The sequence below is a fragment of the Actinocrinis sp. genome (assembly GCF_035653575.1).
Lineage (GTDB): Bacteria > Actinomycetota > Actinomycetes > Streptomycetales > Catenulisporaceae > Actinocrinis.
Genome location: NZ_DASRBQ010000043.1, coordinates 1 through 50,552, shown reverse-complemented (window position 1 = coordinate 50,552; position 50,552 = coordinate 1). Strand labels below are relative to the sequence as shown.

Sequence of the window (50,552 nt, the reverse complement as noted above, 5' to 3'; positions counted from 1 at the left end):
GAGGAGCACTAACCGTGTGAGAGCGAGTGCTCGGCTGGACGGCGTCCCCAGGCGGAGATCAGCGGCGCGAGTGTCAGATCGAGTTCGCCCGCTTCGATAGCGGCCAAGTGCGCGTCGATCTCGGCGTCGTCGGCCAGGCCGGCCGCGAGCAACTCGCCGCGCACGTGCCGGATGGTCGCCGCCTCCAGCCGGTCGCAGGCCAGCCCACCGATCGGGAAGGCGCCCGACGCGGCGACGTCCACCAACCCGGCCTCACGCAAGGCGTGCGGCAACGTCCGCCCGTAGCGCAGGTCCGCGCCACGCCGCGCCAGCAACTCCCGCACCGCGTCGCGCAACCGGTTGGCCCGGCGCTGCGAGGGGCCGCTGCCGTCCAGGCACGCCAGCGGCTGCAACGCCGTATCGGCATCCTCGACCAGCAGCCAGCCGCCGGGCCTGAGCGCCGCCACCATCGTGGCCAACGCCCGATCCCGGTCGGGCACGTGCACGAGCACGAGCCGGGCGTGCACCAGATCGAACGTCCCGAGCTCCGGCGGCGCATCAGCGGCCACATCGTGCCGGCGCACCTCGTATCCCTCGCCTGTAGTCAGCCACGACGGGTCGATGTCCGTGGCCAGCACGTACCCGCTCGGACCGACGACCGACACGAGCGCCTGCGGGATACCGGGACCACCGGCCCCCACCTCCCAACAGCGCCAGCCGGCCGTTACCCCCAGTCGATCGAAGTGCCCGCGAGTGACAGGGTCGAACAGTTCGGCAAGCCACGCGAACCGCTCCCCCGCCTCGGCACGCGCGTTATCCAGCAGATACCCGCGGGCGGCAACGGCCTGTCCACCGAGCGCGCTCGTCTCGACGATCTGATCCGCTTGGCCACCGACATGCGGCACGTGGGCTGAGGAAGTCATCACCACATGCTCCACCTCCCCGAGCCGCCAGCGCCACGACGACGAGAGAGGGACATCTCACACAGGCAGCGAAAGACCCCGGACGGTGTGCCACTTTTTCTGTTTCGTCGTCATCCTGGATGGCATATCAGGGGGCTGACAAGGTTTTCGGCTCTGAACCGGCTCGGTTCAGTCAGGGCCTCGATATCGACGACTTCGGTGTCGACGGGCGGGCCTTGCGCGGCGCACCCTTGGCTTTCGGCGGCAGAGTGCCGACGAACGCCACTGCGCCGCGCACCCACCCGGCCAGCTGATCGTCTTCAAGGGCGTCGGGCCCGACGAACACCATGCCTTTCATCGGACGTCCGGAGAAGTCCATGATCCGCACGTGCGGCCGCTCCATCGCCGCGTCCGCCGCATCGGGCCCGAGCCGCGCCATGAGCTCGTCGCCGACGACTCCGACGAGCATGTTGCCGTCGAGCATGAACGCGAGGCCGCCGAACATCTTGCGCTCGGTCACCCGCGCCATCAAGTCGCCGGGCAACACCTCACGTACCCGCTCCGCCAAATGCTCATCGAACGCCACAGCCTCAAGTGTCGATCGAGGCGCGGTGCAGGGCAACCGTTGCTGAATGTCCCCAATCAGCTCCGCGGCCCGCAGCCGCGAAGCGTTGACTGCGGGTCGCGCAGCGGTCCGGTCGCCGCGCGGTCAGTACGTGATCGCGCTGTGCACGTCCAGATTGCGGAAGCGTGGTTCGCTAGCGCAGATCGCCTGGAGTTCTTTGAGGAACGCTGCGGTGGCGGGGTGGTCGGAGTTCGCCATCGCCTCGGTGTAGCCCGGGAACTCGACGATCGCGACGCGGCGGCCGGGCTGGTCCCGGTCGCTGCCGAGGATCGACCAGCGGGCGGTGCGCTGCGCGCCGATGGCGGTGACCCAGCGTTCGACGATCGGGTCCCATTCGGCAGCGCGTTCGGTCTCGAACTCGATGAGCTGCACGAACGATCCCGACCTGGAGACGGTCGGCTCGTCGGCCAGCGCGCCGCGCAGCTGCTCGCGCAACTGCGGGGAATCGGTGTGTCCGTGGACGGCCACCGCGTGCTGCGCGGCGGCGGCGACCAGCTCGGCCGGCTCACCGGTGAGGGCCAGCGTGCAGCCGACCTCGTTGGGAATCGTGCGGCAGTCGATGATCTTCCTGGTCATGAGGTGCTCCTCGGTGGCAAAGTCGTCTTATCAGTGTCTTTATATTTGGTGGGTTGTTCGGCGGTTGCCAGGCTCAGGGACGGGCCTCGTAGACCGCGTTGAACGGCGTGTCGGCGGCGCGGCGGAACCGGCTGAACCCGGCCTGCTCGGCGACCTGGCGGATCGCCGCGTCGCCGGCCTGCGCGCCCAGCGCGTATCCGCCGCTCTGCGAGCGGGCGTTGGGCAGGCACAGGAAGGTGGAGAAGCTGTAGTAGACCCGGCCCACCGGGTTGAGGTTGTCCGCGACGGTGTCGCCGGCCAGCGGCTCCACGATCAGCCAGGTGCCGTCGGCGTCGAGAGCCTGGCGGATGTGCCGGGCCGCGCCCACCGGATCGCCCATGTCGTGCAGGCAGTCGAAGGTGGCGACCAGGTCGTAGCCGGTGCCGGAGAACATCTGCGCGGAGGCGTTCTCGAAGTGGACGCGGTCGGCGACTCCGGCTTCGGCCGCCCGCTTGCGGGCGGTGTCGAGCGAGGCCTTGTGGTAGTCGGAGCCCTGGATGGTGGCCTTCGGGTATGCCTGCGCGAGCAGGATCGTGGAGGCGCCGTGGCCGCAGCCGACGTCGGCGACCCGGCCGCCCGCCGCCAACTTCTCCTCCACCCCGTCCAGCGCGGGGATCCAGCTGGAGGCGAGATTGGCGATGTAGCCGGGGCGGAAGAACATCTCGCAGCCGGCGAACACGTCCTCGTGGTGCTCGTGCCAGCCCATGCCGGAGCCGGTGCGAAACGCGTCGGTGATCTGTGATTCGGCACGCAGCGCGCCGAGGGCGAGCACGAACGCGCCGGGGAGGTAAAGCACGCCGAGCGGATCGGCCAGCGCGAAGGCCTGCTCTTCGGTGAGCGAGAACTGCGCACTGACGGGGTCGTAGCTGACGTATCCGCCGGCGGCCTGTCCGCGCAGCCACTCCGCGACGTAGCGGGGGTCGGTGCCGCTGCGCCGGGCCAGCTCCTCGGCGTCGGCCGGCTGATCGGCGAGGTGGCGGTACAGGCCGAGCCGGTGTCCGACGACGACGTTCCCGGCCGCGATCGTGGCGCCGAGGTCGGCGACGAAGCCGTTGAGCAGCGCGCCGAGTTTGTCCTGATCGATGGTCATGGTCCCTCCTGGAGACGAGGCCGGCGCCAGCGTGTTTGCGGTGCCGGGTTGTGTCGCCAGCCTGCGCGAGGGACCGTCTGCGGCAGCGTCAACGCAGCGTCAATCGCGGGCGTAGCCGCAGGCCGCGACCGAATATAAAGTGAGGACATGCTCCAGGTTCGGCTGCTGGGGAGAGTGGCCGCGGAACGCAATGGTGAGCAGATCTCGCTTCCCGCCCCGGCCGGACGGCTGCTCGCTTTCCTCGCCTTGCGCCCCGGACCGCAGGACCGCGAGACCGTCGCGGTTCGGCTGTGGCCCGACGCGTCCGCCGCGGCGAGCCGGGCGAATCTGCGCACGGCCATGTGGGCGCTGCGCAAAGCAGTCGGCCAGGACGTCTTAACCGCCTCCCGCACCTCGGTCGGACTGGCGCCGGACCGCGTGGCGGTGGATCTCGCGGACTTCCGAGAGCGTGTCGCCGCCGGAGACGCCGCCGCGGCTGCCGCGCTGTGCCACGGCGAACTGCTGGCCGGATACACCGAGACCTGGGCCGAGGCGGCGCGGCGGCAACAGCGCGCCGAGTTGGCCCAGACGCTGGCGGCCCGGTCCGCAGACGCGGAGCGCGATGGTGACGCGGCCGGCGCGGCGCGCTGGTCCCGGCTGCGCTGTGAACTGGAGCCGCTCGACGAGGCGGCGCACGCCGACCTGATCCGGCAGCTGGCGGCAGCCGGCGACCGTTCCGGCGCGCTGATGGCGGGGCGCGAAGTCACCGCTCGGCTGCGCGACGAGCTAGGTGTGCGGCCGGGACCGTCACTGCGCGCCGCTCTGGCCGAGGCAACCGGTCCGGGTGGCGCCTGGCTTCCGCCGGCGCCGGGCCTGACCCGGCCGCTGTTCGGGCGCGCGGCCCAGCTGCGCGCCCTCAGCGCGGCCTGGTCCGCGGCGCGCTCCGGGCACGGCCAGGTGGTGCTGCTCACCGGAGAGGCCGGGATCGGGAAGACCCGCCTGGTCGCGGAGCTGGCTCGACGCGCGGACAACGCCGGGGCCCGGATCGCGATCGGCGCCGGGGTCGATGTCGGCGGCGAGGCGCCGCTGGCGATCTGGCAGGAACTGGTGCCGCAACTCGCGCGCACAGTACCCACGCCGCAGCACGCGCACTGGCCGACCGACCTGGGCCGGCTGGTTCCCGATCTGCCCGCGGCGCTGGGCCGCGACGCGCCGCCGCCCGCGGTCTCCTCCCCCGAACTGGAGCGACTGCGCCTGTTCGACGCGGTGCTGCGGCTGGTGGAGTGGGCCGCGGCGAGCCGGCCGCTGCTCCTTGTGGCGGAGGACGTGCACCGCGCCGATCCGGCCAGCATGCAGCTGTGCGCCCACATCGGGCGCCGATTGACCGCCCGCCCGGTGCTGTTCGTGCTCACCCGGCGCGACCGGCCGCAGCGCCCGGCCGCGGACGCGCTGGTAGCCGACCTGGCCGGGCGCGGCATCGAGGTGGCCGACATCGAACTCGGGCCGCTCTCGCAGGCAGAGGTCGCGGCGGTGGCACGCAGCGTTGCCGAGCTGTCCGACGCCGCCGTGGAACAGGTGGTCCGCGCAGCGGACGGCAATCCGCTACTCGCCGTGGCAAGCGCCCGCGCCCTCGCGGCCGGCCGCAGCGCACCGCCTCAGGACCTGCGGGCCGCGGTCCGCGCGGCGACCGGGGCGCTGCCGCGTCCAGCGCGCGACCTGGTCGAAGTACTCGCCGCCGCGGGCCGCGAACTGTCCAGCGCGGAGCTGGCCGCGCTACCGATCCCGGACCGGGACGACGCCGAGCAGGGCGCGCTGGACAGTGGACTGATATACCGCAGCGGCAGCGGCCTGCGGTTCCGACATGCGCTGCTCGCCGAGGCGGTGCGTTCCGACTTCGGCGAACAGGGGCGGCGCTACGAACAACTCGCGCTTGCCATCGAGACGGCCGCGCGTTCCGGCGGCCAGGTCGCCGCCGAGGTGGCCGGCCACCTGCGCCGGGCCGGCCGCGACGATCTGGCCGGGCCCCGCTGGCAGCAGGCCGCCCGGCACGCGCGCTCGCTCGGCGCGATGCCGGAGGCGGCCCGGTTCTGGGCCGAAGCGGTACGTTGCGAGCCGGGGGCGGCCGAACCCCGGCTCGAGCTGGCCGAGGCCCTCGGCTGGTTGGGCCGGGACGCCGAGTTCGAGCGCGAGTGGCACGCGGCGCTCGAACTGCTCCCGCCCCGTGAGCATTCGATGGCCTGGTGCCGGCGCGGCAAAGTACTACACACCGTGGTGTGCAATCCGCGCGCCTCGCTCGCGGCATTCCAGCAGGCGCTGCAGCTGCTGCCTGCCGACGCGCCGCGCTCCCTGCGCGCGGAGATCCTGCTCGGCGCCGCCTGGGGCGAGTCGGCGGCAGGAGACCCGGACCGCGCGGTCGCGCTGCTCGACGAAGTGGCGCCGATGGTTGACGCCGGCGACGACTCGATGACGGCGGAGATGGCCAACGCCGAACTGATGTCGCTGCTGCGGCTCGGCCGGTTCGACGAGTGCGAGAGCGCGGCCGAACGCGGCGGAGCGGCCGCGCGGCGGGCCGGCCGGCCGGACTTGGCCTACGCCGTCTGGATTCACCTCGCCTGCGCTCTGAGCTGGTCCGGCGATCTGATCGGGGCGCTGCGGGCCGCGGACGCGGCGGTCGCCGGTACCCGCGGCTTCACGGCGATCGAACTGCGCTGCGTCGCGGCCCGCGCATTCGTGCTCTCGCGGCTCGGGCGCCACGAGGAAGCCGCGACGCTGGCGCGAGAACAGCTGGACATGGCGGAACGCATGGACTCCCAGGCCGCTTCGGCCCTCGCCAGATACGACGCGGGCCTCATCGCTCTGGCGGCCGGTGACTTCGAGCACGCGGCGCAGTTGCTCGGTCGGGCGCTGGACGAGGAAGCCGAGGTGAGCCGCCCGGCCGCGCGGCTGGCCCGCGCCGAGGCGCTGGCCCGTGCCGGACACGCGGACGGGGCGACCGCAGAGGTACGCCGAGCCGCGCTGGAACCCGTGCGCGACGGCGATCAGCCGTGGGCACTGGTACCGCAGATGACCCGGGTTCAGGGGCTCATCGCGTTGGCGTGCGGCGACCCGGCCCTTGCCCGGCGCCGGCTGCGCGAAGCCGCCGCCATCTGGGAGCGCCACGTGAACCGCGACGCGGGCGCCGAGTACATGGCCAACTTCGTCGACCTCGGCCGCGCACCCGTCGTCGGACTGGTCGAACCGGAGCGGGAGCTGCGCAGGCTCACCGCAGAGCTGGCCGAGACCGATGAACTCATGGAGGTGCCCTGATGCCCGAGTTCGCGCTCAGTACCGCTTGCCGCGCGCCGGTCGAAGAGGTCTGGAAGCTGCTGTTCGACCCGGCGCGCTTTCCCGACTGGTGGGTCGGCGTCGAGACGGTCCACGAGGACGAGCCCGGACGGTTCACCCAGTGGCCGACCGGCTATCCCGACTTCCCCATGCCGCAGAAGCTGAGAACCGACCGGGATCGGGGACGGGTCACCGTTTCGTGTCAGGTCTCGGACATCGAGTTCGTCTGGCAGCTCGCCGAGGCGGGCGCGGGCACTCGCATCCACGTCAGCGTCAGCCTCCCCGAGCGCGAAGCGCACAGGCTCGACGGCCAGCAACAGGTCATCAAGGAGTCCCTGGGTCGTCTCGCGGAGCTGGCTGAAGCGTCGGCCGGCTAAGGCCTCTGGGCGGCATCGAGCCGCACGCCGGCGCAGACGGAGGCCGGTGCGGGACGCGTCTCGCGGGTCAGTGCACGCCGGCAGCGTCCAGCAGTGTGCTGACCATCGCGCTGGCCAGGTGGCCCTCCAGCGAGTCCGCGCCGATTCCGGCCCGGGCGCTGGCGCCATCGAACACGAGGATCAGCTGGCGTGCCACGCGCTGCGGATCCTCGGCCCCGCCTTGACGTGCCAGCTCCTCGAAGTACCGCTGCAACTCGCGCTTGATCCGGGCGGCGACCTGGCTAGCCGGGTTCTCGGCGTCCTTGAGCTCGACCTGCATGGCCAGATACGGGCAGCCGCGGTACTCAGGCGACGGCGCGATCTCCTCGGCGCGCTCGAAGACGTACATGATCTGCTCGCGCGGGGAAAGCCCCCCGTCCGCTGGCGGCAGGAGAGCAGACGGCTGCGCCGCACGTCGCTCCAGGCTCGCGGCGAGCATCTCGTCCTTGGTCGAGAACAGCTTGTACATCGAACGCTTCGATACGCCCGCCGCCTTGCACAGCGCGTCCACGCCGACGCTCACTCCGTCCCGGTACGAGAGTGTCGCGACCGCCTCCAGAAGGCGTTCACGGGTCCCGGCCGCGGCAGTCGGCTCCGTCGACGCCGTCGGCGTCTGGGTCACTTGGCTCTGCGCTGCCGGTCGGGCTTTGGCGATATCGGTGCTCACGACTTCGAGGGTACAACGCCGACTCGACAACGGAAACCGATCGGTTTACAGTGGCCGACAGGAAACAGATCGGTTTCCGGCTAGCGGGTCGGTACCGCCCTCGGCGCACCGAACAAGCCGCACACGCCCGCACACGCCTTAGGCACTTCCAGAAAGCAGGCAGTTACCATGACGCTCAACGGCTCCATCGCCCTCGTCACCGGCGGCAATCGCGGTCTCGGCGACAAGTTCGTGCGCACCCTGCTCGACAGCGGCGCGAGCAAGGTTTACGCAGCGGCGCGCGATCCGCGCACCGTCACCGCCGCAGGCGCCATCCCGATCGCCCTCGACGTCACCGACCACGCCTCCGTGCTGGCCGCCGCCGAACAGGCGCAGGACGTGACCCTGCTGATCAACAACGCCGGCTCGTCCACCAGAACCAACCTGCTGGAAGGCGACTTCGCGAACTACCGGCTGGAGTACGACACCCACGTGCTCGGCACCCTGGACGTCAGCCGCGCCTTCGCTCCCATCCTCGCTCGCAACGGCGGTGGCGCGATCCTCAACGTGCTGTCGGTCCTGTCCTGGCTCTCCTTCCCGGACGTCGCCGCATACAGCGCGGCCAAGGCCGCCGCGTGGTCCATCACCAACGCGCTGCGCGTCGCGCTCGCCCCGCAGGGCACCCAGGTGACCGCCCTGCACGTCGGCTACATGGACACCGACATGACCGCCGGCCTCCAGGGAGTGCACAAGGAGGACCCGGCCGACGTCGCCCGCATCGCCCTGCAAGGCGTCGAGAAGGGCCTGTCCGAGGTCATCGCCGACGAGATCAGCACACAAGTACGCGCAGGCCTGAGCGCCGGCATCGAGGCGCTCTACCCGCAGCTGGCCAGCAGCTGACGTTGCGGTACGAGAACCGGACTGGCTGCTATTGGGAGCGCCCGAGTGCCGTGGGTGAGGGCTGGTCGCCCACGAGTGCGGTTGCGCGCGTCTCGGGAACTCCCAGCATCAGCAGGCTCGTGATGGTCGCAGCACGGGCACCGAGGGTCCCGTTCGACAGCTCGCTGTCCGCGATGGCGAACACGACGCCGTAGGCCACCTGGCTCAATATGCCCGCAGGCAGGTGTCGCGCGAAAACCTCGCCGTCCTGGCCGCGTTTGACGAGGTCGGCGAGGAGTTCGTCGACGGGCCCGAGCAGGGCGTGGATCGCCTCGCCGTACTCGCCGCGGCGCAGCGCCAACAGCACTCGGTAGCGGTGCGCCACCGGCCACAGGCGCGCGATGAATTCCACCCACATCGCGTCTGCTTGCGCGCCGGAGTCGATGACTTCGGTGAGCACGGCTGTGATCTCGGCGACGGCCCGTTGCGTGAGCGTCTGAACCAGGTCGAGGCGCGAGGGGAAGTGGTCATACACCGTGCGACGCACGACGCCGGCGGCGGAGGCGATCTCGCCCATTCCGGCGTCGGGGTTCTCCCCCAGCACATCGAGGGCGACGTCGAGGATGCGGTCGCGGGTCTCGATCATCGCGCGCATACGGGAGGACTCGGGAGGCACGGCAGCAGTATTGCACACCGGTGTACAGTGAGATTGACTGTACAGCAGTGTGCAGTGAAGAGCTGCGCTGCTTCGAAGCCCAGGAGAAGAGTTGAAGGCAATGACCGCACCGAACCCGCCGAGCTCACCCCTCGTCCGCCCGTTCACCGTCTCGATCCCGCAACCGGAGATCGACGACCTGAAGCGGCGACTGGCCGGAACCCGGTGGCCGGATCCGGAGACGGTGGGCGACTGGTCGCAAGGGGTGCGCGTGGAGAACGCCAAGGCCCTGGTCGAGTACTGGGAGCACGGCTACGACTGGCGGCGCCTGGAGTCCGAGCTCAATCGCTACCCACAGTTCCTGACCGAGATCGATGGGCTGGACATCCACTTCATCCATGTCAGGTCCAAGAATCCCGACGCGATGCCGCTGATACTGACGCACGGCTGGCCCGGCACGATCGTCGAGTTCCTCAAGCTGATCGGACCGCTGACCGATCCGGTCTCGTTCGGAGGCGACGCCGCCGACTCATTCGACGTCGTCATCCCCTCGCTGCCTGGGTTCGGCTTCTCCCAGAAGCCCGCGCAGAGCGGGTGGACGGTATCGCGCACCGCAAGCGCATGGGTGGAGCTGATGAAGCGTCTGGACTACACGCGGTGGGCCGCGCAAGGCGGTGATTGGGGCGGCGTCGTCACCACCGCCCTCGGAGCGATGCAACCTGAGGGGCTCGTCGGGATTCATCTGAACACGCAGTACGCCTTTCCGGCGCAGATACCCGAAAACTTGTCGCCCGAGCAGCGCGACGCGGTGGAGAGCCTCGCCTTCTACACCGGCGAACTCGGCGGGTCCAACCACCTTCAGGGCACCAAGCCGCAGACCGTCGGGTTCGCCCTGGCGGACTCTCCCGCCGGCCAGGCAGCCTGGATCTACGAGAAGTTCCAGTCCAAGACCGACAACCACGGGCTGGCCGAAGACGCCATCGGCATCGACGACATGCTCGACGCGATATCGCTCTACTGGTTCACCAACAGCGCGGCGTCCTCCGGCCGCATCTACTGGGAGAACAGATCGCTCACGTTCGCCGGCCCGAAGCTGACGCTTCCGGTCGCGGTGACCGTCTTCCCGAAGGACATCCCGCGCGTGCCGCGAAGCTGGATCGAGGACACCTACCGCAATCTGATCCACTACGGCGAGGCCGACAAGGGCGGACACTTCGCGGCCTTGGAACAGCCCGAAACACTGGTCAGCGAAATCCGCACCGGCCTGCGCGGCCTTCGTTCCTGACGTCGAGATTGCCGGTTCAGGGGCGAACGCGAATGACGGTTTTGCCCTTGCGCCGCTCGGTCGGGTTGAGCGCGGGGATGGCGTCATCGAGGCTCGTGACGGTACCGATGTGCGCGCGAAGGCGCCCGTCCCGCACCCGGTCGACGATCTGCACCAGCTGGCTCGGCACGGACTCGACGACGAAGTCGACCGCGAGACCGTCATCGGGGCGGGCAGCAGCGGGCCCGACCACCGACACCAGTGTCCCGCCGGGCCGGATGATGCGTGCCGAGCGCCTTTGGACGTCGCCTCCGATCACATCGAAGACAAGGTCGACCCCGCCGATCTCTTCGAGGTCCTCGCCGTCCAGGTCGAGGAACTCGTTCGCGCCGAAGTCCAGTGCCGCCTGGCGGTCCGCCGCCCGCCCGGTACCGATGACGTAGGCGCCGAATTCCCGGGCGAGCTGGGTCACCAAGGCTCCGACCGCGCCGGCGGCGCCGTGGGCCAGCACGCTCTGGCCCGGTTGAAGTCGACCGTGCTGCAGCAGGCCCTGCCACGCGGTCAGGCCGGAGATCGGCAGGCTCGCACCCACCGTGAAGTCGACGTTCCCCGGCAGCGGCCCGAGGTTGCGTGCCTCGACCGCGGTGTACTCCGCCAGGGTGCCATCGCGGTGCCAGTCCGTGATTCCGAACACCCGCTGGCCCAGCGAGAGTCCCGTCGTGCCGTAGCCGAGTGAGGAGACCACTCCGGCGAATTCGTGGCCGATGATCGGCTGGTCTCGATCGCGACCGGAGCGATCGGCCCAGGTCGAGGGCCACTCCCACTCCGCGGGCACGAAGCCCGACGCATGGACTTCAACGACGACGTCGTTGATCGCCGGTGCCGGCTCGGGCCGCTGCGTCAGCTTGATCCCGGCTGCTGGCGCGGCCTGATCTGTCGCGACGATTGCCTTCATGTCCGCCTCCGCACTTCTCGCGTGTGTCGGCTTAGCGTTGCAGGTTTGCGATCCGTGACGCACTCACCCGGCGCGCGACGCCGTTTAGCCCGGCCGTGCTGCTGTGAGCGGATCCGCCCACAGCAGTATGGCTCTCGCAGCCGCCGCCCGCCGGGGCAAGGTGAAGGCATGGCAGAAGACGAAAAGACTCTCCACTTCGGCTGGCGCGCCCGCGAGCAGCTGTTCGCCCGCCGCATCCTCGTGCTCGACGGCATCCTCGACGACGACAACGGCACGCTGCTGACCACCCAGTTCCTCAGCCTGGCCGCCGAGAATCCCGACTCCGACATCTCGCTATGGATCCATTCACCGGGCGGTTCCGTGCCGTCGATGCTCGCGATTCGTGACGTCATGCGCCTGGTGCCCTGCAAGGTCTCCACGCTCGCGTTGGGATTGGCCTGCAGCGCCGGGCAGTTCCTGCTCTCAGCCGGCACCCCGGGCCACCGCTTCGCCCTCCCGCACGCCAGGATCCTGATGCACCAGGGCTCCTCGGGCATCGGCGGCACCGCGGTCGACGTCGAGGTCCAGGCCGACGACCTGCGGCACACCGTCAACACCGTCCTCGGCCTCATCGCGCAGGACACCGGCCAGCCCTTCGACCGCGTCTTCGAGGACTCCCTGCACGACCGCTGGTTCACGGCGGCGCAGGCGAAAGACTACGGCTTCATCGACCACATCGTGGACTCGTTCGGGCAGATCGCGCTCGAGCGCCGGCGGCTTGGGATCTCCGCATGAGCTACACCATCCCGTACGTCGTCGCGCAGCACCCGCGCGGCGAGCGTGTCACCGACATCTACTCGCACCTGCTGAGCGAGCGCATCGTCTATGTGGGCACGGCGATCGACTCCGGGGTTGCCAACGCCTTGATCGCGCAGCTGCTGTACCTGGAGTTCGACAACTCCGACCGGGAGGTCGACCTCTTCATCAACTGCGAGGGCGGCGACCTCACCTCGATGCTGGCGGTGTACGACACCATGCAGCACGTCAAGGTGCCGATCCGCACCACCTGTGTCGGGCAGGCCATCGCCGCCGGCGCGGTGCTGCTGGCCGGGGGAACGCCGGGCATGCGCGCGGTCCTGCCGCACGCCCGGGTGGTGCTACATCAGCCGGCGGCGCGCGCACAGGGCGCGATCCCCGACCTGATCCTCCAAGCAGACGAGCTGGTTCGCACGCGTGGCGAACTGGAAACGATCCTGATGCACCACACCGGCCAGCCCGTGGAGCGACTGCGGCACGACACCGACCGGGACCGAGTCTTCACAGCCGAGGCGGCCGTCGAGTACGGCCTCGCCGACGTCGTGCTGGCGCCGCGCAGTTAGTCAGCCGACTGAGGCTGAGCCTATCCCCCGGCGGCCTCGACGAGGCCGCCGGGGAAACATCAGCACGCAGATGGTCGGTGCGCTCGCGTACGTTAGGCAGCCAGCGCCAGCAGCACCGGCCCCGTCGTCGACCGCCGCGCCCCGACCTCATCGCGCCGCCACGACGCCTTGTGCGTCGGGCGCAGTTCGGCGGCCACCGACTCCGTGAGCCCGCCGAGCGTGGTGCCGAGGGCTCCCGCGACGGCCGCGATCATTTCGCTGGACGGCTCCTTAAGGCCACGCTCCACCTCCGACAGGTACTGCGGCGAGATCCCCGCCCGCGCCGCCGTCTCGGTGAGCGTCTTCTGATTCCGCCTCCGCAGCTCGCGCAACTGCTCGCCCAAAACCTCGCGCCACAGCGGCTCGGGAACAGGCTCTGGCCCCGGGCGCTTTTCGGGCCTTGAGCCGCGGATCTGCTCCCCGGGGACGACGTGGAGTCTTGGCGCCTCGTTCATGATTTGAGGGTACGGATATTCGGCCGCAAGGCCTGAATTTTCGCTGTGGGCGTACACGGACGACTTGCCCGTCTCCCCGCCATGTCCGCCCAATCGGCCCCGAGCGCCTGCACCGATTGGGGGGCTCTAGGCAGCGTCTTTCAGTAGTTCGAGCCCAGGCGCTACTGACGACGGCGCGAACTCGACGACGTCATAGTCGGCGATGCCGTGGACGCGGAACGGGTCTCCCGCGATGAACTCATCGATCTGTTCGCGCGGCACCGGGCGCGCGAGGATCACGCCGCCCGTGCGCGGCACTCGAGGCCCTGTCGCGAGCAGCATCCCGGCCTCGTAGTGCTTCTTAAGCCACTCGACATGCGCCGGGATGTGCTTGTCAACCAGCTCGAGAGAGACCTTGTAAGTCAGTGTGATCACGAACATGATCTCGACTCTAGCCCACACCCGATTTGTGAGTCTCAGTCCGCTGCGCTTGGGGGCGTCCCCGCCGCCGCGCGGGGCCGTGAGCTACGCATCCTTGCTCTAGCTGCGAATCGGTTCGATCGCGAACCGGTCGTACAGCGCGATCGCAGGGCGACGTCCCCAGCACCACGGTATGGGTGCCTTATGGCCTGCGATTGAACTGTACAACTCCTGCACCTGCTGGATTTCATAGACAAGGTCGCGGCCCGGGACGTTGCTCCTGCCACGGATCCACGCGAACCCATTGACACGCGCGGCATCCGGCGCTTTAGTTCTGACGAATCGGTTCGATAGTCGCGCGAGACGAGCACACTGGCTTCGCGGCCGCTGAACCGAGCCGTTCCACCCTCTTCAACGCGCGGCGCCCGACGCCGTGCGGCGGACGAGCACGTCCCGCATCGAGCCCGCGCCTTAGGCCGCGAGCCGTCAGGTTTCGTCATTTCGAAGGAGAAGTGACTTGGCACGTATCAAGCTCAGAAGCTGGCTCGCGGTCGGCGCGACCGCGACCCTCACCGTGGTGGCGGCGCCGCCGAGCGCCAATGCGGCGACGGAATCGCTGGCGGTGAATCTGTCGAGCAGCGCCGGAGCGATGACCGGCGCCGGCGAGGGCTTCCTCTACGGTCTAAGCCAGGACGGCAGCGCACCCGGCGACAACTACCTTCAGCCACTCAACCTCACGATGATGCGAGGCGGCGGCGCGCGCATCACCGGCGACGGCTGGATCGGGGACGGCTACCAGGCCGGGGCCGGCTACCAGGCGCGCATCACCTCCATCATCGACCAGGCCAAGCGCATGACCCATGCTCCGTACCACGCCGAATACGTCCTGATGCTCAGCGACCTGTGGGGCGCCGACCTGACCCAGCCGAGCAACGCGCTCTACCCGTGCAACAACGGCGACTGCTCGAACTGGATCACGTTCATCGACGACACCGTCGCCGCCATGCAGTCCGCGGGCGTCACCGTCACCTACGAGCCCTACAACGAGCCCAACGGCTCCGGCTTCTTCCCGCCGGGCATCGGCACGCAGTACTGGAACCTGTGGAACAGCGCGGTGCGGGAGATCCGGCGACTGGCCCCCTCCGCGCAAATCGAGGGCCCTGCCTATGCCGGTGGGGTGTCGAGCGCGTATCAGACGTGGATCCAGACCGCGCAGGCGGCGGGCACCCTCCCGAACGTGATCAGCTATCACCTGTACGGCCCGGACCCGGTCGCCGCCGTCACGCAGGTCAACGGCTACCTCGCGGCAGACGGCATCACCGGCATCACCCAGTCCGCCAACGAGTACATCCCGGCCAACGCGGAGAACGCCGCCTACACCGCGTGGTCGCTCGACCGCATCGCCCAGTCCGGCATGGCCACCGCATCTCGCGGGGAGTGGGACAACTGCTGCGCCTCCGGCGATCTCGGCACCATCCTCACCCACACCGGCGGGAACTTGGTTCCCTCCGGCCAGTACTGGACCTACCGCGCGTACGCCGACCTGACCGGAACCCGGGTGGCGACGACGGGCAGCGGCAACACGGCGATCACCGCGGCCGTCGACAGCACCAAGAAGCAGGTGGCGGCGCTGATCGGCGACTCTGGCGGCTTCGTCGGGCAAGCGAACGTGTCTATCAGCGGCTTCAGCGCGGATTCGTGGCTGGTCTCGGGCGGTGCGACGCACGTCGAGGTGGACCGGATCCCGGACCTCGCCTCGCTGAACAGCCCGCAGACGGTCTACAGCGGCAACGTCACCGTCTCCGGTGACGCGATCAGCGTGCCCATCACGCTCGGCGATGCCCACGGCGCGTACGCGATGTTCGTGACGCCGCCGAGTTCGGTGGCTGCGGACACCACCACCGACGACACCGCCATCTCCGGCACCGACCACTTCGGCTACGACGCGAGCTGGGGCACCGCGACCGGTGTGTCCGACCTGTATCAGGGCACTGCTCACTGGAGCAACACCACCGGCGGCACCGCCACGTACACCTTCACCGGCAGCGGCGTCACCATCTGGGGCGTCAAGGACCACGACCAGGGCATCGCCGCCTTCTCCGTGGACGGCGGGCCGGTGACCTACGCAGACGACTACGCCAGCACGCGGACGGCTCAGGCGCCGCTGTGGTCCAGCAGCGGGCTGGCCCCCGGCACCCACACGGTGACGATCAGCAATACCGGGACCAAGAACTCCGCGAGCTCCTACGTCACCGTGGCGATCGACTACGCCACCGTCACGCCGAACGTCTCAACCATCGATGACGGCACGACGGCAGGCGCCACGTCCTTCTCCTACGGCAGCAACTGGGGAACCGCCACCGGCGTCGGCGACCTCTACGACGGCACCGCCCACTGGAACAGCACCGGCGGATCGACCGCGACCTTGACCTTCACCGGCACCGGTGCGGTCGTCTACGGAGTCAAGGACGTGGACCAGGGCATCGCCACCTACTCGGTAGATGGCGGCACGAGCCGTAGCGTCGATGACTACAGCGCTAGCCGCGTCCCCGGAGCGAGTCTGTTCACCGTGTCCGGCCTCGCCCCGGGAAGCCACACCATCACGATCACCGTGACCGGAACCAAGAACAGCGCGAGCTCCAACGACATCATCGCGTTGGACTCCGCGACCGTCTTCTGACCCAAGGTAGTAGCAGGTTGTTGACTCTGGTCCGGGCCGTCGGCACCTCGGCGGTCCGGACCAGCCGGCGCGCACGGCAATGATCGTCTAGCTCACGATCCGCGAAGTCGCGCCGCGGTGGCGCGATTGGCGTCACACCTTGCGGAGCGTGACTGCCCTGGCGGCTTGTTCGATCTTCGCGCAGTGCGCTGCGCGGGCTTCCTCGTCGATCGGCCTCTCGTATTCAGCGAATGACCCGGTCCGGCCATCGAGCCCTTCGCGCAGGATGTCGGTGTGTCCGGCGTGGCGGATGGACTCGCCGAGAACGTGGACCATGACGGCGAACAGGTTCGTGTTGGGATAAGGCTCCGACCACCACGGCACGTGGCCGGCGGCGTCCAGGGGAAGCTCGTCGATCGTCGCGTCCGAGTGTTCCCACGTGCGCCGGTAGAAGTCGATGATCTGCTCGCGGCTCTCGTCCTCGGTCACCCACAGGTCGCTGCCGTCGTGGTCCTGCCACCGGGGCAGCGGTTCCGGGGACGGGCGGTCGAAGACCTCGCCGAAGTACCGGGCCTCGGCGGTGGCCACGTGTTTGACCAGGCCGAGCAGGTTGGTCCCGGTCGCCGTCAAAGGTCGGCGGGCATCGTATTCAGACAGGCCGTCGAGTTTCCAGAGCAGCGCCTCGCGATACCGGCGCAGCCCCCTGTGCAGGTGCTGTTTCGCGAATTCGTCGATCATGGGTCATGAGCCTGTCAGGCAGCGTCGTTGGGCTCAACCGCAGCGATTATCGCGGCGGCGCCGCTATGGGTTCGTGGGATCGACCAAACCGGCGCGGTAGGCGATGATCACCAGGTGGACCCGGTCGCGGGCGTCCAGCTTGGTCAGCAGGTGCCTGACGTGTGTCTTCGCGGTGCCGGGGCCGATGTGCAGGTCGCGGGCGATCTCGCTGTTGGACAGGCCGCGGCCGACGAGGGTGAGGACTTCGCGCTCCCGGTCGGTGATCGTGTTCAGCGCCGCACCGTCCGGCGGGGGTGCGGGGCGGCGACCGATGAACTGGGCGATGAGGCGTTTGGTGATGGCGGGAGCGAGGAGTTCGTCCCCGCGCCCGACCGCCCGGACGGCGTCGATCAGGTCTCTGGGGCGCGCGTCCTTGAGCAGGAATCCGCTGGCCCCGCCGCGCAGCGCCGCGTATACGTACTCGTCGAGGTCGAACGTGGTCAGGATCAGGACTTTCGCGTCTCCGGCGGCGGTGATCACGCGGGTCGCCTCGATCCCGTCCATGTCGGGCATGCGAATGTCCATGAGCACGACGTCCGGCGATTCGGCTCGGGCCAGCGCGACTGCCTGGCTGCCGGTGCTTGCTTCGCCGACGACGGTCAGGTCTGGCGCGCTGTCCACGATTCCGCGCAGCCCGGCCCGCACAAGGGCTTGATCGTCGGCAACCACGACCCGCACGGTCACGATGACGGCTCCGTCGCGGCGGGTAGCGGCAGGCGGGCAGTGACGAGGAACCCGCCGCTCTGGGTCGGGCCGGCGTGCAGTTCGCCACCGTAGAGCAGCGCCCGCTCGCGCATGCCGGCGAGACCACGGCCGGGCGGTGCGGCGTCGGTTGGTTGCGCGGTGGCTGAAGCGCCATTGCAGACCTCGATGGTCAGCCATGCGTCCCCGTAGTCGATGCGGGCGCGGGCTGTCTCGGTGCCCGCGTGTTTGATCACGTTGGTGAGCGCCTCCTGAATGATGCGGTAGGCGGACAAGTCCTCGCCCGGGGGTAGCGGATGCGCGCGCCCGGTGATCGTCAGGTCTACTTGCACGCCCGCATGCGCGGCGTGTTCGATCAGCTGCCCCAGGTCTGCCAGGCCGGGCGTAGGAGCCAGGTCTGGTTCCGGGGTCTGCTCGTCCCCTGGATCGGCGCGCAGGACGCCGACGAGGTTGCGCATCTCGCCGAGGGCGAGACGGCCGGTGCTCTCGATGATCCCGAGCGCGGAGCGGGCGGGATCCGAGCTTGCGGAGTCTGGGCTCTGATCGATCATCAGGCCGCCGTAGCCGGCCTGAACGGTGATCACGCTCATGTGGTGGGCCAGCACGTCGTGCAACTCCCGGGCGATGCCCATCCGCTGCGCCGTGATGTCCCGCCGCGCCTGGTCTATCCGCGCCTGCGCGAGTTCCGCCTGGCTGCGTAGCAGGTCCTCGGTGTAGCGGCGATGCATCCCGACGGCGTACCCGATCGTCCAGACCGCGGTGTACGCCAACGCGAAGAGGACGGCCGCGCCCCTGTGGTGGAAGTCCGGCAGCGCTGTGGACGTTGCCGCCGCGAGCGCGGTCACCAACGCGAGCACCGCGGAACGCGGCCGGCAGTTCGCGGCGACGATGTAGAGCACGTAGGCCAGTGGCACCAGCGCGGCCACGATCGAGCGGGGCGCCAACGCCGCGAACGCGCCCAGCACGGCGAGCAGCAGGAAGAAGGCGCCGAGCGGCCGGCGTCGGCGCCACGCGATCGGCCAGGCCAGCGCGAGCGCTCCTGCCAGCGCGGCAAGCGGTTCGAGCAGCCCGCGAGAGTGCTTGGCGAGCAGCATGAATGCGACGAGCGCGTAGACGCCGGCTAGCGCCGCGTCCAGCGCGCGCCAATGCGCCGGGCGCACGCGCGCCAGCAGCGGCCGGTGCGTGGCCGGCCCGGTAGGCGGAGCGCCGGTAGACACGGTCGCAAGCGTAGGCGCGCCCGCACGGCTCAGGCATCGACCGCCAGACCTATCCCCAAAGGCATACGCGGAACGACGCCGTGGGCAGACGCGCCGCTCTTGCCGGCGCGGCACGGTTGGCCGGGTGAACACTCAATCGCAAACCCCCGTGGTGGAAATCCGAGGGTTGACTAAGCGTTTCGGCGGCACGACCGTGGTGGACGACCTGTCCTTCCGGATCGAGCCGGGCCGGGTGACCGGCTTCCTCGGGCCGAACGGCGCCGGCAAGTCCACCACCATGCGGATGATCCTCGGCCTGGACACCCCCGCCGCCGGTAGGGCTCTGATCGGTGGCCGGCCTTATCGTGCGCTGGACAAACCGTTGCGCTTGGTGGGGGCGCTGCTCGAAGCCGGCGCGGTCCATCCCGGCCGCCGCGCCCGCGATCATCTGGCCTGGCTCGCGGCGAGCAACGCGCTGCCGGCCGCCAGGGTCGGCGAGCTCCTGGAACGCACCGGGCTCTCGGCGGTGGCCGGCAAGCGGGTCGGCGGCTTCTCCCTGGGCATGCGCCAGCGTCTCGGGATCGCCGCGGCGCTGCTCGGCGATCCGCCGATCCTGCTGTTCGACGAGCCGGTCAACGGGCTGGATCCGGAGGGTGTGCTGTGGATCCGCACCCTGATGAAGTCGATGGCCGCCGAGGGCCGCGCGGTCCTGGTCTCCAGTCATCTGATGAGCGAGATGGCGCTGACCGCGGACCACGTGATCGTGATCGGGCGCGGGCGACTGATCGCGGACACCGGCATGCGCCAGTTCATCGAGAGCGCGGGGCCCGGCGCCTCGCTCGAGGAGGCTTACCTGAGGATGACGGCCCAGGCCGTGGACTACAGCACCGACGCGGCGGCGATTCGGACGCAGACGAGGGGACCGGGTCGATGACCAGATTCACCATCCCGCTCGCAGTCCTGCGCTCCGAGTGGATCAAGCTGCACACCGCCCGCTCCACCTACATCGCACTCATCGCCGCGTTCGTACTCGGCCTCGGAACCGGGCTGCTTGACGTCCTCTCGGTCACCGGCCACTGGGCCACGATGAGTGCGGCCGACCGCGCCGACTTCGACCCGGTCGGCGACCCGCTCAGCGGCTTCCAGCTCGGCGAACTCGCCCTCGGCGCCCTAGGGGTACTCGCGGTCAGCACCGAATACGCCACCGGGATGATTCGCAGCACACTGATCGCAACCCCGCGCCGCGCCGTCGTGTACACCGCCAAGGCACTGATCCTCGGGCTGTTCGCGTTGCTCGCATCCGAACTGTGTGCGTTCGCGGCGTTCTTCGTCGGGCAACTGGTCCTGCGCCGCCAGCATTTGGACGTGAGCGTGACCGCACCACACGTGCTGCGCGCGATCACCTTCGCAGGCCTCTACATGGCCGTGGTCACGATGGTCGGCTTCGGCCTCGGCGCGCTCATCCGCCACACCGCCGGCGCCATGGCCGCCATGTTCGCACTCGTCTTCCTCACCTACCCGGCCGCACGCGCCTTCGAAGGGTCCAGCTACCTTCCCGACCACCTGACCCTGGCGGATGCCGCTACCGCGCTGGCCACCATCGCGCCGCCTACCGGCCCACACGCACAACGGATCCCGTCGTTCGGATTCGCCTGCTTCGACCTCGTGCTCTACCTGGTCGCATTTCTCGGTCTTGGCGCGGCGCGCGCCCTGCGCGACGCGTAGCGGGCTATCGATCAGGACTGAAAGGCGACAGATCTGCGATGGCTCGACCGCAGCGCACCTAGCCTGGCCTCAAGCGGCGTAGCCGCCTGCGAAAGGAGGCCCGTTGCACGTCATCACCGTCATACCGGGCGACGGTATCGGCCCAGAGGTCATCGATTCCGCGCTTGAGTTGCTCGACGCGCTGGATGTCGACTTGTCGTTCGACATTCTTGACCACGTCAATGCGGCGCGTTACCGCCGCGAAGGCTGCGCCTTAAGCGATGCGGACGTAGCGCGAGTCGCGGCGAGCGACGGGCTGCTGCTGGGAGCTGTCGGCACGCCGGAGCTTGAAGACACTGATTACGTGCGCAGCGTTCTGCTGCGGTTGCGCGGCGACTTCGACCTTTACGCCAACTACCGGCCGGTCAGGCTGTGGCACGACCGACTAAGCCCGCTTCGGGACGCCGCGCGCCGTGCGATCGATTGTGTGATCGTCCGCGAGAACACCGAAGGGCTCTACAGCGGCGTCGGCGGCAACTTGCGTGCTTCATCGCGCATGGAGGTCGCCATAGACGCCGACATCAACACCTGGCACGGTGTCTCCCGGATCATGGACTTCGCCTACCAAACCGCGCGCCGCGAGGTGTGCCTCGTGGACAAGGCGAATGCGGTACGGGCCGGCGGCCGGCTTTGGCAGCAGTGTCAGCGGACCTGCGCGCAGCAGCACCCTGAGATCTCGTCGACGCACCTTTACGTCGATGCCGCCGCGATGAACCTGGTCACGGATCCCAGCGCCTTCGACGTCATCGTGACCAGCAATTCGTACGGGGACATCCTGAGCGATCTGGCCGCCGCGCTCGCCGGCGGCATCGGGCTGGCCCCTTCGGCGAGCCTCAACCCGGCGACGAATTTCGGGCTCTACGAACCGGTGCACGGATCGGCGCCGGACCTGGCGGGAAAAGCCGTCGCGAACCCGCTCGCCTGCTTGCTCACGGCGGCGCTGCTGCTGCGCGGCCTGGGGTTGGCGGCGCCGGCGGACGCGACCGAGGCGGCGGTGGCCGGGGCGATCGCGGCCGGGCGCGTCACCCCGGACCTGGGCGGCACACTGAGCACTCGCGAGGTCACGAGCGCGGTTCTCGCGGGGCTGGGGTAAGAGCGCTGCGGCGGGTGCGACGTCCCGTTGCTGCGCCGCGGCGGCCGTGCGCTCAAGGCGACGGGTAACCCATCTCCGGCGAGGTGGAACTGGTACGCACCACCTCGGCGATACTCAGCTCGAAGAACTCATACCACTGGGTCCGGCCGAGTTCCTTCGCGTCCTGATGCTCCGGGTCGTTGCGCCACTGCTCCAGCGTCTCGGGGTTGCGCCACCAGACCAGGGCCAGGCGTTCGCCGTCTTCGGCCGTGTACTTCTTGAGCTGGACCAGGTCGTCGCCTGCCATCTCGCGCACCCGCTTCGCGAGGCGCTCCTCAGTCTCGTCATACTCCGCGTCGACCTGATCGGAGAAACGCGAGCGGAAAACGACCAGAATCACTGCATACTCCTCGGGATTCGCGGCGCCCGCACGCGGGCCGTCACAGTCACGGTTGCGGTCACACTGCGGCGCGGTGCGATACCTGGGCCCATTCGCGCAGCCGGCCGTCGGGAATGTCGGTCGCGGCGGCAAGGCCGTGCCGGTCGACGATGGAGGCCGCCAGATCGCGCAGGTCGCGCTCCTCGGCGAGCGCCGAGCTGAAGCTCTCCTGGCTGAACGCGCAGCGCTCGTACAGCGGGGCGAAGCGGTTTGGCATGAGGTTCACCAACCGCTGGACGATCGCCTCCTCGGCCTGCTGCCGCGGATCCGGCAGCCGGGACATGGTGCGGTAGTGCTCGTACGAGATTTCCGCGATCGCGTCGCCGTCGGCCCGGCGGGTCCGCTCGTACTCGGCGAACGCGGCCGCCCAGTCCCGTTCTCGATCGAGACAGGACACCATTGTGCGCACGTCCTCGAACGCGCTGTTCATGCCCTGACCCATGAACGGAGCCATGGCGTGGCAGGCGTCGCCGATCAGGGCCGCGCTGCCGTCGTGGACCCAGCGGTCGCAACGCGTGAGCCGGACGGCGCAGATCGGCTTGGTCTCCAGTTGGGCCGCTAGGTCCGGGATGGCGCCGGCCAGGCCGGGAAAGCACCGCGCGAACTGCTCGGCCAGGGCTCGGCCACCGACCGCCGCGGCGTACGACGGAGCCGGCCCCTGCCTGCGGAAGAACACTGAGCCGGCGAACAGGTCGCTGGAGACCAGCGGGAACGCCCCGAACAGCGCGTCCCCGGCCGGCCAGTAGTGCATCAGGCCCCGGTCGCACCGCGGCAGCCTCAGCACCATCTCCTGATACGCCAAGTCCAAGGTGCCGACGTACGCACGGGCTCCACGCGATACCAGCGCGGCGCGCACGACGGAGTGCACCCCATCGCAGCCAACGATGTGGTTGTAGCTGAGCCATCGTTGCGAGTCGCCCTCGCCCACCAGCAGAGCGGGCCGGTCCAGGTCCACCTGGCGCACCGGAAGCTCGAAGTGCAACCGCACGCCGGGCTCGGCCTGCGCCGCGTCGAGCAACAGCCGGTGCAGCCGCTCCCGTTCCACCGCCCAGATCGGGGTGTTGTACCGGCTGTACGGCGTGGTCACCGTGTCGCCTGAGGGCAGGTGCCCGCAGCGTCCGGCGAGCGGCACACAGATCCGGCGCACGCGCGGCTCGAGACCCAGTTCGCGCAGCACGCGCCAGCCGCGGTCGGAGAGGATCACCATGAGCGAGCGGCCCACGCGCGCGGGATCGCGCCGCGGGTCGCGGCGCCGCTCCAGCACGGTGACCCGGCCGAAGCGACGCGCGAGGTAGATCGCGGCCACCGGACCGGCCAGGCCGGCCCCGACGATGGCGATGTCCCCGCCCGCCCCTGCCCGGGGCGGGCCCGAATCCTGCATCTCTGCTCCTCGTCACGAACCCGACAGATGTCGGATGACAGATCTCGAAGATGTCGACTGCGCCCGGAGACCGGCCGCCGGGCCGGCTCGTGGCCGGGCGCCTACCAGGCGACGGGCAGCTCGCGCACGCCATATGCCACTCCGTCGTGCTTGAACTGCACTTGCTCGAAGGGAATGGCGAGGCGAAGGCTCGGAATGCGGCGATACAGCGTGCCGTACACGACCTGCAGCTCCAGCGTGGCCAGCGGCCGGCCGAGGCAGTGGTGCGGGCCGTACCCGAAGGCCAGGTGGTGCTGGGCGTCGCGGCCGATGTCCAGCCGGTCGGGGTCGGGGAAGTTGTCCGGGTCGCGATTGGCCAGCTCGCTCGCCAGGATGATGCCCTCGCCGGCCCGGATCGTCGTGCCCTCCACGGTGATGTCCGCGAGCGCGACGCGCCGCCGGCCGGAGTGCGAGATGTTCAGGTAACGCAGCAGCTCCTCGACGGCGCTGTTCACCAACGCCTGGTCTTCGGTGTTGCGCAGCCGCTCGAGCTGGTCCGGGTGCCTCAGCAGGGCGAGCGTGCCGAGGGCGATCATGTTTCCGGTGGTCTCCAGGCCGGCCACCAGAAGCGTGACGGAGATGTACGAAAGCTGTTCCTCGGTCAGTGCCCCGGTGCGCACCTGACTCTCGATCACGGAGGAGATCAGGCCGTCGGCGGGCTGGGCCTTCTGCCGCTCGATCAGTTCCCGAAGATACGCGCGCAGCGCCTCCTGCGCGCCGACCACGGTTTCCGGGGAGCTGTCCCGGTGGAGCATCAGCGTGGTCTGCTCCTGGAAGAACTTGTGGTCGGCGTACGGGACGCCGAGCATCCGGCAGATGACCTGGGTCGAGGTGGGGAACGCGAACCGGCTGACCAGGTCCGCCGGGTTGGGGCCGGCCAGCAGATCGTCGATCAGGTCGTTGACGATGTCGGTGACGTCGCCGCGCAGCGCCGCTATGTTCCGGATCGCGAACGGCTGCGAGACCATCCGGCGCTGCCGGGCGTGTTCCGGGTCGTCCATCGCGACGAATGAGCGCCCGTCCTTGCGGCGCTCCCGGCTGCCCTCGTCGAAGTGCGGGTATCCCGGGATCGTCGAGTCGGCGCTGACCCGCGGATCAACCAGGAGCCGGCGCCCGAGCTCGTAGCCGGTGACCAGCCACGGCGTGCTGCCGTCCCACAGTTCGACTCGCGTCAGGCCGTCCAGCTCGCGCATGCGCGGCGCCGGGTCGAAGGGGCAGGCCGCGTCCTTGCGGATCGGGAAGCGGACCAGCTGCTCTGACACGCAAATCACTACCTTTCTTGCCGCGCCGAGCCGGCGGCGCGGCTATTCGCGGATGGCTTGGGCGATTTCGCGCAGGTTGCCCGCCGCCAGGACGGTGCGGATCGGCAGGCGCACCCCGAGCTCTTCGCGCACCGAGCTGATCAGCCGCGCCGCGAGCAGGGAGTTGCCGCCGAGCTCGAAGAAGTTCGCGTCGAGGTCGACCGTCGGCAATCCGAGCAGCGCGGCGACCCGGTCGCGCAGCACCGTGGCGGGAAGATCGGCGGAGCCGGGGATCGCGGCAGCGGAAGGCGCGGCTTCGGCGGCCGGAGCCGGCGTGCGCGTGGACGCGCCTGCCTGGGCGAGCGCCGCCCGGTCGATCTTCCCGTTGGGCTGCGTGGGGAAGCGGTCCAGCACCTCGATGCGGGCCGGGACCATGTATTCGGGCAGTGCCGCGGCCAGTTCCGCCCGCAGTCGGCCGCTGTCGAGGGTGCAGCCCGGCCGGGCGGTCACATACGCGACGAGCCGCGCGTCGGCCAACTCCCCCGCCACGATCGCCGCGGCCAGGTCCACTTCCGGCTGAGCGGCCAGCCGGGCTTCTATTTCGCCGAGTTCGACGCGGAAGCCGCGCAGCTTGACCTGCCCGTCGATCCGCCCGGCGAAATGCAGCCTGCCGTCCGGCCCGCGCCGGCCGCGATCGCCGGAGCGGTACATCCTGCTGCCGGGCGGCCCCGAGGGGTCGGGCAGGAACCGCGCGGCAGTCAAGCCCGGCCGGTTGACGTAGCCGCGCGCCAGACCGCTTCCGGCGAGATACAGCTCGCCCTCCTCGCCGTCCGGCACCGGCCGCAGGTCCTCATCCAGGATCAGGACCCGGGCGCCGATCCAGGGCAGGCCGATGTCGACGCCGTCCGCCTCGGTGATCGGCCCGGCGATGGTCGAGCCGACGGTCACCTCGGTGGGCCCGTAGCCGTTGAACATCCGGCGGCCCAGCGCCCACTTGCGCAGCAGGGCCGGAGTGCAGGCGTCGCCGGTGGACATGACGGTCCCGCCGAGAAGGACGCCCTCGCTGTCGGTGATGCTGAGCGCGGCCGGCGGAAGCACCGCGTGGTCGATCTCGTACTTGGCCAGGGTCTCGCGCAGCGGGTCGCCGGGCAGCAGGTCCTCGTCGTCGGCCATCACCAGCACGGCTCCGTGCAGCAGCGCGAGGGTGACGTCCCAGAATCCCGCGTCGAAACTGATCGAGGCCCACTGCAGCACCCGGTCGCCGGGCGCCACCTCGAAGCGATCGGCCTGAGTGGCGACCAGGTCGGCCACGCCCTCCTGGGAGACCGCCACGCCCTTCGGCGTCCCGGTCGAGCCGGAGGTGTAGATCACGTACATCAGGTGTCGGTCCGTCAGGGGCTCGAGGCGCTCCGACTGCGCCAGGTCCGCCCCGCTCAGCGCGGCGTACTGCGCCGAGTCCAGGTCGACCTCGTCGAGCTGCACGCCGGGCACGCTCGCGCCGCCGTCGGCGGCCCGCACCAGCAGGACCGGCGCGGCGTCCGCCACCATGAACGCCTTGCGGGCGGCCGGATAGCGCGGATCGAGCGGGAGATACGCTCCGCCCGCCTTGAGTATCGCCAACAGCGCCACCACGAGTTCCGCGGAGCGCGGTACGGCCAGCGCCACCAGGCGATCGGGTCCGACGCCGCGCTGCACGAGCAGCCGCGCGAGCTGATTGGCCCGCCGGTTGAGCTCGCCGTAGCTGAGCGTCATGTCCTTGTACTGCACCGCGGGCGCGTCCGGGTTGTCCGCGGCGACCGCCTCGAACAATCCCGGAACCGTGCGCAGCGGTGCGCATCCCGCGGTCATCGGTCCCCGCCGAGCGCCGGCCGGACCTCGGCGGCGAACAGCTTCAGGCTGCGCTGCATCTCCTCCAGCGACTGCTGGCCGCAGTCGACCTGGAACAGCACGATGTCCGTGCCCAGCTCCCGCTCGATCTGGCGCAGCTGCTCGGCCGCGTTCCGGGGCGATCCGATCACGGCCAGCCCGGCCTTTTCGCTCGGGCCGGAGCGGTGCTTGTCGACCACCGCCTCGCGGTAGCCCTGGTACGAGGTCGAGGTCCGGTTCTGCCAGGAGGCCGCTGCCGCGCCGAACACGTCCCAGTGCCGCCGCGTCGCCGCGGTGCCGCGCTCTATGGCCTCTTCGTCCGAGTCGGCGAGGTACATCGCGACGCTGATGGCCACGCGCGGTTCGCGGCCGCGGTTACCCGGCGCGGCGCGGAAGCGGTCGCGGTAGAGTTCGATCATCTCCTTGACCTGGCCCACCTGCTCGCGGCTCGGGGCCGACGCGATCAGCAGGTTGAAGCCCGAGTCGCCGATCCACTCGAAGCTGGACCTGGTGAGCAGGGCCGCCGCCCACACCGGCGGGTGCGGCTGCTGAGTCGGGCGCGGGAAGGAGTTCGCACCCTGATACCGGAAGTACGGGGTGTCCTCGGCGACGTCGGTCTCGGTCCACAGCCGCACCACCGCCTCCACGGTCGCCCGGAAGCGGTCCTTGCTGCTGTCCATGTCGATGCCGAAGGAGTCGAACTCGTAAGGGAGGAAAGCGCGCGCGAAGCCGACGTCCAGGCGCCCCCCGCTCAACGCGTCGAGCTGTGCGGTCCTGGCGGCCAGCTGGATCGGGTGATGGAAGGAGGCCTGGATGCCGCCCGTCATCAACCGCACCCGGCGGGTGCGCGCGGCCACGGCCGACAGGAACGCGAGCGGGTCGGGGCAGTAGCCCCCGTAGGCGTTGAGGTAGTGCTCCGTCATCTTGACGTACTCAAGCCCAAGGTCCTCGGTCAGTCCTGCCACTTCCAGCAGGTCGGCGTAGTAGTGCTCGGCGCTGCGCTGCTCCGGCGCCAGGTCGGGCAGCAGCGAGATTCCGTAATGCGTCATCTCGGCCTCTCTGTATCCGTGTGAGATGCGGGGCCGCGGGCGGCGACGCGGGTCACGCGCGCGCAGCCGGGCCGGTCCAGCGACCAGTACTCGTGCATTCCGTAGACCAGCGGTCGTCGCGGCAGCGAGGCCGCGGCGGTCACCGAGTAGACCTCGCCGAAGACGACGACGTGGTCGGCGATCTCGACCGAGCCCGCGACCCGGCAGTCCGCGATCGTGTGCGCGTCCCGGTCCAGGTGCGGACCGCCGCTGCCGGGGTGCGCGCTCCACGGCACCTGCTCGAAGCAGTCCGGGCGGCGGGTCGCGAACAGCTCGGCCACGTGCTTGGCCTGCTCGTCCAGCAGATTCAGCGCGAAGCTGCGCGTCCCGGTGAGTGCGGCCAGGGTGCGGCTGGACCGCTGGATGCACACCAGCAGCGTCGGCGGGTCGGCTGACACGCTGGACACCGCGGTGCAGGTCATTCCGTACAACAGGCCGTCCGCGGCGGCGACGGTGACCACGGTCACGCCGGCCGGAAAGCCCGACATCAGCGTCTTGAACTCGTCGGCGGACACCGTGCGCGCGGCCGCGGGACCGGTGCCCGCGGCCGCGGCGGAAACCGCGGCCGCCGGGCCACTCAGTGCGGTGGGGAAGGACACGCGAGCACCTCCCGTGTCATGGGGCGGGGACAAGACGGCCGTCGGCGGCCCCGTTGCGCCTGGCGGCCTGGTCCGCGAGGTACTCGTACTGGCCGGGAAGGCGCTCGCTCAGGGCGGCGGCCTGGGCGCGCACCCGCTGGAACTCGCGCCGCGCCGGCGTGGGGTCCAACCGGCCGAGTACCGGCAGCGGCCGGATCGGCAGCCCGCCGAGGCCGAGGATCATGGCCGTGTACGAGTACGGCTCGAAACCGTGGAATCGCGGGAAGACCGAGTTCGGGTCCGGCAGGCCGGTGCGCCAGGCCTCGAGCCGTTCGGCCAGCCCTTCGGGCATCGCGCGCGTCTTGGCGTCGCGCCAGTAGTCGTTGTCCGCGCGGGCCGCGCCGTAGTAGTGCAGGAACAAAAACTCCCTGACCCCGTCCATGACGCCGGCGGTCTGCCGGTTGTAGGCCTGGCGCAGCTGCTCGTCGTCCCGGGTACCGGGGAAATGCCGCACCAGCTGCTCGATGGCGTTCTGGATGAAGAAGATCCCGGTGGACTCCAGCGGCTCGACGAACCCGCTGGAGAGGCCGACCGCCACGCAGTTCTTCACCCAGCTCTCGGCGCTGCGGCCGATCCGCATCTTGATGTGGTTGGCCGGCAGGTCGTCGGCCTCGGGGCCGACGAACGCGCGCAGCGTGCGTTCCGCTGCTTCGGGCGTGGTGTAGGCGCTGGAGTAGACGTATCCGGTGCCGATCCGGTTGAGCAGCGGGATAGTCCAGATCCAGCCGGCCTCCTGCGCGGACGCCGTGGTGCACGGCCTCATCCCGCGGGTGGAGACGTCGACAGGTACCCGCAGCGCCACCGCGCTGTCGTTGGGCAGGGACTCCTGGTACGACACGAACGGCACGCCGAGTGCCTGGTTGAGCAGCAGGCCGCGGAATCCGGTGCAGTCGACGAAGAGGTCGCCGCTGATGGGCCCGTGCTGCGCCGTGCGCACGTGCGCGATGTAGCCGGCCTCGTCGAGGCGCACATCCGTCACGTCGTCCTGGATGTGCCGCACGCCGCGGGCGACGCCGTATTCGCTCAGGAAATTCGCCAGCAAGCTGGCGTCGAAATGGTAGGCGTAAGGGAACTGCGTCTCCTCGGCCGTGGCGCCCGCCGGCTGAGCGTTTGCGCCGTGCTCGAGATCGGATTCGAACATCTTGCCGTCCAGGTATCGCGGCGAGCGCTTGGCATCGCAGAGCCCGGACAGCACGGAGCAGTCGAGGTCGTATCGCTCGCACGGGCCGTAGCGAAGCCACCAGTCGGCCAGCGAGAAGCCCGCGACGACGCGCGGCCGCTCGAAGGGGTGGTAGAAGTGGTGGCCCGGGGCGCGCCAGCCCTCGAATCGGATGGCCAGCTTGTAGGAGGCGTGGCAGGCCGGCATCCACTCGGGCTCGCTCAGTCCCAGGTGCCGGAAGAAGTGGCGCACCGTGCTGAACGTCGCCTCGCCGACGCCGATGGTCGAGACGGCCTTGGACTCGACGAGGGTGACCGCGAGCCGGTCGCCGAAGGTCGCCTTGAGGTATGTGGCGGTCATCCAGCCTGCCGTGCCGCCGCCGACGATCACTATGTTCTCAATCATGATTCCCGTCTTGGTCGGTGCGCGGATGGGAAACCGGGATCCGCTTTCATTGCAGGATCCTGAGGCACACGCAGGACTCTGGCATGCTCCGGATCCCGGCGCGGCGGGCCGAAAAGATTCGCGAAAGAACGCGCTGTGAATGCGGGAATTCCTTACTCGGTTCTTTCAGCGCGGTTGACGCGCAGCCGACGGCGGGTCAGATCCTGGGGTAGCGGTCTTATCCCGAGACCGCGAAGCCGCACCGGATCGGCGATCAACTCGTAGCCCGCCACGCGGCCGTCGGCGATCGAGAAGCGCGCGGCCAGCCACGGCCGCCCGCGTGGCGCCACGAGCAGCCCCACGTCGCCGTCGACCATGGCGACTTCCGCTTCGGGTGCGTCGCCGAACCAGCTGATCTCCCGCGCGACCGACTCCACGCCGCGCAGCCGCGCCGGCCGATCGCCGGACAGGGCGGCAGCGTCGGCCGTGCGTACGACGTCCGGGGCCAGGCAGGCGGCGATAGTCCGCGTGTCGCCGCTACGCGCCGCGGCGAGGAAGGCGCCCACGACCTCGCGGTGTCTGGCCAGTTCGACCGGACGGCGGCTGCGCGGGCCACGCACTTTGACCCGCGCCCGGCTGGCCAGCTTCTTCGCCGTCGTGGGGGTGCGGCCGAGGACGGCTCCGATCTCCGAGAAGGGCACCCCGAACGTGTCGTGCAGGACGAAGGCCACCCGCTCCGCCGGGCTGAGCGTGTCCAGGACGATCAGCAGGGCGCGGCTGACCGAGTCGGCCTCGAGCACCTCCTGTTCGGGGCCCGCGCCGGTGCGGGCGGCGCAGGTCGCCGGGAGGTTCCCGGCGCACTCCTCGGGCCTGGCCCGCCGGCTGCGCAGCTGGTCCAAACACACCCGTGAGGTGACCGTGCGCAGCAGGCCGGAGAGGTTGCGCACCTCGGGGGCGTCGATGCGGGCGATCCGCAGCCAGGCCTCCTGCACGGCGTCCTCGGCCTCTTCGCGCGAGCCGAGCATGCGGTACGCCAGACCGAGCAAAGCCCTGCGGTTCTCCTCGAAACGCTGCGCCAGAAAATCGGGCTCGTCCATCGGTCACCTTTCCAAATCGCCATCCGACATACAGATGACCCGCGCGTCGCGGGTCGTGTGACGAGTTCACCTGGAGGAGTGAGATGACCGAAGCAGAGGTCGAATTCCCGGGCTACACAGCCGGAATGTGGAGCATCGACCCGGCTAACTCAGAAGCCGGATTCTCCGTGCGCCACCTCGGCGTGGCGCGGGTGCACGGGCGCTTCAACGCCATCGACGGCACGATCAACGTCGGCCCGACGGTGGAGCAGTCCTCGGTGACCGCGCGGATCGAGACCGACAGCATCGACACCGGTTTCCCGGCGCGCGACGGGTACATCCGCGGTGAGGACGTGCTGGCCACCGGCGAGCACAAGCAGATCGTCTTCCAGTCCACGGCGGTGCGCCGCGGCCCGGACGGCCTGCTGATCGACGGGGAGCTGACCATCCGGTCCGTGACCAGGCCGGTCACCCTGACCGCGCAGGTCGGCGGCTTCGGCGTGGACCCGGTGCGGAACGTGAAGGTGCTGGGCGTGAGCGCGCGGGTGACGATCGATCGGGCGGACTTCGCGATCAGCCCGCACGTCCCGGCCGCGGTCGTGGGCGAGAAGATCGAGATCCACCTCGACATCCAGGCCTCGCTCGGGTCCTGATCCGGCGCCGGCCCGGCGACGGGCCCGCTCGCCGCCGCGAGTCTTCGCCGGCGGCGAGCGGGCCGCGTGCGGCGGCGGATCGCCCGCGGCTCACTCAGTGAGGGCTTCGAGGATGTATCCACGCCCCCAGACGGTCTGAATGCTCAGGCCGATGGCGGCGATACGGCGGCGCAGCCGCATGATCTGCAAGTCCAGCGCGTTCCTGGAGAGATTCCCGTACTGCTTGATCACCTGCTGCTCCAGCTCCGCCCGATAGACCAGCTCGCCGTAATGGGCGACGAACTGCTCCATCAGTTCCGTCTGCGTGCTGGAGATCGCCACCGACTTGGTGCCGAAGTAGAGCACTCCGGTGGAGTCGAGGGCTGGAACCTTCTTCCCGTAGGCGCGCTGAATCAGAGCCTGGATTCGCGCGTCGACATCCTGGCGGGAGGCCGGTGCCCGGATCCAGTCCTCGGAGGGGTCGACGCACACGGGGGGCCGCGCGCCGGCTTCCAGGACCAGAAGGCACGGTATGCCGGCCTTCTTGCAGGAGTTGCGCACGCTGGCTTCGACCGGCCAGCGCACGAGCTTGATGCCTCTGCTCAAGATTACCCCTATCGCAAGCAGTTCGACTACTGACATGGCTGCACAGAAGTGCCCATGGGCGGCACAAATCCACTCGGGTCGGTCGGTGGGTAGAGGAGTTCGAGCGCACGGGCGCGTGCCAAGAGGGCGTCGGTGCGCCCTTCACGCGCCCCGGCCCGACGTGATTCGGGTTCTTATTCGCTGCCGCGTTTCCCGGCGGACGGCAGGGCCGCGCCCACCGCGCTGGGCGCGGCCCTGTCATCCAAGGTGTGCGGCGAGGGTGGTTTAGGTCAGCGCTCACCGTCCCCGGCGGACGCGCCGGCCGGTTCACCGCGCGGAGCAACCTGCGCTAGGCGCGCGGTGCTCTGCCGGAAGCCGACGTAGGCGAGGCCGGCGGCAAGCGCGGTGCACACTGCGGCGATCGCCACTGCCAGCTGGAAGCCGTGCAGGAACGAGTCGACGGCGGCGTTCCGGTATCCGCCGCCCAGCGCGGCGACCACTGCGTGCACTTTGCCGGCGCCGACGTTCTGCGCCTCCTGCAGCGCCCGCGCATGCTGCGCGCCCGCAGCAGCGCCGACCCGGCCTTGCCATGAGGAAACCGCCGCGTTCACTCCGACGGCGCCGAGGACCGCCAGACAGACCGAGGAACCGATCTGCCTGGAGGCGTTGAGCACGCTGGAGGCCGCGCCCGACACGCCGGGCGGCACGTCGCGCATCGCCACGTGCGTCGTGGCGGGTACGAAGGTGCCGAACCCGCCGCCGTAGAGCGCGTATCCCAGGGCGCTGACCGCGAACGGCGTCGTGCCGGAGCGGCTGAGCAGGAAGACGCCGACCGCGGCCACCAGCGTCCCGGTGACCGTGACCGTCGAGGTCCGGTACCGGGAGTCGAGCCGGCCGCCGAACTGCGCCATCGTCAGGAACGGCACGTTCATGAACAGCCAGGAAAGCCCGGTGCGCAGCACCGACCAGCCGGCCACGTCCTGGAAATACAGGGTGACCCAGAACAGCGCTCCGGTCATTCCGCCGTAGCAGAGCATGTAGATGCCCGAGGCGGCCGAGAAGCTGCGCGCGCGCAGCAGCGCCGGGGGCAGCATGGCGTGCGGAGCGCGCCGCTCCCAGAGGAAGAAACCGAACATCAGCGCGGCGCCCGCGAGCAGCGGTACTGCGACCAGTGCCGAGCCCCACGGATGACCGGAGGACTCGACGAACCCGAGGGTCAGGCAGCTGAGCGCGAGACCGCTGCTGAGCAGGCCGGGAACGTCGAGCCTGCGGGCGCGCGGATTACGCGATTCGCGCACCGCCACGGCCGTGCACACGATGCCCAGAATCGCGAACGGCAGATTGATCCAGAACACCGACTGCCAGCTGAAGAAGGTCAGCAGCACGCCGCCGCCCACCGGCCCGGCGCCGAATCCGGTGCCGCCGATCGCGGCCCAGGCCCCGATCGCCCCGGCGCGCTGCTGCGGCGGGTACGTCTCGGTGATCAGGGAGAGGGCCAGTGCGAGCATCGCCGCTCCGCCGACGCCCTGAACCGCGCGGAAGGCGATCAGGGCGGCGGCGTTCCAGGCCAGGGCGCAGGCGAGGACGCCGATCAGGAAGACCACCATTCCGCCGAGGAACACCCGCTTGCGGCCATAGCGGTCGCCGAGCGCGCCGGCCGCCGGAATCAGCGCGGCCAGGCTGAGCGAATACGCGCTGATGATCCACACGAGCTCGGCGGCGGTCATGTGCAGTTCACTCTGCATGGACGGCAGGGCTACGTTCACGATGGTTAAATCGAGTGAAGTCATAAACGTCGCCATGCACATGGCGAACAGCGTCAAGCGGCGCTGCCGCGTTGCGGTCAGTGTGATCACAGTGCCCCCAGGCGGTCGGCCACGCACGATGTCGCGGTGGCTACCATGTGCAATCGTCTGGTCATCTGTGCTCCTAGTCGGATCCAAGGCGTCGGGTCGGCTAGCCGCCCATTAGTAACGACCCTCGGGGACCAAGGAGTGTGACTGTGCCGGATCTGGATGGCCTGACGGAGCAGTTCGAGCAGGCCCGGCCGCGGCTGAGAACCCTCGCGTATCGCATGCTCGGCTCGCACGCGGAGACGGAGGACGCGGTCCAGGAGGCCTGGATCCGGCTCAGCCGCACGGACGCGGACGAGCTGGAGAACCTGCCCGCGTGGCTTACCACGGTGGTCAGCCGGATCTGCCTGAACATGCTCAGATCCCGCGCGGCCAGGCCGGAGGACCCGGTGGGCGTGCACCTTCCCGATCCGGTCCTCGGCCGGGAGCCCAGCGCCGGTCCTGAGGACGAGGCGCTGCTGACGGACTCGGTGAGCCTCGCGCTGCTCATCGTGCTGGACACGCTGGAGCCCGCGGAACGCGTCGCCTTCGTCCTGCACGACATGTTCCACCTGACCTTCGATGAGATCGCCGCGGTGGTCGGGCGCTCCACGGTGGCCGCCCGGCAGCTCGCCAGCCGGGCCAGGCGGCGGGTGCGCGGCACCCCGCCGGGCGAGATCGACGGGCGGTTCGCCGTGCGGCGCCGGGTGGTGGACGCGTTTTTCGCCGCCGCGCGGGAAGGCGACCTGGACGGTCTGGTGGCGGTGCTCGACCCCGATGTCGAGCTGCGCGCGGACGGCGGGCTGGCGCTCGCCGCGGCCTCGGGGGTCGTGCGCGGGGACCGGCTGGTGGCGCAGCGGGCCGCGATGTTCCGCCAGCCCGGGGTCACCGTGCACGCGGTGCTGGTCAACGGCTCGCCCGGCGCGCTGGTCGAGCGGGAGGGCAAGCCGGTCTCGGTCATGGGATTCACCATCGAGCGGGAGCGGATCGTGCAGATCCAGATCCTGCTGGATCCGGACCGGCTCAGCGCGATCGACTTCGCCGCCTTCACCGGATAGGGCGGCCGCGCCGCGCCGGCGGGCGCGTCAGGGCACGCCGATGAGCTGCCCGGCGCGCTCGCCGCGCACGCGCTCCTGCTCGGTGACTTCGATGCGGGCCACGGCGCGCCGAAGCACCGGCGGAGCCATCAGCGAGGTCGCGATCGCGATCATCACCAGCACGGTGTAGGCGGCCGTGTTCAGCACGCCCAACTGCAGGCCGACGCCCGCGACGATGATCTGGATGACGCCGCGGGCGTTGAGCCCGGCGCCCAGGACCATGGCGGCCCGGCGGTCGAGTCCGACCAGCCGGGCGCCGAGGAAGGCCCCGGCGAACTTGCCGAGGGTCGCCGCGGCGAGCGCTGCCGCCGCCGCCAGCGCGATCGCGGGCCGGGCCAGCACGCCGAGATCCATGCGCAGCCCGGCTTCCGCGAAGTACAGCGGGGCCAGCACGGAGAGCGTGACGCAGCGCAGCGGCGCGAGCTTGGCCGCCGTCGCGCCGCGGCACCCGCCCACCAGCAACCCGCCGAGCAGCGCGCCGAACGACGCCTCGAGGCCGGCCGCCTGGGTCGCCGTCGCGCAGCCGAGGATGAGCACCACGGCGACGCCCGCGGCGCCCTGCGGCGAACTGGTCCGGTCCACCAGCGCCCGCGCTGCCGGGCGGCCGACCAGCGCGGCGAGCGCGGCGATCACCACGAGCCAGCACACCGGTTTGAGCACGGCCGCGGGGCCGAGCGTGCCCGCCGCCGCGGCCGCGACCACGGACAGCAGCATCCAGCCGACGATGTCGTCGACCACGCCGGTCGCGACGGTCAGCTGGCCGACGTCCCGATGCAGCAGCCGCATGTCCGACAGCATCTTGCCGATCACCGGCAGGGCGCTGACACCCATGGCCACCCCGACGAAGAGGGCGAACAAGGCCGGTTCCCGCCCGGCCGGCCGCAGGATCGGCGGAGCGGCGAACCCCGCCGCGACGCCGAAAGCCAGCGGGATGAACAGGCCCAGGGCTCCGACGCCCAGGGAGACCCGGGCGGTGCGGCGCACCAGGCCGAGGTCGATCTCCAGCGCGGTGACACCCACCAGCAGAATCACGCCGATCTGGCCGATCGCGTCGAGCAGGTGCATCTGCGCCGCGGTCGAGGTGTGCAACCACCGGAAGAGTCCCGGTGCGATCCGGCCGAGCGCGGAAGGCCCGAGCAGGATGCCCGCGCACAGCTCGCCGGCGACTGCGGGCAGCTTGAGACGTTCGGCGAGCCGGCCGAGCAGCAGCGCGGTACCCAGCAGCGCTACCGCCCCGACCAGGAAGATGAGCAGAGAATGGCCGCCGAGCGGCGGGGAGGTGACGGGTGGCATGGCGTGCTCCGCGACTCGGGGTGATTAAGCGGTCGACTACCGCAGAACACGCTTGTGCGACCGGCCCGCGTGCCCCGCGCACCGCTACCGCGCGATGAGGGCGCTCCGCCGCCTTGCGATCGCACGCGCCAGACGCCGCGGCCTTATCCGACGCTACTTCTTACACACGGCCTAGGCGCCTACCTCTTCCTGGACCGCGATCGCCCGAGCCGGGCAGACCCGCGCCGCGCGCTGGACCCGTTCGGCGAGTTCTCCCGACACCTCAGGCCGCAGCAGTTCGACGACGCCGTCCTGCTCGCCCTGGTCGAACACCTCGCTAACGGCGAGTGCACACAGCCCGGAGCTGACACACCGCTGCTGGTCGACGTTCACGCGCATCGCACCCTCTTTTCGCCTCGATTCCAGTTCTCCTGCCGGTCCGGCTGCGCCGCGAGGTATGTCACCGGGGCGTAAAGCGCACCGGCAGCGAGCTGTAGCCGTTCAGGAAATTCGACTCGATCCGGACGGGCGCCCCGCGAAGCTCGATCGCGGACACCGCGCGGGTCAGCGCGAGCAACAGAGCCCGCAGCTCGGCCCGGCCGAGGAAGGCGCCCAGACAGTAGTGCGGACCGTGTCCAAGCGCCACATGCCGGTTGGGCGAGCGCGCCAGGTCGAACGCGCGCGGCCGGACGAACGCGTCCTCGTCGTTGTTCGCCGAGATGTTCCAGAGCGACACGATGTCGCCCTCGCGTATCCGCACTCCCCCGATCACGTGGTCGCACGTCGCCGTGCGGGCGAAGTGGAACGAGGGGGTGGCCCACCGCAGCGCCTCCTCGACGGCCGTCTCCAGGTCGACCCGGCCGTCCACCAGGGCTCGCCACTGCGCCGGATGCTCGGCCAGCGCTTTCACCGTGCTGATAGCCGAGACCCGTGAGGATTCGTCGCCGCCGATGATCAGGCTGTAGCAGTTCAGCGCGACCTCTTCGAGCGTCAACAGCTCGCCGCCGACGGTACCGGTGGCGATCGTGCTCACCACGTCGTCGCCGGGCTGCGCGCGCCGCAGCTTGGCCAGCTGCATGAAGTACATGACAAGTTCGTTGCGGGACTCCGCGGAGTCGAGCGGATCGGCGCCGGTCAGCGCGCCCTTGCTCCACTCGAGCAAGTCGGGTCGGTCCGCGCTCGGCACGGACAGCAGATCGCAGATGGTGTTGAGCGGCACGTGCTCGGCCACCTCGGCGGCGAAGTCGAACTCGCCGAGCTCGGCGGCCTGCCGCACCAGTCGCGCCGTGTACTGCTCGACCGCCTGGGCGACCGTGGCGAGCACCTTCGGCGACAACGCCCGCCACAACAGGGCCCGCAGCTCGCGGTGCCGGGGCCGGTCGGTCACGGCGAGCATCCGGCCGCCGGCCGGATCGTCGCCGCGCAGCAGCACGTCGAGTACGGTTCCGCGGCCCGAGCCAAGCGACGCCGGGTCGTTGTAGCAGGCCACGACGTTGGCGTAGTCCGCGACCACCCAGAACCCGGGCTGTCCCCGCCGGCCTTCATGCCAGGACACCGGCTCGTGCGCCCGAAGCCCGGCGAAGTACTCGTAAGGGTCCTGTTCGAGGAACGTGCGCGCATCGGTCAGATCGAGGGAGAGCGTTCCGGTTCGGCTCATCGTGCGCATCACCACTGGCGAAGAGAAGGGTGCTGAATTCGGCGTCATTCGGTGTCGCGGCCGACTGGTCACGGCGACGGCAAGCCGATCATCACAGACACCGCCGCGGCGGGCGGCAGTTGTGTCAGAAGTCTTTCGCACTTCCCGCCTGGCTGACGGAGAGCCGAAAGATTGCCCGCCCGGTCCCGGCGCGCCATGAGAACGTGCGTACACACCCGCAGTCAAGGAGCAAATCATGCTTCGTACTCGCTCGGTGCGCCGCCTGCGTATTCCGGACGGTCCGGCGGCGCCGGAGATCCGCCTGGTCTGTCTGCCGCACTCCGGCGGCGCCGCGTACGCCTACGCGCCGTGGGCGGCGTACGACTTGGCGGGCGTCGAACTGCTCGCCGTGCAGTATCCCGGGCGCGGCGACCGCTTCGGCGAGGCCGCGTCGTACACGGTGCAGGAACTCGCGGCGCAGGTGGCGCAGGAGCTGGGTGACGCCGAGCCCGCGCCTGTCGCGTTGTTCGGACACAGCCTCGGCGGCCTGGTGGCCTATGAGCTGGCCCGCGCGCTGGCCGCCGACAGCCGTCCCGCTGCCGCGCTCATGGTTTCCAGCTGCCATCCGCCGCAACACGGCAGCGACGGCCGCACCCACTTGCTGCCCGACGCGCAGTTGTGGTCCTCGATCTGTGCCCTCGGCGGCGTCGATCCTTCGATCGCGCAAGACGAAGACTTCGCGCAGGCGATGGTGCCCGCGCTGCGAGCGGACATCACCGCGCACGAGTGCTATCGGCCCGAGGCGTCCGGCGCGGTGATGGAGTGCCCTGTGCGCTGCTATCACGGCCGGCAGGATCCGCTCATCGACCCTGGCGCGCTCGCCGGCTGGGCCGAGGTCACCACCGGACCGTTCACGCTCGTAGAACGCGACAGCGGGCACTTCCACGCGTTGCAGAACCCTGCCGGGCTCGTCCGCGACATCCTCGAGTTCGTCGCCGCCGTATCCCCGAAGCCAGACCCCGGAACCGACCCAGACCACCGACCCGGAGCTGACAATGGCTGAGCTCACCTACACGTCTTATATCCAGACGGACGCGCTGCTCTCGCTGCAGCAGACCCAGAGCCCTGAAACGATGGACCGAGCCGCGGTTCTCTCCGAGCACTTCTTCATCGTCGCGCACCAGTCCTGCGAACTGTGGCTCAAGCAGGTCATCGCGGACCTGAACCTGGCCAAGGAGCTGCTGTCGGCGCCGTTCGACCAGCCGGCCGCCCTGGAAACCGGGACCGAACTGCTGGTGCGCGCTCGGGAGCTGATGCGGGTGCTGCACGAACAGGTCGTCGCGCTCGAGCGGCTGCCGCTGCGTCACTTCGCGGAGTTCCGGCCGTATCTGGGCACCGCCAGCGGCGCCCAGTCGATGCAGTTCCGCGTGCTCGGCCGGCTCATCGGCGATGGAGAGCGCGACGGCGAGCTGTACAGCGCATTCACTCGCTGCGCTGCGGCATATGGATACGACGTGGCGGCGATCTGCCGTCTCGGCGTGGACGGCGGCGCCCTCTACCGGGTGGCCGAGGCGCTTCTCGACGTCGGGATCGGCTACTGGCGATGGAAGCTGACCCACCTGGGCCTGGTCTCGAAGATGATCGGCTCGCAGGGCGGCACCGGCGGAACCTCCGGCGAGGATTTCCTGGCCCGCCGCGTCACCGTGCCCTTCCCCGAGTTGCGCCGGTTGCGCGGTGCGCTGCATGACCAGGAACTCGCCCGCACCTCCGCGTGACCGAGAGGAGTAGAGGACTGCGATGGCCGCTGACACGGAATCGCGACTTTATCAGGTCGTGATCAATCACGAGGAGCAGTACTCCCTTTGGCCGGCCGGCCGCTCGGCCCCGGCCGGCTGGACCCCGGCCGGGTTCACCGGATCGCTGGAAGAGTGCACCGCGCATGTCGATCAGGTGTGGACCGACATGAGACCGCTGAGCCTGCGCCGAGAGCAGAAGGCGGTCGGCTGAGCCATGCTCGAGATCGATGTCGCGGACATGACCGAGCGGCAGCGCGAGCACCTGCTGCTCTGGAGCGTGGTCCCCCGGCCGATCGCGATGGTTTCGACGCTGGCGCCAAGCGGTGCGGTGAACCTCGCGCCCTTTTCCTATTTCACCGCGGTCGGCTACGCGCCGATGGCGCTGCTCTTCTGCGCGGGCCGCCGGGCCGACGGCTCCGAGAAGGACTCATGCCGCAACGCCAGGCCTCCCGCCGAGGGCGGAACCGGCGAGTTCACGGTCAGCGTGCTCGTGGAGAAGTTCGCGGAGGCGGCATCGGCGGCGGCGCGGCCCCTGCCATACGGCGAGTCGGAGTACGAGCTGGCCGGATTGCGGCCGACTCCCGGTTCGCGGGTGCGCGCCCCGCGAGTCGAGGGTTCCCCGATCGCCTTCGAGTGCCGCACGAGCGCCGTGATTCCGGTGGGCGCGTTCTTCGTCGTGGTCGGAGAGGTGGTCCATGTCGCCGTGGAGGAAGGCCTGATCGACGAGGTGAGCTTCCACGTGGATCTCGACCGCCTCGGCTCGGTGGGCCGTATGGGCGCCGCCGATTACGTGAGAACCAGCGACCGCTTCGTCGTCGACGGCTACTGATCGGGGGACGGCCGCGGCTCACCCGCGATGCGCTCAGGCCGGCAGCAGAGGCACGAGCTCTCGCATGATCCGATCCCATGCGGCGCTCGCCGGGTCGATCAGATCGAAATGATCCGTTTCCGGCAGCGTCACCAGCGCCGCGCGCTCTCCCGCGTTCAGGGCGTAGCGTCGGCTGAGCTCGTACGGCACGTCCTCGTCCGCGGTCCCGTGCACGATCAGCTGCGAGACCGTGAGCGGGCCGGCCGACATCGGATCCGCCTGCGCGTAGACCTCCGGCCGATCACCCGGACCGCCGCCGAGCAGTTCAAGCACCGCTCCCCCGCTGAGGCCGAGCCGGGCCGCGGCCGCCAGATCGCAGACCCCTGCGAGCGAGACCACGACCTTCGGAGTCACCCGACATGCAAACTGTCCCGCAGCTGCGGCGCTCGCGTCGTCCACCGGGGTAATCGGGCTCCGTTCCGCGCGGCCCGCGACCCACAGCGCCAATTGCCCACCCGCTGAATGGCCGATCAGTCCGATCCGTTCAGGGTCGATCGCTCCCGGGTCGAGATCCACGGCGGCGTCCACCGCGCTCGCGACATCCTCGAAGGTCCCCGGCCACCCGCCTCCGGCGATGTCCATCGGCCGATACTCGACGTTCCACACGGAGTATCCGCGGGCCTGCAGGTCAGCGGCCATCGGATGCATCAGATCCAGCCGATACTTTTCCCGCCAGTAGCCTCCGTGAATCAAGATGACGAGCGCTCCGGTGCGGCCCAGCCAGTACTCACCATATTGATGAGATTGCGTGCCATAGCGGCGGATCCGGTAAGCATCGCTGCTGCCAGTCACTGGTTTCCTCCGCTTCGTCCCGCCCGCGCCGGCAAGATCACCGGCAACATGGTAGATCCGAAGCGCACCCGTCGGGGCGTTCGCAACGCCACAGCGTACGGTCTGCATGACTACCGAGGGCGCGAGTTGATCCTGGTGGCTCCTGCACGCGACGGGCAGCGTGCAGGAGCCACGAGGTCGAGGGGTCTGCGGGTCAGCTGCGCAGGCTCCATTGCTGGTTGGTTCCGCCGTTGCACGACCAGAGGATGATTTTCGTGCCGTTGGCGGTTTGGGCGCCGTTGGCGTCCAGGCACAGCCCGGACTGCACGCCGGTGATGGTGCCGTTGGGGTTGATGGTCCACTGCTGGTTGGTGCCGCCATTGCAGTCCCAGATGATGACCTGGGTGCCGTTGCTGGTGCCCCGCCCGCTGGCGTCCAGGCACTTGCTGCCGTACACCTGCAGTTGCTTGGCCGAGGTCAGGGTCCAGCGCTGGCCGGCGCCGCCCGAGCAGTCCCACAGCTGGACTTGCGTCCCGTTCGTCGTGCTCGCGTTGGGCACATCCACGCACCGGCCGGACTGGCCGCCGACGATTTCCGAGCCGGTCCCGTTGGACGTCTGTCCCCAGAGGGCTGAGTTGTCGAAGTTGGCGGGTTCCGTTTCGCTACCGGCGCCGACGGTGTCTAGCGTCGTGATGGTGATGGTGGCGCTGGGCAGTCCCGCCGAGGTGGCCGTCACCGTGCTCGTGCCGGCGTAGTAGGAGCGGAATTCGATGGCCGCCTTCCCGTCGAACGTGTTGGTGCCGGGGGTGAAGGTGTAGGACTTGCCGCCGGGCAGCACTCCCGGGCCGCTGGTGACGGTCAATGTCACGGTGCGGGTGTCGTTGACCCACGCGCCCGAGGCGTTGCGCATGGTCACCACGAGCTGGGTGTCCGTGGTGCCGTCGTCAGTGATTGTTGCCGAGGAGTACCGGCCGGTCTCCAGCGTCATGGTGGTCGCGGTGCCGGAGGTGGACTGTTCGCGGGCCACCGGCGTGGGGTCGGCGATGTTCGTGAGGCTCGACCAGTTCGCCTTGTTGGCCCGGTACCAGTACCACTGGTCCTTGGGCAGCCGGTAGTAGTCGACCATGCCCATGCGGGCGAAGCTCGGGTCCAGGATGGTGCCGTGGTCGAAGCCGGCCCAGATGGCCAGCCCGGCGCTGTCGGTGTTGAGCTTGAACCTGGAGGCGTTGTTCGGGTCCTGGGTGTCGCCGTAGGTGGGGCCGTAGGTTCCGGGCCGGTCGGAGGTGTACGAGCCGTACTCGGTGACCATGTTCGGCATCCAGGTGTTGGTGATCTTCGCGCCGTCGCCGTTGTACCCGGCGACATCGCAGACCGACAGCTGGTCGAGCGAGGCGCGTTGCACGCCGCCGAGGGCCGCCTTGCGGGTCGGGTCGAGCTGGTGGGAGTAGTCGCGCAGCTTGCTCGCCAGCGCGGTGGCCTTGCCCAGGGTGGCCGAGGAGGTGAAGAAGATCTCGTTGCCCATGGACCAGTTGATGATCGAGGGGTGGTTGCGGTTGACCCGGATCATGTCCCGCAGCGTGTCCATGGCGCTTTGCTCGAAGGCCGGCTGGTCGGCGGCGTTCTGCGGGTAGCCGTCGGCCTTGTAGTCGTTGACGGTGCCGGTCGGGGTGGGCTCTATGCCGGTGGTCGCGGTCGCCCAGAAGGGATTTTCCGACCAGAACATCACGCCGAGCTTGTCCGTGGCGTCCGCGAACGAGGGGTCGTGGGGGTAGTGCGAGCCGCGGATGAAGTTCATGCCGGCTTCGCGGATGTAGCTCACGTCGCGCAAGAAGCCTGAGTTGGTGACCGCGTTGCTCCACCCGCCGTGGTCCTGGTGCACGTCCGCCCCGACGAGCAGGGTCTTGACGCCGTTGAGGTAGAAGCCGTCCACCTTCCACTGCGCGCTGCGGAAGCCGAAGGTCGAGGTGTAGGTGTCCACGATGCTGCCGCCGACCACGAGGGAGGTGGTCACCGTGTACAGCGCGGGATTGTTCGGTGCCCACAGGTCAAGACCCTGCAACATGCTGGCGGTGTCCGAGAGGGAACCGCTGAGCGCGTCGAGCGTGCTCGTGCTGGCCGCGCCGATCGTCTGCACCGGCGAGTTGAACGTGGCTAGGACCGTGCTCGATCCCTGCTTGCTGACCTGCTGCTGGGCGTAGACGTCGACCGGCGCGGCGCTGTCGTTGCGCACCTCGGTCTGCACCCGCACGTTCGAGCGGCGGGCCGCGAGGTTCGCACTCAGGGCACTGTCGTTCGGGTACTGCGACAGGTCGATGTTGCGGTAGTACGCGGGATTGCTGGTGTCCCACTCCGGATTGGTCAGCGCTGGCGTGGTGACGAACGTGCCGTACCAGGTGACGTGCACGTTGTTCGTCACGTTCAGGTAGACGTCCCGGTAGATGCCTCCGCTGAACTGGTGGTCGCCGGTCCGCGGCGCGAGGTCGGCGCGCCAGCGGTTGTCCACGCGCACCGCGATCACGTTGTCACCGGTTTGCAGAGCGCTGGTGATATCGAAGACGAACCCGGTGTACCCGCCGCGATGCTCGCCGATCGAGGTGCCGTTGACCCATACGTCGGTGACCGAGAACGCCCCCTCGAATTCCAACTCCACCCGCTGCCCACTCCAGGACGAGGGAACCGTGAAGTGCTTGCGGTACCAGCCCAACCCCACATAGAACGACCCCCCGCCACTGGAGCCGCCGACGTTGTAAGGAGCGTCGAAGTCGTGCGGCAAAGCCACCGGCCCCCACGCCGAGTCGTCGAAACCAGGACTCTGAGCTCCCGTCACGTCCGAACGCAGGAACTTCCACCCCCGATTGAAATTGATCTTCTGCCGGGAGCTGGCATTGGTCAGCTGGCCGGTCGCCACCCTGGTGCTGGCGTGAGCCGCCGCAGCAGCCGTCACAGGCACCAGCGGCCCGGCTATAGCCGCCAACACGACGCTGAGGACGAGAGCACATTTCTTCACCGGTGCCTCCAAAGGCCGGACAGGCGAGCGAGCAAGCCGCAGCGCCGCCACGGCTCCCACCTTGAGCGAAGTGACTCAAGGTTCGGACCTATCGTCAAAACTCTGCGGATCTAAGCCTGAAACTGTGCAGCTATACCGCGATCATCTGCCAGTGCTGGCTGATGTCCCCGGTGTCGGTCTGCTGCACGATCGCCGCGTTGTCGGCCGTGGAATCACCGCTCACGCCGATGACCTTGCCGCTGCGCACGCTGACCAACTTGCTGAACCCGCCGCCGGCATCGGAGATGGTCCACAGCTGATTGGTGCCTCCGTCGGCCGACCATTGGATGATCGTCGCGTTGTCGGCTGTCGAGCCGCCGTTGACGTCGACGAGCAGCCCCGAGGCGACGTTGGCGATCGTGTAGGCGCCACCGGCGGCCGGGGCGAAGGTCCAGTGCTGGTTGGCGCCGTCGTTGACGGTCCACTGGATCAGCGCCGTGCCCGCGCTCTTCGACGCGCCGGGGTCGTCGAGCGCCTTTCCGCTGCGCCGGTTGACCAGCTTGAACGTCGTGCTGACGGTAGCGTTCGGGGTGACCGTGGTCGAGCCGCCGGAGCCGATGGTCACGGCCTGGCTCCAGGTGCCGGCCTTCACGGTCGTCGTGGCGCCGGGCTTGCCGTGGATCGTCGCTGACGTGACCCGGCCCCCGCTCCAGACGATGTCCACCGTGAATGCGCCGCGCGCTGGGAGGCCGTTAACGCTGCCGGATGCCGACCAGGCCGACGGCGTGGCGGGCAGCAGTTCGATCAGCCCGGGGCGGGAGTAGAGCAGCATCTCCAGCATCGCGCTGGGCGTGCCGAAGTTGGCGTCGATCTGGAACAACGAGCTGCTGCTGCTCAGGTTGTACATGTCGAACAGATTGATCGCCGCGCCGTTGCTGTAGTTCACGGACGGCCGCAGTACGGTCATCACGGCCTGATACGCGTTGCCGGCGTTCTTCAGCCGGGCCCAACACGCCGCGCGCCAGGCCATGCCCCAGCCGTACGTGCTCATACCGCGCGCGGTCAGCAGGTTGGTCACTCCGGCGAGCAGCGCCGCCGGGCTCTGGTCGGCCGTGATGCGGTCCCCGGGGAACAGCCCGATCAGCGGGGAGAGGTGCCGGTGCGCGGGATCGCCCAGGTTGTCAGGGGTCATCCACTCCTCAAGCCAGCCGGTGGTGGGGCTGACCTGCGGGAGATAGAGCTTGGCTCGCAGGCCGCTGATGGTGGCCGCGTAGGCGGCGTCCTGGCCCAGCGCCGAGGCAGCGGCGGCGTAGTTCCCGAACAGCTGCCAGACCAGCTCCTGCGCATAGGTGATGCCCTTCGCGTTGGTCGGCCCCTGCTCCGGGGACCAGTCGCTGTCGTCGATGAGCAAGCCAGTGCTCGGATCGGTGATCAGCCGGGCTTCCCAGAACTGGCAGGCACCCTTGAGCAGCGGGTAGATCTTCTGCAGATAGGCGGTGTCCAGGGTGTAGAGGTAGTGGTCGTAGAGCGTGTTGCTGATCCATGCGCTGCTGCCCGGGTGCCACCACCAGCCGCCTCCGCCCCAGATGTTCGTGCTGATCGCGGTCGTCCATCCGGCCACCTTGCCGCTGGAGTTGCGGAAGCCGTTGCGCGAGTCCTGAAACAGCGACTGCGTGGTGGCGGTCCAGCCGGGCAGCTGTGCGAGACAGTAGTCTGCGAAGATCTCAAAGCACGAAGGCAGGCCGGCCCGGTCCGCGAGCCAGTAGTTCATCTGGATGTTGATGTCGGTGTGGTAGTCGCTGTGCCACATCGGGTTGTTGTTGTCCAGCCAGATGCCCTGCAGGTTCGCCGGCAGGATTCCGCGGGAACCGGTGATGGCCAGGTATCGGCCGAACTGGAGATAGCTCGCCTCCAGCTCCGGGTCGGGCGCGGCGCCGCTCGCGGCGCGCGCGGCCAGTCGCGACGGGGTGTCCATGGCGCGTTGGGCGGCAGAAGACGAGCCGAGGTTGACCGTTTGGGCGTTGTAGAGCGCCTGGTAGTCGGCGACATGCGTGGCGAGCAGCGTGTCACCTGGCACCGCCGCGGCAGCTCGCGCCTTGCTCAGCGCGAAGTTGAGCGGGTTGACGCTCGTGTCCTTGTAGCCGACCGCCGAGTTCGGCGTGTAGTTGGTGCCGCCGCAGAACACGATGACGACTTCGCTGCATCCCGCGAACGCAACTTGGTTGCCGCTGACCGAGAGCGTCCCGCCGGTTGCCGCCACGGCCGCCACGCACGCGTAGGCGAGACCGTTGGCCAGAGTGCCTGCGAACGACGCGGTCATCGTGCCGGAGCTGGCCTGCGTCGTCTCGCCGTGCGTGCCGCTCAGCGCGACACTGCCGGTATAGCTGCCGCCGCCGCTCTGCTTGAGGCGGACGACCACCACGTCGTCGGGGTGGCTGGCGTACGCCTCGCGCGTGTATGTGACACCGCCGTACTGGTAGGTAGCTGAGACGTATCCGTTGCTCAGATCCAGCGTGCGCCGATAGCCGGAGACTGCTGACATGCTGTGGGCCGGGACGTTCACGTGCGCCGTGGCCAGCGATTGAAAGGACCCGAAGTCGCCGCCGTTGTCGTAGGGGTACTGTCCATCGCTGCCCAGGCTGGCGTTGGACGACCCGGTCCACAGGCTCACATCGGTGAGGAAGTACGCGTCGGCCGCCGGATCGCCGGTCACCATCGCGCCGAGCCGGCCGTTGCCGATCGGCAGTCCCTGCTGTATGACGTTCGCCTCCGAGCCAGGGGACTGATACCACAACGTGGTGGCAGCCGAAGCCGGCACGAGCGAGAGGCCGGCCGGCCGGACCGTCGCCGCCTCGGCCGCGGCGGTGAAGCGCGGCAGATCGCCGAGTACTGCCAACGCCCCGAGGGCGGTACCGAGTCTCAGCACATCGCGGCGATTCGGTTGCGGCGTCATCAGATCCCCTTCGCCCGAGAAGAGCGCGGTGCCTTCATTGGCCCCACTTCGGCGAAGTGACTCATAGATCGGATCTATGGTCAAGTATTGCTGATATAAGCCTGACCTATTCCGTAATCTTACGTGCCATCAATCACAGACATGGGATGAAAGTTGCACCGTCACCGCAGGTCAGTATCCTGCGATACAGCGTGCGCGTGCGGCTGTGGAAGGAGTGGGCAATGGGCCGGCTGGAGCGGCCGCTTGACGAGGGTCCACTCAAGGGGTTCGCGCAGGGGTTGCGGGATCTGCGCGTGGCTGCTGGTTCGCCAACCTATCGGGAGTTGGCGCGCATCGCACAAGTTTCCCAGTCTGCGCTGTCGGCGGCGGCGTCCGGTCAAGCGTTGCCGACCTGGGAAGTGACCGAGGCGTACGTGCGTGCGTGCCGGGGCGACCTGGCGGTTTGGCGTGAACGATGGAGAGAGCAGCAGGCGGCTGTTCGCGCGGCCGATCCCGATCCCGATCCCGTCTTAAGCGCGGTGGCGGCTGCACCCCTGGAGGGCATGACGCCGGAGCGCTCGGGGATCACGGCTCTCGCCAAGGGCGAGCCGCGGCGGGTGGGGCGCTTCCGGTTACGCGGTCGGCTCGGGGCGGGCGCGATGGGCGTGGTGTATCTCGGGGCCAGCCCGGTCGGGCGGCCGGTCGCGGTCAAGGTGATTCGCGCGGAATACGCGGACGACGCTGTTTTCCGTCGTCGCTTCGCGGCGGAGCTGGAGGCGGCGCGGTCAGTGGCCGGCGGGCACACTCCGGCGCTGATCGACGCCGATGTGGCTGGGCGACAGCCGTGGATGGCTACCGAGTTCATACCCGGTCCGTCGCTGGCGCAGGTCGTCGAAGAGGACGGGCCGCTGCCCGAACCCGCCGTATGGGGTTTGGCGGGAGGTATCGCCGAGGCGCTGACGGCGATTCACGCCGCCGGGATCGCGCACCGGGACCTTAAGCCCTCTAATGTGCTGCTGGATCGCGACGGACCTAAGGTCATCGACTTCGGGATCTGCCGGGCGATGGACGGCTCGACGCTCACCCGCACCGGCGGCTGGGTGGGCACCGCCGGCTACACGGCCCCAGAGCGCGCCGCGCGAGGCGAGTCGCTGCCGGCCGGGGACATCTTCGCGCTCGGGGCGGTACTCGCCTACGCCGCCACCGGGCACCCGCCCTTCGGCCAGGGACCGGTGGCCGAGGTGCTTTACCGGATCGTGCACCAGCCTCCCGCGCCTGAAGCACTCGATGTGCGCGACAAGGAGCTGCGCGCGCTGATCGAAGCCTGTCTGGCCACTGATCCGGCGCAGCGGCCCAGTCCGGCTCAGATCGTCGCGCGCTGCAATCGTGCCATCACCCATCATGGCGCCGCCGTACCTTCCGTCGTCGCCGCCCGCGCGATCGCGCGCGACCAGCACGCCGCGAAGCTGCTGGCCCGCGCACGCATCGCCCGCCGGATCAGCACACTGATCGCGCTGTCCTTGACGGTCCTCGCATTGGCCGCGGCCGCTTTGGCCGTCGAACCGCGGCTACAGGCGCAGCGGGCATCGCCCGCAGCAGCGGGCCCGATGAGTGAAACGCAGATGCTCGCCGTCTTGGGACAACTCGTGCCGGCCACCAACGGGCAGCTGGCAGGCCTTAAGTACGGCACACTGCGCGATGGAACGCGATGGCTCGCGGTCACCTATTTTGGCGACGGCGGCGACGGGATCGATCTGACGGTCTCGCTCACACCCCTGTCCGCCACCGCCACGCCTTACGTCTGCCCCTCTTATCTTCCGCCGGATCTGGGACCACCCCGTCCGGTCGGCGCGCCTGCGGCGGGGTGCACCGTGCATACGCCCCGCGGCGGGGGTGTCGAGACGATCTTCATCGGCCCAGCAGACCAGGGTCTGTACCCGTTCGTAGTGAGCTGGCGGCGCCCTGATGGGCTGGAGGTAGCCGTCGGCGTCTCCAACGGGACCGAGGGGCCGCCACTCGTGGTCGCCGGCCCAACCCCGCCTGGCACGGCGACCCAGTGGGAGGCTGTCGCCGAAAGCGGCCTATGGCACGACTGATCCGAACGTCACGCCCCGGTCACCGGCGCTGCCTCGCGCATTGACCGCGGCACCGCACCGTGCGCCAGAACAATTGTCCGCGATCCACCGTTCAGGCTTGCTGGTCAAAAATCCGCACCCTACCAATAGGCAACACACCGGCGATCGAGTGACCGGGTATCCGCGGCCCGATGCCGCTTCGAAAGCAGGAGGTCCACGTTGCCGGACACACATCGCGCGACACAGGGGACGGCTCCGGTGCCGCGGACCATGTTCCAGGCACTCGGCAAATTCGCATTCGCAGGGTCCGTAGCCGCGGCACTGTGGCTGGCTGCGAACCCCGGTGGCGCGGCGTACGCGAACAGCACCGCCGATGCCGGCGCTGCGAAGCCACTTTCGGGACCGGCCTCGCGGTCGGTCACGCTGCCGACCGGGGAGCGGGTGGCCGTCCTGGTCGAGGGCGGCCGCACGGCGTATGTTCCCAGCGGGGTCAGCGGTTTCCTGTCATACCAGGCGGCTGACTCGGACCAGTACGTCGTCCCAGCCGAGGCGCGCCCCTACCTGGGCAGGCAACTGGATCCGTCGCTCTTTGACGTGTCGGCCCTGCTCCGGGCCCGGCTGGGCGCACCCGGAACCCATGTCCCAGTCAGCCTCGGTTTCGCCCCGGGCGCGAAGGTTTCGGCCCCGCCCGGGGTGGCCCTGACCTCGGTCGGTGGGTCGAGCGCTTCCGGTTACCTGACGGCGGGATCCGCTCCGGTCTTCGCCGCCGCGCTGCGCGCCTCGATCGGCGCAGACGTCGCGGCGGGCCGTCCGGCGGGCAGTGGCCCGCTGTTCGGCGGGCTCACCTCGATGCGTCTGGCGGTACCCGGGTTCGGTCAGGGCTCGGGGACCGGCGCGGTCGCGCCGCGCTACCCGCTGACCTTCCTGCAGATTGACGCCACGGACCTGACCGGCGCGCCGGCCGACAACGCCGAGGTGTTCGTGGTCAACACCGATTCGGTCACGCGGT

The 50,552-nt window shown here is 69.6% G+C and carries 45 protein-coding genes and 1 pseudogene; 18 read left to right on the top strand and 28 right to left on the bottom strand.

Features of this window, described 5'->3' with window-relative positions:
• Nucleotides 1-8: 8 nt before the first annotated feature.
• The 4 genes from VFA06_RS06780 to VFA06_RS06765 all read right to left on the bottom strand — a co-directional run bounded on the left by VFA06_RS06780 (nt 9) and on the right by VFA06_RS06765 (nt 3,211).
• A complete protein-coding gene (locus tag VFA06_RS06780; protein ID WP_324839565.1) occupies nt 9-917 on the bottom strand; it encodes a methyltransferase domain-containing protein in 909 nt (302 codons plus the stop codon).
• Nucleotides 918-1,074: 157 nt separating this feature from the next.
• A complete protein-coding gene (locus VFA06_RS06775) occupies nt 1,075-1,467 on the bottom strand; it encodes a TfoX/Sxy family protein (RefSeq protein WP_324839564.1) in 393 nt (130 codons plus the stop codon).
• A 123-nt stretch (nt 1,468-1,590) separates the two neighbouring features.
• Entirely contained in the window at nt 1,591-2,082 is a 492-nt protein-coding gene (locus tag VFA06_RS06770; RefSeq protein WP_324839563.1) for a DUF1059 domain-containing protein, read from the bottom strand.
• Nucleotides 2,083-2,155: 73 nt separating this feature from the next.
• Nucleotides 2,156-3,211, bottom strand: coding sequence for a class I SAM-dependent methyltransferase (locus VFA06_RS06765; RefSeq protein WP_324839562.1), 1,056 nt, complete (start codon nt 3,209-3,211; stop codon nt 2,156-2,158).
• Between the two features lie 147 nt (nt 3,212-3,358).
• Here VFA06_RS06765 and VFA06_RS06760 point away from each other — a divergent pair, with 147 nt between their 5' ends.
• Complete coding sequence (locus VFA06_RS06760; RefSeq protein ID WP_324839561.1) at nt 3,359-6,496, top strand: ATP-binding protein; 3,138 nt, start codon at nt 3,359-3,361, stop codon at nt 6,494-6,496.
• Nucleotides 6,496-6,891 carry an SRPBCC family protein gene (locus VFA06_RS06755; RefSeq protein WP_324839560.1) on the top strand — a complete coding sequence of 132 codons (396 nt, stop codon included), beginning with the start codon at nt 6,496-6,498 and terminating at the stop codon, nt 6,889-6,891. The genes VFA06_RS06760 and VFA06_RS06755 overlap by 1 nt, the downstream gene beginning before the upstream one ends.
• Before the next feature lie 67 nt (nt 6,892-6,958).
• Here VFA06_RS06755 and VFA06_RS06750 read toward each other — a convergent pair whose 3' ends face one another.
• A complete protein-coding gene (locus VFA06_RS06750) occupies nt 6,959-7,552 on the bottom strand; it encodes a TetR/AcrR family transcriptional regulator (RefSeq protein ID WP_349260078.1) in 594 nt (197 codons plus the stop codon).
• Nucleotides 7,553-7,765: 213 nt separating this feature from the next.
• Between VFA06_RS06750 and VFA06_RS06745 the strand changes: the two genes are divergently transcribed.
• On the top strand, nt 7,766-8,476 hold the full coding sequence (locus VFA06_RS06745; protein WP_324839558.1) for an SDR family oxidoreductase: 711 nt from the start codon (nt 7,766-7,768) through the stop codon (nt 8,474-8,476).
• Between the two features lie 28 nt (nt 8,477-8,504).
• Here VFA06_RS06745 and VFA06_RS06740 read toward each other — a convergent pair whose 3' ends face one another.
• Entirely contained in the window at nt 8,505-9,131 is a 627-nt protein-coding gene (locus VFA06_RS06740) for a TetR/AcrR family transcriptional regulator (RefSeq protein ID WP_349260076.1), read from the bottom strand.
• A 100-nt stretch (nt 9,132-9,231) separates the two neighbouring features.
• Here VFA06_RS06740 and VFA06_RS06735 point away from each other — a divergent pair, with 100 nt between their 5' ends.
• Nucleotides 9,232-10,395: an epoxide hydrolase gene (locus VFA06_RS06735; RefSeq protein ID WP_324839556.1), complete on the top strand. Its 1,164-nt coding sequence runs from the start codon at nt 9,232-9,234 to the stop codon at nt 10,393-10,395.
• Between the two features lie 16 nt (nt 10,396-10,411).
• Here the strand turns inward: VFA06_RS06735 and VFA06_RS06730 are convergent, their stop codons facing one another.
• Entirely contained in the window at nt 10,412-11,329 is a 918-nt protein-coding gene (locus VFA06_RS06730) for an NADP-dependent oxidoreductase (RefSeq protein WP_324839555.1), read from the bottom strand.
• Nucleotides 11,330-11,497: 168 nt separating this feature from the next.
• Between VFA06_RS06730 and VFA06_RS06725 the strand changes: the two genes are divergently transcribed.
• Nucleotides 11,498-12,103: an ATP-dependent Clp protease proteolytic subunit gene (locus VFA06_RS06725; protein WP_324839554.1), complete on the top strand. Its 606-nt coding sequence runs from the start codon at nt 11,498-11,500 to the stop codon at nt 12,101-12,103.
• Entirely contained in the window at nt 12,100-12,687 is a 588-nt protein-coding gene (locus VFA06_RS06720) for a ClpP family protease (RefSeq protein ID WP_324839553.1), read from the top strand. The genes VFA06_RS06725 and VFA06_RS06720 overlap by 4 nt, the downstream gene beginning before the upstream one ends.
• Before the next feature lie 92 nt (nt 12,688-12,779).
• Here VFA06_RS06720 and VFA06_RS06715 read toward each other — a convergent pair whose 3' ends face one another.
• Complete coding sequence (locus tag VFA06_RS06715; protein WP_324839552.1) at nt 12,780-13,181, bottom strand: helix-turn-helix transcriptional regulator; 402 nt, start codon at nt 13,179-13,181, stop codon at nt 12,780-12,782.
• Nucleotides 13,182-13,307: 126 nt separating this feature from the next.
• Nucleotides 13,308-13,601, bottom strand: a complete 294-nt coding sequence (locus tag VFA06_RS06710) for a YciI family protein (protein ID WP_324839551.1) — start codon at nt 13,599-13,601, stop codon at nt 13,308-13,310.
• Between the two features lie 496 nt (nt 13,602-14,097).
• On the opposite strand from VFA06_RS06710, the gene VFA06_RS06705 reads away from it, so the two are divergent.
• A complete protein-coding gene (locus VFA06_RS06705; protein WP_324839550.1) occupies nt 14,098-16,260 on the top strand; it encodes a hypothetical protein in 2,163 nt (720 codons plus the stop codon).
• Nucleotides 16,261-16,392: 132 nt separating this feature from the next.
• On the opposite strand, the gene VFA06_RS06700 is transcribed toward VFA06_RS06705, so the two are convergent.
• The 3 genes from VFA06_RS06700 to VFA06_RS06690 all read right to left on the bottom strand — a co-directional run bounded on the left by VFA06_RS06700 (nt 16,393) and on the right by VFA06_RS06690 (nt 18,935).
• Nucleotides 16,393-16,977: a DinB family protein gene (locus VFA06_RS06700; RefSeq protein ID WP_324839549.1), complete on the bottom strand. Its 585-nt coding sequence runs from the start codon at nt 16,975-16,977 to the stop codon at nt 16,393-16,395.
• Between the two features lie 63 nt (nt 16,978-17,040).
• On the bottom strand, nt 17,041-17,700 hold the full coding sequence (locus tag VFA06_RS06695; protein ID WP_324839548.1) for a response regulator transcription factor: 660 nt from the start codon (nt 17,698-17,700) through the stop codon (nt 17,041-17,043).
• Nucleotides 17,697-18,935, bottom strand: a complete 1,239-nt coding sequence (locus tag VFA06_RS06690) for a sensor histidine kinase (protein ID WP_324839547.1) — start codon at nt 18,933-18,935, stop codon at nt 17,697-17,699. The genes VFA06_RS06695 and VFA06_RS06690 overlap by 4 nt, the downstream gene beginning before the upstream one ends.
• 166 nt (nt 18,936-19,101) lie before the next feature.
• Here VFA06_RS06690 and VFA06_RS06685 point away from each other — a divergent pair, with 166 nt between their 5' ends.
• The 3 genes from VFA06_RS06685 (at nt 19,102) to VFA06_RS06675 (ending at nt 21,771) form a co-directional block, all read left to right on the top strand.
• A complete protein-coding gene (locus VFA06_RS06685; RefSeq protein ID WP_324839546.1) occupies nt 19,102-19,848 on the top strand; it encodes an ABC transporter ATP-binding protein in 747 nt (248 codons plus the stop codon).
• Nucleotides 19,845-20,639, top strand: coding sequence for an ABC transporter permease (locus VFA06_RS06680; protein ID WP_324839545.1), 795 nt, complete (start codon nt 19,845-19,847; stop codon nt 20,637-20,639). Before VFA06_RS06685 ends, VFA06_RS06680 begins: the two co-directional genes overlap by 4 nt.
• 103 nt (nt 20,640-20,742) lie before the next feature.
• A complete protein-coding gene (locus VFA06_RS06675; RefSeq protein WP_324839544.1) occupies nt 20,743-21,771 on the top strand; it encodes an isocitrate/isopropylmalate dehydrogenase family protein in 1,029 nt (342 codons plus the stop codon).
• Between the two features lie 52 nt (nt 21,772-21,823).
• Here the strand turns inward: VFA06_RS06675 and VFA06_RS06670 are convergent, their stop codons facing one another.
• The 8 genes from VFA06_RS06670 to VFA06_RS06635 form a co-directional block, all read right to left on the bottom strand.
• The gene (locus tag VFA06_RS06670; RefSeq protein ID WP_324839543.1) at nt 21,824-22,150 is read right to left on the bottom strand and encodes an antibiotic biosynthesis monooxygenase; all 327 of its coding nucleotides are present in this window, start codon (nt 22,148-22,150) and stop codon (nt 21,824-21,826) included.
• 58 nt (nt 22,151-22,208) lie between these two features.
• A complete protein-coding gene (locus VFA06_RS06665; protein ID WP_324839542.1) occupies nt 22,209-23,570 on the bottom strand; it encodes an NAD(P)/FAD-dependent oxidoreductase in 1,362 nt (453 codons plus the stop codon).
• A 101-nt stretch (nt 23,571-23,671) separates the two neighbouring features.
• On the bottom strand, nt 23,672-24,871 hold the full coding sequence (locus VFA06_RS06660) for a cytochrome P450 (protein ID WP_324839541.1): 1,200 nt from the start codon (nt 24,869-24,871) through the stop codon (nt 23,672-23,674).
• A 42-nt stretch (nt 24,872-24,913) separates the two neighbouring features.
• Entirely contained in the window at nt 24,914-26,698 is a 1,785-nt protein-coding gene (locus VFA06_RS06655) for a non-ribosomal peptide synthetase (protein ID WP_324839540.1), read from the bottom strand.
• Nucleotides 26,695-27,765, bottom strand: coding sequence for an LLM class flavin-dependent oxidoreductase (locus tag VFA06_RS06650; protein WP_324839539.1), 1,071 nt, complete (start codon nt 27,763-27,765; stop codon nt 26,695-26,697). The genes VFA06_RS06655 and VFA06_RS06650 overlap by 4 nt, the downstream gene beginning before the upstream one ends.
• Nucleotides 27,762-28,403, bottom strand: a complete 642-nt coding sequence (locus VFA06_RS06645) for a flavin reductase family protein (RefSeq protein WP_324839538.1) — start codon at nt 28,401-28,403, stop codon at nt 27,762-27,764. The genes VFA06_RS06650 and VFA06_RS06645 overlap by 4 nt, the downstream gene beginning before the upstream one ends.
• Before the next feature lie 16 nt (nt 28,404-28,419).
• Nucleotides 28,420-30,006, bottom strand: coding sequence for a tryptophan halogenase family protein (locus tag VFA06_RS06640; RefSeq protein WP_324839537.1), 1,587 nt, complete (start codon nt 30,004-30,006; stop codon nt 28,420-28,422).
• 152 nt (nt 30,007-30,158) lie between these two features.
• Nucleotides 30,159-31,082 carry a sigma-70 family RNA polymerase sigma factor gene (locus tag VFA06_RS06635; protein WP_324839536.1) on the bottom strand — a complete coding sequence of 308 codons (924 nt, stop codon included), beginning with the start codon at nt 31,080-31,082 and terminating at the stop codon, nt 30,159-30,161.
• An 83-nt stretch (nt 31,083-31,165) separates the two neighbouring features.
• Between VFA06_RS06635 and VFA06_RS06630 the strand changes: the two genes are divergently transcribed.
• Nucleotides 31,166-31,714 carry a YceI family protein gene (locus VFA06_RS06630; RefSeq protein ID WP_324839535.1) on the top strand — a complete coding sequence of 183 codons (549 nt, stop codon included), beginning with the start codon at nt 31,166-31,168 and terminating at the stop codon, nt 31,712-31,714.
• Between the two features lie 90 nt (nt 31,715-31,804).
• On the opposite strand, the gene VFA06_RS06625 is transcribed toward VFA06_RS06630, so the two are convergent.
• Together VFA06_RS06625 and VFA06_RS06620 are read right to left on the bottom strand one after the other, a co-directional pair.
• Nucleotides 31,805-32,299, bottom strand: coding sequence for a winged helix-turn-helix domain-containing protein (locus tag VFA06_RS06625; RefSeq protein ID WP_324839534.1), 495 nt, complete (start codon nt 32,297-32,299; stop codon nt 31,805-31,807).
• A gap of 269 nt (nt 32,300-32,568) precedes the next feature.
• Complete coding sequence (locus tag VFA06_RS06620; protein WP_324839533.1) at nt 32,569-34,080, bottom strand: MFS transporter; 1,512 nt, start codon at nt 34,078-34,080, stop codon at nt 32,569-32,571.
• A gap of 200 nt (nt 34,081-34,280) precedes the next feature.
• Here VFA06_RS06620 and sigJ point away from each other — a divergent pair, with 200 nt between their 5' ends.
• Complete coding sequence (gene sigJ / locus VFA06_RS06615; protein WP_324839532.1) at nt 34,281-35,168, top strand: RNA polymerase sigma factor SigJ; 888 nt, start codon at nt 34,281-34,283, stop codon at nt 35,166-35,168.
• 27 nt (nt 35,169-35,195) lie between these two features.
• Here the strand turns inward: sigJ and VFA06_RS06610 are convergent, their stop codons facing one another.
• The 3 genes from VFA06_RS06610 to VFA06_RS06600 form a co-directional block, all read right to left on the bottom strand.
• Nucleotides 35,196-36,500, bottom strand: coding sequence for a cation:proton antiporter (locus VFA06_RS06610; RefSeq protein ID WP_324839531.1), 1,305 nt, complete (start codon nt 36,498-36,500; stop codon nt 35,196-35,198).
• Nucleotides 36,501-36,671: 171 nt separating this feature from the next.
• Complete coding sequence (locus VFA06_RS06605; protein WP_324839530.1) at nt 36,672-36,878, bottom strand: ferredoxin; 207 nt, start codon at nt 36,876-36,878, stop codon at nt 36,672-36,674.
• 61 nt (nt 36,879-36,939) lie between these two features.
• Entirely contained in the window at nt 36,940-38,136 is a 1,197-nt protein-coding gene (locus VFA06_RS06600) for a cytochrome P450 (protein WP_324839529.1), read from the bottom strand.
• A gap of 235 nt (nt 38,137-38,371) precedes the next feature.
• Here VFA06_RS06600 and VFA06_RS06595 point away from each other — a divergent pair, with 235 nt between their 5' ends.
• The 4 genes from VFA06_RS06595 to VFA06_RS06580 are packed head-to-tail and all read left to right on the top strand — an operon-like array spanning nt 38,372 to nt 40,740.
• Entirely contained in the window at nt 38,372-39,178 is an 807-nt protein-coding gene (locus tag VFA06_RS06595) for a thioesterase II family protein (protein WP_324839528.1), read from the top strand.
• Nucleotides 39,171-39,890 carry a tryptophan 2,3-dioxygenase family protein gene (locus VFA06_RS06590; protein ID WP_324839527.1) on the top strand — a complete coding sequence of 240 codons (720 nt, stop codon included), beginning with the start codon at nt 39,171-39,173 and terminating at the stop codon, nt 39,888-39,890. The genes VFA06_RS06595 and VFA06_RS06590 overlap by 8 nt, the downstream gene beginning before the upstream one ends.
• A gap of 22 nt (nt 39,891-39,912) precedes the next feature.
• Nucleotides 39,913-40,122, top strand: coding sequence for an MbtH family protein (locus VFA06_RS06585; protein ID WP_324839526.1), 210 nt, complete (start codon nt 39,913-39,915; stop codon nt 40,120-40,122).
• 3 nt (nt 40,123-40,125) lie between these two features.
• Nucleotides 40,126-40,740, top strand: a complete 615-nt coding sequence (locus tag VFA06_RS06580; protein ID WP_324839525.1) for a flavin reductase family protein — start codon at nt 40,126-40,128, stop codon at nt 40,738-40,740.
• A gap of 33 nt (nt 40,741-40,773) precedes the next feature.
• Here the strand turns inward: VFA06_RS06580 and VFA06_RS06575 are convergent, their stop codons facing one another.
• The 3 genes from VFA06_RS06575 to VFA06_RS06565 form a co-directional block, all read right to left on the bottom strand.
• On the bottom strand, nt 40,774-41,679 hold the full coding sequence (locus tag VFA06_RS06575; RefSeq protein WP_324839524.1) for an alpha/beta hydrolase: 906 nt from the start codon (nt 41,677-41,679) through the stop codon (nt 40,774-40,776).
• 85 nt (nt 41,680-41,764) lie between these two features.
• On the bottom strand, nt 41,765-44,557 hold the full coding sequence (locus VFA06_RS06570) for an RICIN domain-containing protein (protein WP_324839523.1): 2,793 nt from the start codon (nt 44,555-44,557) through the stop codon (nt 41,765-41,767).
• Between the two features lie 130 nt (nt 44,558-44,687).
• Complete coding sequence (locus VFA06_RS06565) at nt 44,688-47,489, bottom strand: glycosyl hydrolase family 95 catalytic domain-containing protein (RefSeq protein WP_324839522.1); 2,802 nt, start codon at nt 47,487-47,489, stop codon at nt 44,688-44,690.
• A gap of 221 nt (nt 47,490-47,710) precedes the next feature.
• Between VFA06_RS06565 and VFA06_RS06560 the strand changes: the two genes are divergently transcribed.
• Entirely contained in the window at nt 47,711-49,564 is a 1,854-nt protein-coding gene (locus tag VFA06_RS06560) for a serine/threonine-protein kinase (protein ID WP_324839521.1), read from the top strand.
• 237 nt (nt 49,565-49,801) lie between these two features.
• Nucleotides 49,802-50,552: pseudogene (locus VFA06_RS06555) on the top strand (hypothetical protein); the annotation flags it as partial.

What these genes read in the sequence shown, in the direction of transcription:
- VFA06_RS06770 (WP_324839563.1), bottom strand. Translation starts at nt 2,082, where the DNA reads ATGACCAGGAAGATCATCGACTGCCGCACGATTCCCAACGAGGTCGGC.
- VFA06_RS06765 (WP_324839562.1), bottom strand. Translation starts at nt 3,211, where the DNA reads ATGACCATCGATCAGGACAAACTCGGCGCGCTGCTCAACGGCTTCGTC.
- VFA06_RS06760 (WP_324839561.1), top strand. Translation starts at nt 3,359, where the DNA reads ATGCTCCAGGTTCGGCTGCTGGGGAGAGTGGCCGCGGAACGCAATGGT.
- VFA06_RS06755 (WP_324839560.1), top strand. Translation starts at nt 6,496, where the DNA reads ATGCCCGAGTTCGCGCTCAGTACCGCTTGCCGCGCGCCGGTCGAAGAG.
- VFA06_RS06745 (WP_324839558.1), top strand. Translation starts at nt 7,766, where the DNA reads ATGACGCTCAACGGCTCCATCGCCCTCGTCACCGGCGGCAATCGCGGT.
- VFA06_RS06735 (WP_324839556.1), top strand. Translation starts at nt 9,232, where the DNA reads ATGACCGCACCGAACCCGCCGAGCTCACCCCTCGTCCGCCCGTTCACC.
- VFA06_RS06730 (WP_324839555.1), bottom strand. Translation starts at nt 11,329, where the DNA reads ATGAAGGCAATCGTCGCGACAGATCAGGCCGCGCCAGCAGCCGGGATC.
- VFA06_RS06725 (WP_324839554.1), top strand. Translation starts at nt 11,498, where the DNA reads ATGGCAGAAGACGAAAAGACTCTCCACTTCGGCTGGCGCGCCCGCGAG.
- VFA06_RS06720 (WP_324839553.1), top strand. Translation starts at nt 12,100, where the DNA reads ATGAGCTACACCATCCCGTACGTCGTCGCGCAGCACCCGCGCGGCGAG.
- VFA06_RS06715 (WP_324839552.1), bottom strand. Translation starts at nt 13,181, where the DNA reads ATGAACGAGGCGCCAAGACTCCACGTCGTCCCCGGGGAGCAGATCCGC.
- VFA06_RS06710 (WP_324839551.1), bottom strand. Translation starts at nt 13,601, where the DNA reads ATGTTCGTGATCACACTGACTTACAAGGTCTCTCTCGAGCTGGTTGAC.
- VFA06_RS06700 (WP_324839549.1), bottom strand. Translation starts at nt 16,977, where the DNA reads ATGATCGACGAATTCGCGAAACAGCACCTGCACAGGGGGCTGCGCCGG.
- VFA06_RS06680 (WP_324839545.1), top strand. Translation starts at nt 19,845, where the DNA reads ATGACCAGATTCACCATCCCGCTCGCAGTCCTGCGCTCCGAGTGGATC.
- VFA06_RS06665 (WP_324839542.1), bottom strand. Translation starts at nt 23,570, where the DNA reads ATGCAGGATTCGGGCCCGCCCCGGGCAGGGGCGGGCGGGGACATCGCC.
- VFA06_RS06655 (WP_324839540.1), bottom strand. Translation starts at nt 26,698, where the DNA reads ATGACCGCGGGATGCGCACCGCTGCGCACGGTTCCGGGATTGTTCGAG.
- VFA06_RS06650 (WP_324839539.1), bottom strand. Translation starts at nt 27,765, where the DNA reads ATGACGCATTACGGAATCTCGCTGCTGCCCGACCTGGCGCCGGAGCAG.
- VFA06_RS06640 (WP_324839537.1), bottom strand. Translation starts at nt 30,006, where the DNA reads ATGATTGAGAACATAGTGATCGTCGGCGGCGGCACGGCAGGCTGGATG.
- VFA06_RS06635 (WP_324839536.1), bottom strand. Translation starts at nt 31,082, where the DNA reads ATGGACGAGCCCGATTTTCTGGCGCAGCGTTTCGAGGAGAACCGCAGG.
- VFA06_RS06630 (WP_324839535.1), top strand. Translation starts at nt 31,166, where the DNA reads ATGACCGAAGCAGAGGTCGAATTCCCGGGCTACACAGCCGGAATGTGG.
- VFA06_RS06620 (WP_324839533.1), bottom strand. Translation starts at nt 34,080, where the DNA reads ATGGCGACGTTTATGACTTCACTCGATTTAACCATCGTGAACGTAGCC.
- VFA06_RS06610 (WP_324839531.1), bottom strand. Translation starts at nt 36,500, where the DNA reads ATGCCACCCGTCACCTCCCCGCCGCTCGGCGGCCATTCTCTGCTCATC.
- VFA06_RS06605 (WP_324839530.1), bottom strand. Translation starts at nt 36,878, where the DNA reads ATGCGCGTGAACGTCGACCAGCAGCGGTGTGTCAGCTCCGGGCTGTGT.
- VFA06_RS06600 (WP_324839529.1), bottom strand. Translation starts at nt 38,136, where the DNA reads ATGAGCCGAACCGGAACGCTCTCCCTCGATCTGACCGATGCGCGCACG.
- VFA06_RS06595 (WP_324839528.1), top strand. Translation starts at nt 38,372, where the DNA reads ATGCTTCGTACTCGCTCGGTGCGCCGCCTGCGTATTCCGGACGGTCCG.
- VFA06_RS06590 (WP_324839527.1), top strand. Translation starts at nt 39,171, where the DNA reads ATGGCTGAGCTCACCTACACGTCTTATATCCAGACGGACGCGCTGCTC.
- VFA06_RS06585 (WP_324839526.1), top strand. Translation starts at nt 39,913, where the DNA reads ATGGCCGCTGACACGGAATCGCGACTTTATCAGGTCGTGATCAATCAC.
- VFA06_RS06580 (WP_324839525.1), top strand. Translation starts at nt 40,126, where the DNA reads ATGCTCGAGATCGATGTCGCGGACATGACCGAGCGGCAGCGCGAGCAC.
- VFA06_RS06575 (WP_324839524.1), bottom strand. Translation starts at nt 41,679, where the DNA reads ATGCAGACCGTACGCTGTGGCGTTGCGAACGCCCCGACGGGTGCGCTT.
- VFA06_RS06565 (WP_324839522.1), bottom strand. Translation starts at nt 47,489, where the DNA reads ATGACGCCGCAACCGAATCGCCGCGATGTGCTGAGACTCGGTACCGCC.
- VFA06_RS06560 (WP_324839521.1), top strand. Translation starts at nt 47,711, where the DNA reads ATGGGCCGGCTGGAGCGGCCGCTTGACGAGGGTCCACTCAAGGGGTTC.